Raw genomic sequence first — 57,671 nt, forward strand, 5'->3', positions numbered from 1 at the left:
CGGCTTTTTTTCTGTTTTCAACAGTGATGCAATCAAAAGCGTGGAGCTTACCAAGGGAGGCTTTCCGGCGAGATTCGGAGGACGACTTTCATCAGTAGTTGAAATGAACATGAAAGAAGGCAGCAAAGAACGCCTGCACGGTGAGGGAGGGATCGGCTTGCTATCCTCACTATTGACGCTGGAAGGGCCCATTCGCAAAGAGAAGTCGTCATTCCTGCTCTCCGCCAGGAGGACGTATGCCGACGTACTGGCTGCCCCAATTATCGCCCATGCACAAAAAGGCCAGAAAGACCGTGTAAAACCAGGCTATTACTTTTACGACCTGAATGCTAAAATGAATTTTGACATCGGCCCGCAAGATAAGCTGTACCTGAGCGGCTACTTTGGCAGGGATAAATTTTACATGCATGAAAAAAGTATATTCTACCGGTCAAACAGCGAGTTGAATTGGGGCAATGCAACCGGCACCTTCAGGTGGAACCATCTTTTTTCGCAAAAACTGTTCGCCAACTCCTCGTTAATTTTCAGCAACTTCGACTTCGGCGTCCTGAATGCGTTTACCGACCTCAACAGCGAAGGCACCGAAATCGGGTACAATAGCTATTGTTACAATTCCAGAATCAGGGATGTTAGCGTAAAAACCGACTTTGATTACTACCCTACTGCACGGCACACCATCAAGTTTGGATTACAAGGCACATTCCACAGATCCAGACCGTCTGTGCTGGCGATTGCCGGAACGGATATTAATACCTCGGCAAACCAGCCCTCTCAAACTTTCGACTCCTTCGAAACCGGAATCTATGCCGAAGACAACTGGCATTTGTTCAATGCATTAAAAATCAATGGCGGGATCCGGTTAAGTACCTTCAACACGCAGGGCAAAACGTACGTCCGCCCGGAACCGCGGGTTTCCACCGCTATCCAACTGGCTCAGAATCTCTCAATGAAACTGTCCTACGCTGCCATGAACCAGTATGTGCATTTACTGTCCAACACGGGCATCGGCCTGCCTACCGATCTTTGGGTACCAGCCACGAGGAAAATTGTGCCGCAACGTTCGGAACAATTCGCAGGTGGCTTTGCCCGATACCTGGAAAGACCGGCGCTAACCGTTACGCTGGAAGGTTACTACAAAAAGATGAACCATATCCTTTCCTACAAAGAGGGGGCTTCGTTTCTGAACCTGGAAGGCGAAAATTCCAACGAAATAAACTGGCAGGATAATGTAACGGCCGGTCAGGGCTGGTCTTACGGAAGCGAACTGTTGGTGCAAAAGAAATCGGGACGACTGTCGGGTTGGGTTGCCTATACTTTGTCTTGGACCCGATGGAATTTTTCGGAGCTCAATTTCGGGAAGACGTTCTATCCGAGGCACGACCGGCGCCATGACATTTCCCTTGTTGGCATATATGAAGTCAACAAGCGTATCACACTGTCGGCCAACTGGGTATATGGAACGGGGAATGCACTTACGCTGCCGGTTTCAGGGTACAAGGCAGTCATGGAGAGATTCATGGGCGCCACGATCGGTAACGACGCTCATTTAGTTAATACCGAAGTGACGGAGTATTCCGGACGAAGCAATTTCCGAGCCGAGCCATTTCATCGACTGGACGTGGCTATTCAGTTTCATAAACAGAAAAGGCGGTATGAAAGGACATGGGAAATTGCCCTCTATAACGCTTACAGTAGAAAAAACCCCTTCTTCTACGACATCGACACCGAACAAGCGAATAAGAATGCATTAAAGAAATATTCGCTGTTTCCCATACTGCCGTCTTTCAGTTACAATTTTAAATTTTGAACCGCACACTTATGAAACCGATATCGTTTGTTCTCGTTCTGGCGGCTCTGACCTCCTGCGAAACGTTAGTCAACGGCATTCCCATGTCCAGATTACCAAAAGCAACATCCAAATTGGTTGTGCATTCCTTTATTTCGCCGCAAAACGACAGGATCAATGTCGCTGTTACCCAATCCGCGCCATTATTCTCCGGTACGGGCGTAAAAGAAGACATAATAAAAACCGCAATGGTCAGGATTTCGGATGGATCAAATGAAATAGTTCTTCCATACGACCCCGGTAGTCAGCTGTACAGTGTCGATCAAAGCAGGTTCCCGATCGTCGCGGCAAAAACTTACTCGCTGCATGTTTCGGATGGTACCAGGGAGGTCAGGGCAAACTGCACCGTCCCACCGAATGCGCCGGTTATTAGATCGTATGTAATCGATACCACAACAAACAGCCTGTTCACGCACCAGGACACATCGCTTACGTTTAAAATGACGTGGCAGGATATCCCGAACGATACGAATTACTACCGGGTAAGGGCGGCGGCAGAAATAGAATACAACGTCCCGGATCCGGGTGTAAAGGGAAAAAGGATACGAAACCAATTCGATTTCTCATGGGACGTAGCATCCGGACGCAGCGAATGGCAGTCCGACCGGAATCTGGATGGCTCACTCTTTTCGTCACCCACCGGCAAAGTCTTTATGCCGACCTTCTCCCCGATACAAACCCAGGACACTGCGCCCAAGCCATTTTATTCCAAATGCCAGCTTATTTCCGTCACGATGATGGTCTATAATTCCGACGTGAACTACTTCAAATACCATCGCTCACTACAGCAGCGGATGGACACCGAGAATCCCTTCACCGAACCATCCGTCATCCACAATAACATCGAGGGCGGCCTGGGCTGCTTTGGTGCTTACAACATTGGAAAGCTAGTATATAAGCCCGACTGATCGAGATTTTTCGTTACCTTTGCGCCCAATTTCATATTGGATTTAGCAGTACCAAAACAGACACAATGACCTCGCATCAAATACGTCAGGCTTTTCTTGATTTTTTCCGCAGCAAAGAGCATTTAATAGTACCCTCGGCGCCATTGGTTGCCAAGAACGACCCCACGTTGATGTTCAACAACTCAGGGATGGCGCAGTTCAAGGACTTTTTCCTCGGTAACGGCACGCCTCCGTCGCGCCGGATCGCGGATACCCAGAAATGCTTGCGCGTGTCAGGAAAGCACAACGACCTCGAAGATGTGGGTTTTGATACCTACCACCACACCATGTTCGAAATGCTTGGTAACTGGTCGTTTGGTGATTATTTCAAGAAAGAGGCGATTGCCTGGGCGTGGGAATTGCTGACGGAGGTTTATAAACTACCCAAAGACAGGCTCTATGTATCTGTATTTGAGGGAAATGAAGCCGATGGCGTACCATTCGACCAGGAAGCATGGGACCTTTGGAAAGGCATTGTAGGTGAAGACCGCATTATCCTGGGCAATAAAAAGGACAACTTCTGGGAAATGGGTGACACGGGTCCTTGCGGCCCCTGCTCGGAAATCCATATTGATTTGCGTTCGCCAGCCGAGGTTGCCGAAGTATCCGGTAAATCGCTCGTGAACAACGACCACCCGCAAGTGGTGGAAATCTGGAACCTGGTATTTATGCAGTTCGAGCGCAAGGCCGATGGCTCGCTGATCCCCCTCCCATCGACGCACGTTGATACCGGAATGGGTTTCGAGCGCCTTTGCATGGCTATCCAGCAAAAAACATCGAACTACGACACGGACGTCTTCCAAAACACCATTGCTGTACTGGAAACGCTTTCGGGCAAAAAATACGGGCAGAACGACGAGCCTTTCGCGGATATCGCGATGCGCGTGATCTCCGACCACATTCGCGCGGTTTCCTTCGCAATTACCGATGGTCAACTACCTTCCAATGTAAAGGCGGGTTATGTGATCCGCCGCATTCTCCGCCGCGCGGTGCGTTACGGGTACTCCTACCTGGGCTTCCAGGAGCCATTCTTCCACAAACTGGTGCCAGTACTGGCCGAGCAGTTCAAGGATGTGTTCACTGAATTGAAAGACCAGGAAGAATTTGTGACGCGTGTGATCCTGGAAGAAGAAAAGAGCTTCCTGCGCACGCTGGAATCAGGTTTGAAAAGGCTTGACAGCATTATTTCAGGACTAAAAGAGACCGGCCTCAATACCATTCCGGGTGACGAAGTGTTCGAGCTAAGCGATACATTCGGTTTCCCTGTCGATCTTACCGCATTGATCGCACGCGAAAAGAACTTCCAGATCGACGAAGCTGGTTACCAGGATGCATTGGCCGAGCAGAAAAAACGCTCCCGCCAGGATGCAGCCAAGGAGGCTACCGACTGGGTCGAGCTGCGCGAGTATGACGGCGTAGAATTCCTCGGTTATGATTTTGAAGAAACACACAGCCATATCGTGAAATACCGCAAGGTAAAAACCAAGGCTGGCGAAGAGTACCATATCGTACTCGACCGCACACCTTTCTATGCCGAGATGGGAGGACAAGTGGGAGACACTGGTGCCCTGATTCTGGGGAGCAAGGAGGATGGAGAAAGGAGGATTAATATTGTTGATACCAAGAAGGAGAACGACCTTTTTGTACATATTTCGAGAGATAAAAATCTGGATGAGGCATTGTCAGGAGCGGGTATTATCACTGCCAAAATCGACATTGACCGTCGCAATAAAATCAAAGCCAACCACTCGGCTACGCACTTGATGCTCTCGTCCATGCGCGAGGTGCTCGGTACGCACGTAAGCCAGAAAGGTTCGTTCCTGAACGACGAAGTACTGCGTTTCGACTTTGCCCACTTCTCGAAAGTGACCGACGAAGAGCTGAGAAAGATCGAAGACCGTGTAAATGAGAAGATCCGCGAAAATATCGCTTTGGAAGAAAGAAGGAATGTACCTATTCAGCAAGCGCTGGATGAGGGCGCTACGGCCACTTTCGGTGAGAAATATGGTGATTTCGTACGCCTGATCATCTTCGACCCTAAGTTCTCATTTGAGCTTTGCGGGGGTACGCACGTGCCTTCGACAGGCGAGATCGGCGTGTTCAAATTCATTTCAGAAGGATCGGTATCAGCAGGTGTGCGCCGCGTGGAAGCGGTAACCGGCGAAAAAGCACTGGAACTGATGCGTCAGCAGGAAGAAACTTTGAACAAGATCAAAGACCTGCTCAAAGGGCAGTCCGACCTGGTCAAAGCGGTCGAAAGCCTGATCGAAGAACGTTCGACCTTGCAGAAAAAAATTGCTGCGCTCGAAAATGAGAAGATCCAGGCATTGAAAACCACATTGATCGGCAATATGGAAACTCACAGCACTTTCAATCTAATCGTGCAGAAAGTGGATGTTCCGAGCGCAGATTCGCTGAAGCAACTCTCTTACGAGCTGCGTGACCAGGTCGAAAACCTGATCGCCGTTTTTGGCGCCGAGATCGGAGGTAAACCACAGCTTTCAGTGTTCATCGCGGAGAACATCGTGCAGGAAACAGGCCTCAATGCAGGCAAGATCGTAAAAGATCTCGCGAAGGAAATCCGCGGCGGCGGCGGCGGCCAGCCATTCTTCGCCACAGCGGGCGGCTCCGATGCCGGCGGACTGGACGCGGCGCTCGAGAAAGCGAAAGGCCTGTTCTAAATTAGCATTACTACTTGTCAGCTCAAAACAAAAGAGCGGCTCCATGAGGACGCCGCTCTTGTTTTTTGCACTGCAACGAGTGCCGGATCAGCGGGTTATTCCTCAGCTTTCAACTGACCTCTGATCTCGCCGGTCGGATATTTGGCTGTATGAATGTTTACATAATACAAGCCTGCTTTCAGATCCGCCACTTGTGCCTCGGTAAGGGTGTCTTTAAATGCGAAGGGGGTCTTGAAATCGGTGCCGAAGTCGATCACTACCGCGCCTGTCGAATCGGGCGATCCTTTATGGATGTGCCAGCCGGTTGGTACAAAAAGCGAGTCGGCGCCTGTTGAATCCGATGCCGATGAATCGCTGTACATGATATTGAGACTTAAAATCCTCGTCTCCTGGTCTAATGTACCATCCACGGAACCGGTAGCTGTTGATGGATTAGCGGGTACTTCGTTTGCGCCTGAAAGCGTCGTGGACACTTTCAATTCGGGCAATACGGGAGTTGGGTCTGTCGGATCGTCGTCGTCATTACATGCTGCCACCATCCCGGCGATCACAAACACACCCATGAATGCTAATTTTCTCATAATGCTTCGTTTTGGTAAATAAATTGATTTGACCGCCGCCTGGTAAAATTATGGTTCCCCCTTGAACCTATTTCACACAACGCCCTAAAAAACAATTACTTATAAAAACGATTCAAAATCTGAGAGTTGGGGAAAAGACCTACCCTTTGCTGAATATTACAACAATTTCAAGGCATTGACCGGCTTCTGGCCCTGCCGCCAATGGAATTTCCAGCGGTTATGCGACCAAAGCCAAAGCTCCGGCTGCCGTTCAATGGTGTTTTCCAGGGCCTTATAGTAATGCTCCATAATACCCGCCTCGCCCAGTTCACGCGCCTGAGCGGTAATAAGCCGGAATCTGAAATTATAGGCATTGCGCTCCCGCGGGGTAACGTCCAGATATACCACCGCACAGTCGCGTTGCACGGCAATACGCGCCGCACCCGACTGCACAAAGGTCTTCCGGTTCATGAAATTGAGATAATACTTACCCGACTCCGGCGGCCGTTGGTCGGCAATGGTGACAAAAATAGCAGAGGACTCCCGATCCCAACCCAGCGTCCGACGGTACCATTCCGATTTTGGGATCATCACGGCTCCGAAACGCCCCCGCATTTTGAGAAGCCAGTTATCGAGCCATTTGTTCGAGACCGGCGAGTATGCGGCTAGCACCTGGCAGTTGGTTTGCAGCGGTAGTGAGAGCAGATATTCCCAATTTCCATAATGCGAGGCCATGAGTACAATGCTCTTCTTTTCAGCCAAAAGTCTGTCGATCAATCCGGTGTTCTCGTAGCTAACCAATTTACCAAGACTCGCCCTCGCTGTCCCGCGGATCATAAACGGTTCCACGATGAGATCGGCGAGGTGGCGGAAATAGGCGGCTACCATTTGGCGGATCTCCTTTTCAGACCGCGTCGGGAAGCAGCGGGCCATATTAAGCAGCACCATATTGCGGCGATAAGGCCAGAGTCGGAACAGGACCAGGAAAATCAGGTCCGACAGGGAGCGCCAGCCCCATAGGGCCAGCCTGAACCGTAGCGCCTGCATCAGAATATATACTGCATACCCGCGTTAAACCCTACAAAAAGTCCCTGGAAGTCTTTGGAACTGTTGTTCTTCCAGATGTATTTCTTGATAAAATCGTAGTTATTCTCACGCTCGTACGATACGTAGTTCAGCGTCGGTCCGGCGAAGGCTTCAAAACGACCACCCAATTTCAATGCCGGCAACACGCGGAGCGCGTTCTTATTGTAACTCCCGCCGTGAAAATCAGTAAGCGTCGTACTGACTGCCTCTAAATTAAGCCGCAGGCTGCCAGCCAAGGGAATATGCGCCCCCAGACCGCCCTCGGCCGCGTACATCGCTTTGGGATTGTCTTTAAAATTATATCCGACACCCGCTATGCCATACAGCACACGGCCACCCGAGCGGAAAGACACAATGCCCGTCATCGTTTCGTCTATGGTAACGGCCACAGACTTCTCCCCGTTTTTTATGAAGTTGAAGATCGCGATCGGATAATCGCTGCTATCGGCGATATTGATGAGACCCGCCAGCTGGACACCCTTCACTTTCCTGGCGACGTTGGCAAAACCCGCAACCTGGGCATTCACATCGCCGCCCTTGTTGAGGAACCCGGCAAGCTGCAAACCTTTCGCATCCTTTTTAGCGATGTTCGCAAAACCGGCCACCTGCGCCGCACCCGACGCTTCGGCGAGATTCAGAAAGCCCGCAATCTGAGCTCCACGCGCCTCACCTCCCGTGACATTGGAAAAGCCGGCCAGCTGAGCGCCCGTCGCACCTCCACCGATTACATTGGCCACACCCGCAATCTGGGCACCGCTAGCCGAACCTCCGATCACATTCGCAGCACCGGCGATTTGCGCCCCGCTTACATTTTGTTTCACCACACTGGCCACACCCGCAATAGATGCGCCTGTCTCGGCCTTGGAAAGTCCGGCAATAGCGTGTAGCGAGAACCGGTTGGTAACGGATGCGGCATGCTTGCCATTGGAACTGACCGGATAAATAAAACCAATGTGCACTGCTGCGGAACTATCGCGCTGGGCCACTGCGCCAAATGAACTGGTGATCAGGAGTATGCTGATGAAGAATAGACGGGATGGATTGAAAAGCAAATTTTTCATGGGTAATGCATTTGAGAAATAATTGTCTGAATGCACACAGTACCCGGCTTCCATTGCAGGCCTTCAAGTCCGCCGGTAAGAACCGCATGCATCAAATCGACAACCGTATGAAGCCTTACCCTAATTTTTTTCTGAAAAATTATCCCTGGGAGTAGTCCCTTTTACCGAAAAGTAAATATATCTCTACAAAACAAGTTCATATCTACACAAATTGATAGAAATAATTTTATTTGCAGTCCTTACATTCTTTAAATATTTATATACATTGAGTTCATTATCACATTCATTGCATTTTCCTCTTACCACTTAATCTAAATCACTATGATGAAACGCTATCTGCTTTTTTGCCAGTTGGCATTACTTCCTACAATGGCCGCACATGCTCAGTTTACCGCAGGAACTGATGGTTTCTTTATCGGCCAGAACACGCAGGTCTTTATCGACAGCCTTACGCTGTTACCCAGCGTCGATTTTACAATTGCTTCGCAAACGCTTACCATCTCTCCAACGCCCATTCCGGGCACACCGCCCAGCATCGCGAGGGTTTACAGTTTTACTACGCCGATGGATTTTACAGGAGTTGCGGGTTTCTTCTACCGCGCTTCGGAGCTTAATGGCAATACGGAAAGTACATTGCAGCTCACCCACGGCAACGTCACTTTTGTAACGACTACCGGAAGCACGGTCAATGCGGTGCAGCACTATATATCCAATACGCTTCCGTTGACCAATTTCACATCCCTGACCGCAGCGCAGGAAAATGCCATGCCTGTTAACCTGGTTAGCTTCGAGCTGAAACGGGCAGAACGCGCAACGGTACTTTACTGGCAGACTTCCGAGGAAAAAAACAGTGACTTCTTCGAGATTCAGCAGAGCGAGGATGCAAAAAAATGGAATGTACTGGGCAAGATCAATGCAGCGAACGAGAGCAACTCCAGAAAAGATTACTCGTTCGACGATGCAGCGGAGCGTTATGGCACACAGTACTACCGACTGAAAATGGTCGACACTGATGGAAGTTTTGCGTACAGTAAAATCCAGTCGATACGGTTGGGCTCAGGCGGCCTGGTCAATGCTTATCCGAACCCCGTTGTCGACAAGTTGCTTATCGGCTCCAAGGAAGCGCTCGCTAGTGTAAAAATGACTGACCTGACGGGGCGGCAGTTCATGGAACTATTGAAACCTAAACCAGGCCAGGAGGTTAGCTTAAAAAACTATCCTGCCGGGACCTACCTGGTGAAGGTTGAGACGGCCAGCGGCGCGACTCAGGTTATCAAAATCATCAAACAATAACATCTGCATTCTCATGAAAAGACTATATATCTTCGACATTCTCTCATCCTCTCTGAAATTGAAGGGAGCATTCCTGACGGCACTTCTCGCCTTATTCGCATTCGTAGCTAATGCGCAGGTGGGTATCGGCACCATCAGCCCCGACGCAAGCGCCCAGCTGGACGTACAATCTACCACTAAAGGTGCCTTAATCCCCCGCATGACGGATGCACAAAGGGGTGCTATTCCAAGTCCTGCAACCGGCTTGCTGGTTTATCAAACTAACGGAGACGCAGGCTTCTGGTACTACACCGGTTCGGAGTGGGTTCCGCTGAAAAGCAACGCGACTGCCGGAGGCTCCGCCATTATCCCTTACGCCTCGGGAACCCCTGCGGTGATGACAACCATCGCGGGCGGCCTGGCCGGAACTTCTTCGGTGGTAGGTTTCGGAATCAACGCACCAGGCGTGTCCTTAATAGGCGGTCTGATCGATGCTTCGAATCTCACCAATATGGCTTTCTCCGTACCGCGCAACGGAACGATTACGTCCATTGCAGGCTTTTTCAGCAATACCGTAGCCCTGGCCCTTGTAGGTACTACGATTAATATACAAGCGCAACTGTATTCAGCGCCAGAGGGTAGCAATAACTTCTCACCTGTTCCTGGTGCAACCGTAGTCCTCTCGCCAAGCCTGACCGGTGTATTGTCAATCGGCACCACCGCTTCCGGGCAAACCACCGGCTTGAATATTCCGGTAACTGCCGGAACAAGGTTGCTGCTCATTTACTCCGCGTCCGCAACAGGACTTTCTCTGATTAATTCCGTAACCGGATATGTCAGTGCGGGTGTCAGCATTAACTGATAATGACAAACTGTGTTAATGCAAAGAGGGTTTCCTGGAACAAGGAACCCTCTTTGCATTTTACCCGCTATAATTTGCCGTAGCGCCAACTGATACCAGCTTGCCATCCGATCCAGGATGTAACTTTATTACTCCCGAGGCCTATGTTTGGATAGCCCGACAACGGAAATGATTTATACCCTTTTTTCACTTCTATATTATCGCTGTCATAAACGGAATACGAAGGGCCTGCAAATAGCAAGAAATGCTTGCTGAGCTTGTAAGTTGCAGCGATCTGCAAACGGTATAATGTGGGTGTTTTCTCCCAATCGCCCTGGTATACATTCTGATTCAGCAATTCCACGAAGAAGCCTGTTTTTCTGAAAGGAAAGAACTCCCGCCCAATACCAGCTCCGAATGTTCGCACTTTTTCGGTTCCGCTGAAACTCGTCCCGGCCATCAGCAGGCTGTAAAATTTGTGTGTCCCCATTTTCCATGCCACATTCACCGGTGCTACGTCCGTCGCGTATACCGAAATATTGGAAGTGCTTTTCCTGACAATATTGATAAGTCCGATACTGGCGCCCGCGGAGCTGTCGGCGATATTGACAATACCTATTTGCACGCCCCGCATCACTTTAGCATAGTTGAATGGCGCCAACTGTACGCCTTTAATATTTCTGGCCATATTGAGCCCGCCGGAAATCTGCGTCGCTCGGACGGAGTCGCGCGCGTTGTTCGCCGCACCGGCGATTTGGACTCCTTCAAAAATACCCCGAACCTGATTATACCCACCGGAAATCTGCGCGCCGTGGCCCCCATTTCGAATCAGTCCGATAGCTCCTGTGACTTGTGCACCGGCAATGCCTCCTCCCGCCCGGCTCAGGAAACCGCTTATCTGCGCACCATCGACGTGCTTCCGTACCATGCCGCTAAATCCGGAAATCTGCACGCCATGCAGTGAATCGAGCACATTATTACTAAAACCCGCTATCTGCACGCCATTCACGTGACCGGACACCACGTTGAATGCCCCGGCAAGCTGCACATAGCGGACATTTTCTTTCGAAATATTAAACCCTCCTGCTATTTCGACCCCATTGACCCCCGCTGTATATCCCCCCGCTATATTCAGCGAGAACTTGTTGACTACCTGCCCGCTCATGCGCCCGTGTGTGCCCAACCCGGGCGTAAGCGACGCCTGATACGGCAATGCAACAAAAAAACGGCCGATATTCCGGCTCTGCGCGCGCAGGCGCTGGGACAAAAACAACCGTCCCAACCAGGTCGACTCTCCCTCTGAATAACGGACGATCAGCGGGTCGAGGTCCACGGCTCTAGGCTGGATACGCATGGTGCGCGCCGACTCCTCGGTGCTGTTAATGACCATGGTCGTATCTCCGTACCCTACCTTGCTAACCGTCAGATAAATGGGAAAGGCACGCTCCTTAATGCGCAGCCTGAAACCGCCGTCATTTTCTGAAAGTGTCGACACAAGCAATTGCCGTGAATACACACTCGCATAATCGACCGGCTTCCCGGTTTCATCATCGAGAATGAGGCCGCTGATATGAAATGACTTTTCCCTGACCGCCGGCAGGATGATCAGGTAATCGCCCTTTTCTTTATACTGAAATCTATTGTTAAAAAGCTGGTCGAGTACCTGCCGCACCGGCTGCCGGGTAGCATTTAATGTAACCAGGCTGTCGCCCGCGATCAGATTGCTGTTGTAAGAAAAATAGAATTTGCCCTGCTCGCTCATGGATTTCAAAACAGCAGAAACCGGCTGCCCCTTTACGGAGATATCAACCGGTTTATTCAAAATCTGCTGTGCAGAACTCCCGCACGGGATCATTACCAAAATCACAGACAGCCTTAATACAGTACGGAATATAGAATTCTGATTCATCCCGAAAGATAAGGCTATTTCAAAATGATCTGGTCGCCGCGGTGTTCAACTTTGAGTGAAAGGGTTTCGCTCACCACGCCCAAAATGCTTTCAAGGGAGTTCTGGTCGAAAGTGGTGTTGATGGGCAGGTCCCTCAACCGCTCGCTACCGATCACAATATCAGCTTCATAGGCTTCATTCAGGATTTCAACCAGTCGCCAAAGCGGGGTACCGTCGCAAAACAGCCTGCGGGTACGGTAATAATTATGAAACTGGTCCGCGGTGACGCTCTTCTGCATTTGCGCGCTTGCCTTTACTATGGTAGCCTCTTCCTTCGGGGTAATGCGTACTCGTTGCGTGTCCCTGGAAACCTCCACAATACCCGTTTCCACAATTACCTCCGTTTTCTCTGCATTGTCTTTTACATTAAATGAGGTTCCCACCACTTTCACGGTCACGTCGTTCACCGAGATGAGGAACGGTTTCGATTTATCGGGTTTTACGTCAAAAAATGCTTCTCCCGTTAGCTGCACCTCGCGTGTTTTCCCTTCGAAATCCTTGGGATAACTGATGCTCGATTTCCGGTTAAGGGTCACGACCGAGCCATCCGGCAAAGTGTCGGTAAGTGTTTCCATACCTGACTTGACCGTCAGCATTTCACGAGACGAACTGCGTGTTGAGAAAAGGTAGCTCAGCCAGCCAACGCCGGCTGTCATGAGCACCATAGCCACCATCCGAAGGATCCGGAATACTGGCCTGGGGTACATGGGTAGCACCTCGGTCTCCGGTTCTTTCGCCCTCGTTCGTGTTTTAAAGCGTTCCCAGGCGGCATCTTCATCCACGGTACTCATGCGGGCCAGGCGCTTGCTTTCGTTCCAGATCAGTTCGAAATGTTCGAAATATCGCTGGTTATCATCATCGTCGAGCAGCCATTGCTTAATCTCGATCTGCTCTGCCACGCTGGCTTCGTCGAGCATCGACTTCACCAGTAATTCATCTATGTTCGGGTTGTGTTCTGTTTTCATGACTGATCAGCTGAGGAAAAAAAGTAAAAAGGAAGCCGGAAGGAAATCGGCCAGTTTGACCCGCAGAAGCCGCAATGCCTTTCCCATCTGGTTTTCGACCGTTTTGACGGGCAGTTGCAGGCGATCCGCAATTTCCTGGTATTTCAATTCTTCGAACCGGCTCATCTGGAAAATCGTCCGGCATTTTTCGGGCAGCTCCCGCAATGCAATGTCCAGGCGCGTTTCGAGCTCCGACAGTTCGAGGGCCTGGGAAGCGCTGACACTCTGTTGCTCCTGCTGCAATGTGTAATCGCGGTGAGCATCCCGTACTTTCAGGTGTTTGAGATAATTCAGGCTCTCATGGTACACCGACCGGTACAGATATCCGCTGACCGATTCGCGGATATCAATGTGGTCGGTCTTCTCCCACAGCCTGCAAAACACATTCTGGACCATTTCTTCGGCCATGATATCGTCCTTCAAAATAGTGCAGGCATAGGCGTGCAATCCTCTGAAATGTTTCTTGAAAACTCTCTCAAACTCCGACTCTCTGTCCCTGCTCAAAACCGTTACGTGGTCATCCGCTAAGGCTGCATTCATTGCACCGACTGGTTTATGTAAAAAAATAAGCGCCCGACTCGGGTTGTACGATATATTGACAACCGGTCGGGCGCTTACCCTAAATTTCGCCGAAAAATATTCGGCGTTATGTTTTCAACTTCTTACTTTTTCTTTACTGCCTTAGTAGTATCGGCCTTGTTGGTTTTGTAGCGCTTATCAGGCGTACCGTCCTTTTTGAGGTGTTTATTTTCTTTGTAACGTTTGTCAGGCGTACCGTCCTTTTTCAGTTTCGCTTCCGTTTTCTGCTTTTCTGCCGTAGTCTGTGCAAAAATCGGTGTCGCTACCGCCATCAGGGCCAGCAACATCCATGCTTTCAGGTTTTTCATAGTTGACAGTATTTATTGTGAGTGATAGTTTAAAGTGGGGCTAAATTACAATTCCTCAGGGAAATGCAAGCGGGGCAAGGCTTGGAAGAAGTAAGTTTAATGAGGATTTAATGCTACTACAAGCTGTTACTTTTTGCAGCGCTTGTCGTAAAAGAAGAATGTACCAACCAAACATTCTTCCAAATGAAAAATCAAAGACTAATTGTAGACGATCAGGAGATTGGTGTACTGAAACAAGAACAGGGTGAGTTTATCTCGCTAACGGACATCGCGCGGCAAAGAAACGCGGCGACAGGGCTTGTGATTTCACACTGGTTGAGAACCAGGTTCACAGTTGAGTTTATCGGGCTGTGGGAACAGCTCTACAATCCGAATTTTAATGTTACCGAATTCGGTAACATTAAAAATGAAACGGGGAGTAGCAGCTACGTGCTGACGGTCAAACAGTGGATTCAAAAAACCAACTCAATTGGTCTAATCTCCAAACCGGGACGATACAACGGAGGAACATTTGCGCACAAGGACATCGCCTTCGAATTCGCTTCCTGGATTTCTCCGTCTTTCAAGCTCTATTTAATCAAAGAATTTCAAAGATTAAAAGATGAAGAAAACAACCGCCTGGAACTCGACTGGGACTTACGGCGCAGCCTGGCGAAGATCAATTACACCATTCAAACAGACGCCATCAAGGAAAATCTGATCCCGAAAGAGCTCGATCCGGTCATGATGGGCAAGATTTATGCCGAGGAGGCCGACATTCTGAACCTCGCGCTTTTTGGTATGACCGCCCGTGAATGGTCATCATTGAACAAAGGCGGTAACCTCCGCGATTCTGCAACGCTGGAACAGCTCGTGGTACTTTCGAACCTGGAAAGCATCAATGCAATGCTGATAGGCCAGGGCAGGCCTGCGGCGGAACGGGCGATTGAACTAAACAGGATTGCGATTATTCAAATGAAGTCACTTGTTACCAACCAATCACTACAAAAAGCTCCTCTTCCATTAAATCAATCAAAGTGATAACTATTACCTTTGCATAAATGAAATTTATAAAAATCATTAACAAACAATGAACATCCAGCAACTGGAATATATCGTCGCTGTCGACAATCACCGTCATTTCATTCAGGCTGCGGAGCATTGCAATGTAACGCAGCCTACGCTATCGATGATGATCCGCAAATTGGAGGAGGAACTGTCGGTCAAGATTTTTGACAGGACAAAACAGCCGATTGTCCCAACCAGCGTCGGGCGTGAGATCATCGATCAGGCGAGGGTAATTTTGCGGGAAACGTCGAGGATCAATGAAATCGCCAAGCATTTCAATGGTGACCTCTCCGGAGAGCTGCACGTGGGCGTGATACCGACCATCGCCCCTTACCTGCTTCCGCATTTCGTGAACCCGTTCATCTCCAATTTCCCGGATATTAAACTCCACGTCTCCGAAATGATCACCGACCGGATCATTACCGAACTGAAAATGGGCAATCTCGACGTCGGAATTATTGCATCCGTCTCCGAAGAAAACAGTTTGCAGGAAATCCCATTGTACAAGGAGCGCTTTTACGCCTACGTTTCCGAGAAAACAGACTTGTATTCCAAGCAATATATCCTCCCAACCGACATTGAACCCAATGAGCTCTGGCTGCTCGAAGAAGGCCATTGTTTCCGCACCCAGATACAGCGCCTGTGCGAGCTAAGCCGCAGTAGCCAGTTCGGCAGCAGTTTCAGCTACCGCTCGGGCAGCATTGAAACACTCATCCGGATGGTAGAGCGCAACGGCGGCATCACCATCCTGCCCGAAATGGCCGTTATGGAGCTGTCCGAAGAACGTCAGAAACACATCCGTCACTTCCGCTTTCCCGAGCCAGCGCGCGAGGTATGCCTGGTCGTCAACCGCGAGCAAATGAAAGCCCGACTGATCGGTGCATTGCAGGAGGGAATTATGACGCATTTACCGGAAGAAATATTGAATAAGGATCTGGAAGTCAGAGTCTTGTAACTAAAATGAGATCTTATTGTAAAAAGCCTCCCCAGATAAACCCTTCGAATAATTTGACGGGATGTCTGCCGATCACATATGATTGCTGGATACCGAGATTTGCAGCCAGCGACTTCGTATTCTTCAAATCGGCCTCTGTCGCCGTTTCCTTTACTTCAAAACATTGCTTCTGACTGAGAATGAAATCGATCTCCCGCCCGGTTTTGAGCTGATAGTAAGCGACTTCGCCGCGATGCATTAACTGATTAAAAACTGCATTCTCAAATTTTGAACCGCTGCTGAGCTCCCCAGCAAGCGATGCGATACCATTATCCAGGAAATAAATCTTTTTTGCTTTGACTATTTCACGGTCCGGGCTATTCGCAATCACTGGGATTGTTCTAATCAAATAGCTCTTTTCCAGAAGATCCAGATAATTCTCCACCGTTTGGCGCGCCATTCCCGTCAAACTTGTGAGCTTTGAAATATCCAGCTTAGTGCCAATGCGTACTGACAGCAGTTTGATAAGCTTATACAGATTCGTTGGATTGCGGATATCAGAAAGCAATGTCAGATCAAAGTTGATATATGAACTGAGGATATCACTGATCAAATCACGCTTATCCTCCGCTGAATCTGCTAAAACCACCTCCGGGAAGCCGCCGAAATCAATGAATTCATCATAGTAGCCTTTCAAACGCTCATATTCAGAAGTGACAAATTTGCCCGCCTTTTGAACATCAGGCTTACCTGCTTGTACTCCTTTGAATGCCAGTAATTCTCCAAAAGTCAGTGGGTATATTTCAAAGATTTTCTTACGCCCGGCCAATGACTCGGAAAACTGGTTCTTCATATAATACGCGCTCGAACCGGTTACTATAAACTTGATATCGTAGCTGTCGTACAGATATTTGAGAACACTTGGTAAATTCGGTACCAGCTGAATTTCATCAATGCATATCAGCACTTTCTTGGAAAAATCCGTCCCTTGACGGCTAAGCGCCTGGACAATGATTTCATAGTTCGGTTCGGAAAAAAGGGCACGCACATCGATCCGCTCCAAATCGAAATAGTGCTTCTGGGGAATGTCACATTGTGCCATCAATTGCTTCAAGAGCGTAGTCTTCCCCGTCCGTCGCATTCCGGTGAGAACAGTGATCTGCTTTTTGGTTGAATGCGCGAGAAGTGAGGAGTAAACGTAGCGTGTGACGAACATAGCTTTACTATTTTCAAAGTATACCACAAATATAGTTATACTATTTTATAAGTACACTCTCAAAATAGTATAACTATATTATAAATACACATTAAGAATAGTTAACCTATCTTGCTAGCCCGCCCTTTCAAATATTCCTCCATCTGTCCGAGGTTCAGTGCATTAAAGGTCTTATCCTTCGTCAGACCGCCTTTTCTTGCATTTGCTACGCCATAATGCATGTCCAGATAGCCTTCCATAGCGTGCGCGTCGGGATTGATGCTAAGCATTACGCCTTTTTCCATGCAATAGGAAATCCATCGCCAGTCGAGATCCAGACGCCAGGGGGAGGCATTGATTTCAATCACCACTCCGTTGGCTGCACAAGCGTCGATGATCACCTGGTGATCGATTGGGTAACCCTCGCGGGAAAGGAGCAGGCGCCCGGTTGGGTGGCCTAAAATAGTAGTATACGGGTTTTCGATGGCCTTTAACAGGCGAGCAGTTGCCTTTTCAAGTGTCATCGAAAGGTTGCTGTGCACGGAGGCAACAATATAATCGAATGAAGCAAGCACATCCACCGGGTAATCCAGCGAACCATCGCCGAGGATGTCCGACTCGATGCCTTTCAATATTTTGAATGGTTTAGCGGGGTTTTCGGCGGTGAAACGTGCATTCAGCCTCGCTATTTCTTCGTGCTGGCGTTCGACGTCTTCCACTTTCAATCCCTGCGCGTAAGTGGCTGTCTGAGAGTGGTCGGCAATGCCGAGGTATTCGAAGCCCAGCTCACGGCAATAGAGCGCCATTTGTTCGAGGGTATGCTGACCGTCGGAGTACGTACTGTGGTTATGCAAAATACCTTTCAGGTCGTCCCAGGTTACCAACTGATCGGGCGTCCGGGTTTCCGCCCACGCGAGCTCCCCTGCCCCTTCGCGCATTTCGGGCACAATATAAGGCAGCCCTGCCTTTTCGTAAATGGCCTGCTCCGAATTCACCGTTTCATAATAAGCATGTCGCCAGATTGTGTTGCCGGAAGCCCCTGTCAATCCAAGGTGGTCCTCCCCGGCAGTTTCGAGGAAAAGCTCGTTCACTAACCGTTCAGGTTTCACCGCCACGATTTCGATCGCCACGGCAACATCCTGGATATTACCACGCCACACAAATGGCGAGGACTTCTTCTCATCCTGTACGAGCAGCCCGATGGAGCCGATCGTATTTTGAAGCAGTGCCGGAGAATCGGTTCCTACCAGGATACGGATCGTCTCCACCACCTCCGATTTTCGTCTGACCTCGCCTGCCGCTTCGACCTGATCAAATGTCTTCTTCAATTCATTGATAATCGAGTTCGCCGCAGCCTCAGCCTTATCCATGCGCAGTTTCCCGGCCTGGTCTTTCAGGAATGCCAGCGAATCGAGGATCTTTTGCTGCGTATTGGCCCCGAAACCTTTCACTTTGGCCACCGTGCCATTCAAACACGCCAGTTCCAGCTCGTGGAGGTTATCAATACCCAGCTCCTGCCATAAAACGGCGATCTTCTTGGGCCCGATGCCTTTAATATTGAACATTTCCATCACGCCCAACGGCGTATTGGCGATCAGCTCTTCCAGCTCGGGGAATGTACCCGTCTTCGCTATTTGAGCGATTTTCGTGGCGGTACTTTTCCCAACCCCCTGCAATTTGGTGAGCTCCTGCTCGGTCATGAATTGCAGTTCGCTTTCCTTGTATTTATCCAGGTAAAAAGCCGCCACGGAATATCCTTTGATCTTGAAAGGATCGGCGTTGTGCAGCTCCAGCAGCTTGGCAGTTAGTTCGAGGACTTCTACGATTTCAGAATTACTCATGGGGATCGGGATTGATGAATTCATTGCGAATTACGAAGTATGGATCAGCATTTGCAAGCATACGCCCCCTAGCGCGCGCCTTCGCAGAGTAAATATTCCATAAAAAAATATTTATAGTGATAATTAACCCGAACCGAATAGCCGACGCCGGCCTGATGAAAGTATATCCAACAACCATTTCAAAACTCTGACCATATTTTAGACCAATGAATGTAGATCAATTGAAAAGCTACCGAGAGGAAATCCGCCAGCATTTGACCAATGAATTACTTCCTTTTTGGGAAAACCGCGCTGTGGACAAGGAAAACGGCGGTTTCATTACCCATTTCGACAATGCAGGCAACGATTCGGGTGAAGATGAGAAGTCGTTGATCGCGCAAACGCGCACGGTTTATACCTTTTCCTCGGCCCACCGCGCAGGTTATGGGGAGGGCCGCTACGCCGAAATTGCCCGCCATGGAGTGGATTTTCTGATCAACAAAATGTGGGACAATGAATATGGCGGCTTTTACTGGCTGATGGACCGCAAAGGCAACGTAAAAATCGACGAAAAGATCGTCTACGGGCACAGCTTCGCCATTTACAGTCTGGCGGAATACACCCTAGCCACCGGCGATCCGCGTGGCCTCGAATATGCTGAAAAGGTTTTCGATTTATTACAAAAACATGGCGCAGACACCTATTACGGCGGTTATTTCGAAATGTTCCACCGCAACTGGGATCTCAAAGGCCCCGGCGCTGCGGGAGGCGACCGAAAAACGCTCGATGCCCATATGCACCTCATGGAGGCGTTCACCACGTTATATGAAGCGTCCGGAAAGCAGGTTCACCGACGCAAACTCGTTGAAATCATTCGTTTGCTCATCAATAAGATCATGCACCCGCAATATAAGACGGGCATTCCGCAGTTCTGGGAAGACTGGACCGTGGCGCCGCAGATCAAATTCGATATTATCTGGGGTTGGGACCGCTTCACTGAGGACGGTGTGAAGAGCGCTGCCGAGGACAATACCAGTTACGGCCATAATGTAGAGTTTGCATGGCTGCTCATGCATGCGCTAGATATTGCAGGCATTCCTTATGACGAATACCACGATCAGCTGAAAGCGTCTTACGACCACGCCGTCGAATATGGCATCGACTGGGAGTTCGGGGGCGTGTACGTGGAAGGCTCGCATGCAGGCGAGGTGTACGACCGCGAGAAAGAATTCTGGCAGCAAGCCGAGGTCATTATCGGGATGCTCGATGCTTACCGGGTTTACGGCGATGAAAAGTATTTGAAAGCTTATGATGCCACCCATCGGTTTGTTTTTGATAAAATGATTCACCATTCGGTTGGCGAATGGCTGCCGCTGCTTACACGCCAGGGCGAGCCGATCTGGAAGCATATGAGCCATTCGTGGAAGGTAAACTACCATTCGGTGCGCTCGATGGTACAGGGCATCGTCCGCTTGAACAAGCTGATTGGAAGTAATTAGCCACGTTTTTGGGACGTTCCGTGTAAATTTTTGCTCATTAATTAATGCCCGATGTGCGCCGGGAGCCGGTTTTCACATTGGAATGGTTCTTTCAAATGATGATGTACAAAGCGCTTGAAAAGGCGCCATTATCAAACCAAAAACCACACAATCATGAGCTCATTCACACAACAAGTAAAAGGTAACTGGAACGAACTCAAAGGAAAGTTCAAGCAACAATACGCTGACTTGACCGACGACGACCTGCTTTATGAAGAAGGAAAAGAAGATGAACTTCTTGGAAAGATTCAGAAGAAGATCGGCAAAACCAGAGAAGAAGTGGAACGTGAAGTGGACAGCTGGTCGCGCTAGATCCTGAAACAGGTCGATATAAGCCCCGAAATCATTGGTTTCGGGGCTTTTTTGTAGTAGCCTGCCGGCAAGCTACGCTTTTAACAGTATATTTCCCGCATTGAATCCTAAATCCGTTTTCTGAAATGAATCCAAATGAAATACCCGTCGGCATTGTTGGTCTTGGCTTAATGGGGTGCAGCATTGTGACCTGCCTGCTGATCGCCGGCCACCCGGTGGCAGCCGTGGCCCCAATTCCTGCTGACCTCGATCATGCCGAACGCCGAATCCGCGAACATTTGCAAAATGCCTGGCAAAACGGGATTATCGACAACGAGCCGGAGTATTATTTGCGAAAACTGATCATTACCGAAGACTATTCAGTACTCTATCCGTGCAAGCTCGTTAATGAATGCACGATCGAAAACGTCGACATAAAAAATGCGGTGTATCAAAAGATCGAGAAAGAGATTGCGCCAGACGCGCTGCTGACCAGCAACACCTCGGCCATTCCGATCAGTCAGCTTCAAAAGCTGACGCTGCACCCGTCGCGGTTCCTGGGCCTGCACTGGACTGAGCCCGCGCACACGACCCGCTTCCTGGAGATCATTTGCGGCGACGATACCGACATTCAAAACGGTGAATACCTCTACGAGCTTTCACATTTATGGGGCAAGGAGCCTATTCTGGTCCGAAAGGATATTGCCGGTTTCATCACTAACCGCCTCATGTACGCCATGTACCGCGAGGCGATCAGCCTTGTCGAGAATGGTTACGCCACTATTGAGGACGTCGACCGCTCCTGCCGCAATAACGCCGGGTATTTTATGACGCTCGTCGGGGTGTTCCGCTGGATGGACCTGACCGGCGTGCCGGCTTATCATACAGTCATGAAAAACCTGCTCCCCACGCTAAACAACAGTACCGAAGTACCGGAGCTGATCGACAAAGTCGTGCGCGAGGGCGGCAAAGGCGTGCTCAACTCACATGGTTTTTATGAATACGAACCCGGTGAGGCGGAGGTTTGGGAAGAGACCTTCAAGGAATTTACTTATGATATTCGTGAGCTGGCGTTGAAATATCCCGGGGATATTGTGAAGCGGCGGTTGGCCGAGAAGCGGCAAGTTGAGAGTAGTGGGGATGAAGAGACCTAGTTTTATTTGGGAGGAAATTTTTTGTAAATATCTCCTCTCGACTGAATAGTCATGATTGTTACAATCTTGATAAACCCATTTCCATATTTCAAACCAATGCGATACCCTCCAATTCTGATCCTGTAATATACTCTATTTCCCTTACCCTGTATTACCGAACAGTCGGGAACATGCGTAATGTCAGTTGCTCGAACAATGCTTTCTAATACATTATCTACCTGTTTCTGAACAAAGACAGGACAGCGCTTCAATTCTCTCAAAAAAGATTTTTCTAAAATCAGCTCCATCCCATTTCTTTACGGAACTGCTCGTAGGTAATGGTGTCACCCTTATCTCTTTGCTTGATTATTTCCAGTAAAAACAAATCTTCGAGCTCCTGATTTTCAATAACGGTCAGAACCCGCTCCATTTCTTCAAGCGACCAGTTACCGCGTTTCTTCTTTTGCGAAAAATTGGAAGCAGGAATCCCCACTTTATCCGCAATGTAAGCATTCCGGTATCCAGACTTATCAATCAGCAATCCGAGATTTTGCCTTAGCTCCTTATAGTCTTCTATGATTCCCAGCATATCATTATGCGATTTTCTGCAAATAAAATTAGCAAAATAACACAGAAAAAACAACCAGCACACTAATCCGCCCTCCCGTCCTTCAAAAACACCGTCGTCCCAGAAATCCCATCGGTATCCTTCAAATAGAAGAAAGCATACTTATACCCTTCTTTTGGAACCGGCTGGACGATCGTCTGTGTATCTTCATTGATCGTGGATGGGACATAGCTCCATACGCGGTGCTCGTTGTCGGAAGTCACATCATTGGTATAGTAAAACTCGGCAGAAGCTACCTGCTTACCCGAGGTAGGTTTTAGGATAACCGTTAGCTGATTTTTATCCAAACTAATGGTACTCGCCGTCACAAACGGGCGAGGATTACCATTTAATGCACCATCGAAAAAAGTACGTATCTCAGCAGGTGCCCAACCGTCCTTATGGCTATGGGGCATATCAGGAATAATGCATACTTGTTTGTTTTTACTTAACTGATAGGTCTTAATATAGGGGCCAACATTATAGTGCTTATCCTTATTTCCATTGATGAAAAACATAGACGGCTTTGAATAAGACAGGTAAGCCGACGGGTCAAAGAACTTCATCCAACCTGCTTTCGCCCCAGGCGACAATGCGTTCAGATTTTGTTTGAAAACGTCCGATTCATCGTAAAAACCACAGCCGTAAACCGGCGCGGCGGCGATGAAGCGGCTATCCAGACTCGCCACGAGGCAGGTAAGATAACCTCCCCAGCTAATGCCGGTCACGCCCGTGCGGAGCGGATCGATCTCGGGAAAGCTCAACAGCAGTGAATGCGCCAGAATAGAGCTCGCCACCGCGTGGTAGGTCCACACATTTTTCAAATTGCCTTTTTCGATCTTCTGAAACTTGTTTTCATTCGACTGCTCCGGCCCGGGTTGCTCTATCTTCTTACCATCAGCGCCATTACCCGACAGATCCATCGCAATCACTGCATAACCTTCGTTCGCCCATTTCTCCACCCATTCGCGGAATGCTTTCCCGCCTCCGCCATGGATGAGCACCAGGCCTGGGAACTTCTGGTTGGTCGCGGGGCGACCGGCGACAATATCCGGATTGGAATAGTAGGCAAACACCTCCGTCGGCTTGCCTTCGAAATCAACGCTTTTGTACAATAGCGATCGCACGGTGCTGGTGTCATCGAGCCAGCGCGACTGCGGCGCGGCGCTGAGCTCATTCAAGTCCCACAGCAGGGTATCGACTTTGATATGCCTGGCGTCGATCAGCCACGGTTGTTTGAACTGTGCATGGGCGCCGACCGCCAGCAATAGCAGTAGGGCAATGATTTTTTTCACCGTGTTCATGGTTATTTTTAACACTAGAAACATTTTGATAAAAAAAGACCAGAAAACCGATCATTTTAGCACAAATGATGGTTGTTCTAGAAAGTCTTGACTAGTTTTGAAATACCCTTTGGCAGCTGTTCCTAACCCGAAAAAGGTATTTTTCAGTAAATCTATTCCCATGAACGACTTCATAGCCGCCAGATCCCAAATGGCCCTTTCCCTGGGCTTCCACATCATATTTTCCTGTATCGGAATGGTCATGCCGTTCTTCATGGCCGTGGCCCATTATTACTATCTCAAAACCGGCCAGACCATCTACAAAAACGTCACCAAGGCTTGGAGTAAAGGGGTTGCCATTTTCTTCGCAACCGGCGCGGTTTCGGGTACGGTGCTTTCTTTTGAGCTTGGGCTTTTATGGCCGGAGTTTATGAAACACGCCGGGCCTATTTTCGGAATGCCGTTTTCCCTGGAAGGAACGGCATTTTTTATTGAAGCGATCGCGCTGGGCTTTTTTCTTTATGGCTGGGACCGGTTCAATCCATGGTTCCATTGGTTCACCGGAGTGGTCGTGGGTGTAAGCGGACTGGCGTCTGGCATACTCGTGGTCGCGGCCAACGCGTGGATGAACAGCCCTGCGGGTTTTGAACATTTAAATGGCCAATACCTTAACATAGACCCCATTGCAGCGATGTTCAATGAAGCCTGGTTCTCGCAGGCGCTGCACATGACGATCGCTGCGTTCGCCGCAACCGGCTTCGCGGTGGCGGGGGTGCATGCGCTCATGATCCTGCGAGGGAACAATGTTCTTTTCCATACCAAATCCTTCACGATCGCGGCAGTATTCGGCTGTGCAGCGGCGCTCGTGCAGCCATTAAGCGGCGATATTTCCGCCAAGGACGTGGCGATCCGGCAACCTGCAAAGCTGGCAGCGATGGAAGCCCATTTTCACACCGAAAAATCGGCGTCGTTGATTGTGGGAGGCATTCCCAATGAAGCAGAAAAAAAGGTCGATTTCGCCATAAAGCTTCCGGGTTTCCTGAGCTTCCTGGCGCACGGCGATTTCACGGCGGAAGTAACCGGCCTCGACCGCATTCCTAAGGAAAACCATCCGCCCGTTGCGGTAACACATTATGCATTCCAGGTTATGGTTGGAATGGGTATGGCCATGATGTTCGTTTCCATCCTCTACTTTACGGCATTATGGAAAAAGCGAAAGTGGTTGCAGGAGCGCTGGCTTTTGAAACTGTTCGCCACAGCGACTCCACTGGGTTTCATAGCCGTTGAAGCCGGCTGGACCGTAACCGAGGTAGGCCGCCAGCCGTGGATCATCTACGGCATCATGCGCACCGCCGATGCCGTTACCCCGATGCCCGGCATTGCCTATTCATTTTATCTATTTACAGCCATTTACGTCTCGCTGGCAGCATTTGTAGTTTTCATGCTGTACCGGCAGATTAAGATGGTTGGGAGGTTGTACGATGTTGAATGAATTTTGAATGACTGAATGATTGAATGATTGAATATAGTCATTGGGTCAGAAGCAGTCGTGAATTGTCAATATCAATAATAAATACAACAACCGACCATTCCTGACCACACTTGACAATACCTGATTTTTATCCAGTCATTCAAAATTCATTCACCCATTCACTTATTCAGTCACTCAATCATTCAGTCACTCAATCATTCAGTCATTAACAATGCTATACGTCGTCATCACATACCTCTGGACTTCCATCCTGCTGTACCTGCTGCTGGGCGGGGCGGATTTTGGCGCGGGAATCATTGAGCTTTTTACTTCGCAGAAAAACAAGCAGGTTACACGTAAAACGTTGTATTCGGCCATCGGACCAATTTGGGAAGCGAACCACATGTGGCTGATCATCGCGATTGTGATCCTGTTCGTCGGGTTTCCCGTGATTTATTCTACCATGTCGGTGAACCTGCACATTCCGCTTACCGTCATGTTGATAGGCATTATCGCCCGGGGCACGGCGTTCACATTCCGGCATTATGATGCGGTGGTTGACGATATGCAGCACCTTTATAATACGATTTTTGCGATTTCCAGCTTCACCACGCCGCTTTTTCTGGGGATCATTGCGGGCAGCGCGGTATCCGGACATATCGATCCTCAGGCCGGTTCTTTTGCCGATGCCTACATTTTCAGCTGGCTGCATTGGTTTGCCATCACGGTAGGACTATTCACCGTATCGATTTGCGGTTTTCTGGCATCGGTTTACCTCATCGGCGAAACCGATGTCGAGCATGAGCGCTTACGGTTTGCCCATAAGGCACAGTTTTTCAATATCGCGGCGGTTATCTGCGGTGCGCTGGTGTTTGCTGCCGCCTGGTTTGAACATATTCCACTGTTCGACTGGGTTTTCGGAAACTGGACAGGACGCATTGCCATCCTTTCCGCTACGCTCTCGCTGATCTGGATGTGGACTTTATTGTATCAGGGAAAAATTGGGCTGCTGCGGCCGCTGGCGGGTTTCCAGGTGACCATGATCCTCCTTACCACGACTTTCAGGCATTTTCCCAATATCGTTATTCTGAAAGGCGGCGGCTATTTGTCGCTCACTGAGCACGCCGGTCAGGAAAAGACGATCGAGGCGCTGGCATGGGCATTGTTACTGGGCAGTGTTCTGATCCTGCCGGCGCTTTTCTACCTGATTTACAGTTTTCAGAAAAAACCGGTCGGCTACGAAAGTCAGGCGCATTAAAATCCGCCTTCAAAAGCACACAAAATCGGGTTGGTTTAGGACTGCCGTTCCTTTCAATAACCGTTTGGTACCATACGGACATTGGAATAAGCTCGGTTGTACCCGTTATCATACTTTGTGAAAAAATCGCAGCCGGGTGAGCTGCATTCACAAGGTATTTTAACACCATACCCACTATGATAAAAGCGCTGATCATCGACGACGAGCCAAGGGCCCGCAATGTTTTGCACCAGCTTATCATCAGTTTTGTACCCGAAATCACCGAGGTACGGACTGCCGCATCCGTGGAAGAAGCCAGGGGCGTACTGGAATTTTATCAGCCCGATCTGGTTTTTCTGGACGTGGAGATGCCTCACCAGAACGGGTTCGACTTTTTACAGCTTCCCAACAATCCCGACTTCGATGTCATCTTCATTACAGCCCATAATCAGTACGCCGTTCAGGCGATACGGTTCAGTGCGCTGGACTACCTCCTGAAACCCATTAGTCCGGAAGACCTGAAAGAGGCGGTGAAACGCCACACCACCAAGAACGAAAGTGCCCGGCAGCGTAAAATGCTGTTCGAGAACCTGGCCGCCAACATTGATAAACGGGACATGAAGGATTTCCGGCTGGCGGTACCTTCGAGCGAGGGCGTTTTCTTCTTTTTGGTACATGAAATTCTTCGCCTCGAAGCCGACCGGAATTACACGATCATCCATCTGATCAACAAACGGCCATTCATCGCGAGCAAAACACTGAAGCATTTCGAGGATATGCTGGCCAAGTTCCGTTTCATCCGAACCCATAAATCCCACCTGGTCAATCTCGACCATATTATCCGGATCAGCAACAACAACGAATTCATCATCCTCTCGGACGGCTCGCGCATCGAAGTATCACGCAGGAAAAAGGACGAGGTCCAACGGCAGCTGAACATCTGAAATCCAGCCTTTGCAAAACAATGTATGGGAATGTTTGTAGGGCAAAGAAGCATTTCCCCGTAAAAAAATATAATTCCTTTGCATTGTTTTGTTTTACTTTACAGCCGTTCCTGCATCTATTAATTTTTAACCTTTATGACCGATCGTAAGACGCGGCTGGCTGTCATCCTTATCACGTCACTGTTTTTTCTCTGGGGCTTCGCCCTCAACCTCAACCCGATCCTGATCCCGCATTTAAAAAAAGCCTGTCAGCTCAGCGACTTTCAATCCGCGCTGATCGACTCCGCTTCCTACATTGCCTACTTCCTGATCGCATTGCCTGCCGGGCTTTTTATGAAAAAGTATGGATACAAGGCGGGTATCGCCTTTGGATTACTACTTTTCGCCACCGGCTCGTTTCTCTTTTATCCGGCGTCCGAAATGCGGCATTTCGGGTTCTTTCTATTTGCATTGTTTGTGATCGCCAGCGGGTTGACCATGCTGGAAACAGCGGCCAATCCCTACATTACCGTACTCGGCGATCCAGAATCGGCCACGCAACGGCTCAATTTCGCGCAGTCATTTAATGGCCTGGCGGCATTTTTGGCACCGTTGATGGGCGGAAAATTCATTCTTTCCGGTAAAACGCTTAGCGAAGCTGAACATCAGGCCATGTCCCCCGACCAACTAAATGCCTATCTGAATGAGGAAGCCTCATCGGTACAGATTCCATTTATATTGATCGGTCTGGTCGTGCTGTTCGTCGCGGTGATGATCTGGCGGACCTCGTTGCCTGAAATCAAGGAGGAGGAAGAAGTCATAGATCAAAAACCGGGCGGCTCGATCTGGGGCGAAAAAAACCTGATCCTGGGTACCACAGCGCAGTTCTTTTATGTGGGTGCGCAGGTGTGTATCAGCAGCTTCTTTATCCGTTTCGCCGATCATGTGGCTGGTATTGATGAAAAGACGGCTGCGTACCTGCTTTCCGGTGCGTTGCTTGCATTTATGATCGGCCGGTTTATCGGTACTTACCTGATGCGTTTCGTCGCACCTCCCCGCTTGCTGGCGATTTACAGCGTTGCCAATATCATTCTGCTCATTATGGCAGTACTTACCGACGGCATGTTCTCGGTTTACGCATTGGTAGGCGTCGAATTCTTCATGTCGATCATGTTCCCGACGATCTTCGCATTGAGTATCCGCGGATTGGGTGAAAAAACCAAAATCGGTTCATCGCTCGTAATCATGTCGATAGTAGGCGGAGCGTTTTTCCCTGTAATTATGGGGCAAGTATCGGATATTTCGTCCATTCAAACAGCTTACATAGTCCCTGCGGTCTGTTTCCTCGTAGTACTATACTTCGCGATCCGTAACAGTTCCGTGAAGAGTGTGACGCTGGGCACGTCTCATTAACAGATAAGCTATCTTTTACAAGTCTTTATATTAATCATAATGGATTTAAAACTTCAAAATAAAGTGGTCATCGTGACCGGCGGTGCCAAAGGTATCGGTGAGGGCATTGTACAAGTGCTGGCATCCGAAGGTGCAATCCCCGTGATCGTAGGCAGAAATGCGGAGGATAACCAAAAGGTAGTCGATGCACTGGCGGCGGCAGGTAAAGAATCTTTTCAGGTAGCGGCCGAACTTACCCAGCCCGAGGCTTCCGAAAAAGCAGTTAACGCCGTTTTGGAAAAATATGGCCGTATCGACGGTCTGGTCAACAATGCAGGGGTAAATGACGGTGTAGGACTTGAAAACGGCTCCTACGACGGTTTTATCGCCTCTTTACACAAAAACGTGGTGCATTATTATCTGATGGCACATTACGCATTACCGGCATTGAAAGCCTCCAAGGGCTCCATCGTAAACATCAGTTCCAAAACTGCCGATACCGGTCAGGGCGGAACGTCGGCATATGCAGCTTCCAACGGCGGCCGCAATGCACTGACCCGCGAATGGGCGGTAGAACTGCTCAAATACGGCATCCGTGTTAATTCGGTGATCGTTGCCGAATGCTGGACGCCGCTTTATGAGAAGTGGATCGAAACACTGCCCAACCCGCAGGAAAAACTGGCGGTGATTACTGCGAATATCCCATTGGAAAACCGCATGACAACCGCCGAGGAAATCGCCAACATGACCGTTTTCCTTCTTTCAGAAAGATCCAGCCACACGACCGGACAGCTCATCTACGTCGACGGCGGCTATGTCCACCTCGATCGCGCCCTGGCCAATTCCTGATACCGATCCATGGAAATACTCGTTTGTACCACGCCCGGCTCGTTCTCCTACGAACAAGCCGAGGCACCGGTAGCCACACCGGGACACACCTTATTGAAAATCAAAAGAATAGGAATCTGCGGCACCGATTTGCATGCCTATGAGGGAACGCAGCCTTTCTTTCATTACCCAAGAATACTTGGCCATGAACTGGCGGGCGAGATCATCGAGACGGATGCGCCGGGTTTTGTGAAAGGCGAGGCAGTAACATTTGTTCCGTATTTCAACTGCGGCAAATGTGTTGCATGCCGAAATGGCCGTCCTAACTGCTGCGCCAGCCTGAAAGTGTCGGGCGTGCATATCGACGGCGGGATGGTGGAATACCTCTCCGTCCCCTCCTATTCGCTTGTGCACGGGGACGGCTTGAGCTTCGACGAACTCGCGCTTGTGGAGCCGCTCGCGATAGGCGCGCACGGCGTGCGCCGCGCTGATGTGCGTAAGGATGAGTTTGTGCTCGTGGTCGGTGCAGGCCCGATTGGCTTGGGAACCATGGAATTTGCCCGCATTGCCGGTGGAAAGGTGATCGCACTGGATATTAACGATCAGCGCCTGGCATTCTGCCGTGACCGCGTCGGCGTGGAGCATACTATCAATGGCCTTCATGAGGATGTCGCCGGACGGTTGGCCGAAATCACAAACGGTGATATGCCCACCGTCGTCATAGACGCGACCGGCAATTTACGCGCTATTAACACGGCTTTCGCCTATCTGGCTCATGGAGGGAAATATGTGCTGGTAGGTTTGCAAAAAGGCGAAATCGCATTCAGCCACCCTGAATTCCACAAGCGCGAGGCGACATTAATGAGCAGCCGCAACGCCACCCGCACCGATTTTGAGCATGTGATCCATAGCATGAAAAACGGGTTGGTGGATCCTAAAACCTATATCACCCACCGCGTAACGTTCGGGCAGGTGAAGGATCAGTTCGAAAGCTGGCTCGATCCGGCTAACGGGGTGATTAAGGCGATGGTCGAGATGGGTTAGTTGGGGCAGGAATAGTCAGGGATGGTCAGAGGTAGTCAAGTGATGGTCAGGTGTAGTCAAGGATGGTTAGGGGTTGTGGAATCGTTAGTTGGTTTTCTTGTAGTTCAGAATGGCCCAGCCATTAAGAATTACTGCCATCAATGTAACTACCCCGACATGCGGCAGCACGTCCCTGAAGCTACTGCCTTTAAGTACGACCATCCGCATTACCTCGATCATGTAGCGCACCGGGTTAGCACGCGTGATCAGCTTGGCCCAGTCTGGCATACTGTCGATCGACGTGAACAGACCTCCCAGCAGTATGAACAGCATCATGAAAAAGAACATGATGAACATCGCCTGCTGCTGGGTATCACAAAACGTCGATACCAGTAAGCCAAAACCCAAAACGGCCAGCAAATACACGGAAATGAATGCGTAAAGCGTAAGCAAACTGCCGACCGGTACGATCCCGTACACAAACCGTGCTACCAGGAGACCTATTGTGAAAACGATATTGGCCAGCACCCAGAAAGGGATCAGTTTACCCAATATAAAAATGTGCTTTTTGATCGGCGTCACGTTGATCTGCTCGATCGTCCCGATTTCCTTTTCCCGCACGATGTTCAGTGCGGACAAAAACCCGCCCACCATTGTGATCAGGATCGCCAGAATGCCCGGGACGATAAATACCTTGTAATTCAAAACCGGATTGAACCAGTTCGAGGCCACCACGTCGATCACAGGAAACTGGCTAAACCGCGGCGGTGTGACGAGCTGCATCCGGATGTCTGCATTGAAATCCCCGATTATAGTTCCTAAATAAGAGCCGCCCAGGCTCGCCTTGGTACCGTTAATCGCGTTGACGGCCACAAAAAGCTTTTCGTGATCTTCCCGGATCAGGTTTCTTTCAAAATCATGCGGGATTTCGAGGATCAGATCAGCCTTATCGGATTCAATCAGGCTAAATGCCTCTTTGAATGACGCATTGTAACCCGTGAGCCGGAAGTAGCCGGATGCGACAATTTTAGCAATCAGTTTCTGGGAATAGGGCGATTTGTCATGATCGACGACCGATAAATTGATATTCCTCACCTCATAATCAGCTGCCAGCGGCATGATTATCAGCTGCACCAGCGGCATAAAAAAGATCATTGCCACAATGGCCTTATCCCTGAAAATCTGCCTGAATTCTTTGCGTAACAAAAATCGTAATGTCCTCATTGCAAACGGATTTTAAAACTCTTCAAACTGACCAGCAGCAGAAATACGGTCATACCGGACAAAATCAGTGTTTCTTTCCAAAGCTCGGTTAATCCTAACCCTTTGATCATGATCGATTTGACGATAATGTAAAACCATTTGGAAGGCACAATGTTGGAAATGACTTGCAATGGCACGGGCATATTCTCGATCGGGAACAGAAAACCGCTGAACATCATCGTCGGCAACAGCATGCCCATCAGCGAGATAAGCATGGCGATTTGTTGGGAGGAAGTTTTGATGGATATGAAAATACCCAGCGCCAGACAGGTGACAATAAACAATGTGCTTTCCGCAAACAGCAGTGCCACGCTTCCTTTCACCGGCAAGTCCAGCACAAAAACGCTGAGCAGCAATATCGCGGTCACATTCACGAGCGACAAAACGAGGTAAGGAAATGCCTTGGCAAATATCACCAGCACCGGCTTGAATGGCGACACGAGCAGGATTTCCATCGTACCGGTTTCCTTCTCCCGGACGATAGAAATGGCGGTCATCATCACCGAAACCAGCAGCAGCACCAGCGCCATCACGCCTGGTACGAAACCATGCGCGCCTTTGAGCTGCGGATTGTAGAGCATTCGCACCTCGGATGTAATACGGTAGGGAATTTCCAGGTTCTGATTAATCTGGTTCTGGTAATCCATGATGATCGACGACAGGTAATTGGTGACCATATTCGCGGTATTGACGTCGCTGGCGTCGGTAATGATCTGGATCTGCGCCTTATTCTGGTGTAGTAAATCCTCGTTAAAATTGGCTGGAAATACTACCACAGCTTTGATCCTCCCCTTCTGAAACGTACTCAATATTTCGCTGTGGCTCAACGCAGCCTGCCGGATGTCGAAGTACCGGCTCGAACCGATCTTCGTCAGCAGTTCCTGCGAGGCATTGTCTCTGGCATAATCCACCACCAGGATTTCGGAATCCTTCACCTCGTTGGTCAATGCAAAGCCGAATATCAATATCTGCGCGATGGGCATCCCAAACAGGATCAGCAGCGTGCGGCGGTCGCGGAGCACGTGGTAAAATTCCTTTCTGACAAAGGCGAGAAACTGTTTCATGACTAGTCCCCTCTTTTTGCGCCGCGCGCGAGTTGGTAAAACACTTCGTCCATCGACCGCACATGAAAGCTGTTTTTCAGGTTTGCCGGCGTGTCGAGGACTTCCATTTTTCCATCCACCATGATCGATATACGATGGCAATACTCGGCCTCGTCCATGTAATGCGTGGTCACGAAAACGGTAATGCCGCTATCGGCGGCTTCGTAGATCATGTCCCAAAATTGCCGGCGGGTCACGGGGTCTACCCCGCCCGTAGGCTCGTCGAGAAACACAATTTTGGGATCATGCAACACAGCCACCGAGAAAGAAAGTTTCTGTTTCCAGCCGAGCGGAAGCGATCCTACCAGCTTGTTCGCTTCGCTTTTCAGCCCTAGCCTTTGAAGTAATTCTTCGGTTTTGGATTTGATACGCTCGTCGGAAAGACCGTAAATGCCCCCGAAAAACTCGATGTTTTCCAGCACCGTCAGGTTTTCGTAAAGCGAAAACTTCTGGCTCATGTAGCCGATATTCTTCTTGATCTGCTCAGTCTGCGTGTACACATCATACCCCGCAATGGTCGCCTTGCCAGAACTGGGAGCAGAAAGGCCGCATAGCATGCGCATGGCAGTGGTTTTGCCGGCGCCATTTGCGCCGAGGAAGCCGAAAATCTCCCCCTTATGTACGTCGAATGTAATTTCGTTGGTGGCTATAAAGTCCCCGAACCGCTTGGTAAGCTTCTCGCAGACTATCACTTTATCGTCCTGCATCATGGCGGTTTTTAATGTAATAATTTGATAAATGAATCCTCGATTGTTACCTCGGCCTCTTTCACCTCCACGCCTGTAAGTCCGCGCTCTCGCAGGTATGCCTGCAATGGGCGCGTGTCCGTATCTGCGTCGCGTAGCACTGCATGTGCGTACTCGCCGAAAGCGTAACTGTTCAGAATGTCCGGATGCGCTTCAAGGGTTTTCAGTAATTGGTACATTTCGTTGGCCTTAATGGCCAGCAGCCGGTCGGGATAGTTATTTACGATATTCTTGGGCCTGTCGATAGACAGTATTTTACCACCCTGAATCAATGCAATGCGGTCACAAAGAGAGGCTTCGTCCATGTAGGGCGTCGAAACGAGGATCGTAATGTTCTGTTCTTTCAACCTCCTGAGCATTTCCCAAAACTCCTTTCGCGAAACGGGGTCGACACCCGTGGTAGGTTCGTCCAGAAATAATGTGGTGGGTTTGTGGATCAATGCACAACATAATGCCAGTTTCTGCTTCATCCCACCGGACAGCTTTCCCGCACGCCGGTTTTTAAAAGGCTCGATCTGTACGTAAATGTCTTTGATCAAATGGTAGTTTTCCTCAATCGTCGTACCGAAAACGGTAGCGAAGAAATGCAGGTTTTCTTCGATAGTCAGGTCCTGGTAGAGCGAAAATTTACCGGGCATATACCCCACCGTACTGCGTATTTGCCTGAAATCCTTCACGATGTCATACCCGTCTACACTCCCCGAGCCGCCATCGGGCAGCAGGAGCGTGGTCAGCATCCTGAAAATGCTGGTCTTGCCGGCGCCGTCGGGCCCTATCAACCCGAAAAGCTCGCCCTTATTGACGGAAAACGACACATCATCTACCGCCACAGCTCTATCCGTGCCGTAAGTTTTGATCAGATTTTTGACAACAACCGCTTCCATTATTTCAGCGCGACTTCACCGTACATGCCTATTTTCAGATATCCGTCATTCTTTACCCGGATCTTCACCGCGTAAACCAGGTTCGCGCGTTCGTCCTTTGTCTGAATGGTCTTGGGGGTAAATTCCGCCTTGCTGCTGATCCACTCGATCGTCCCGGGCAACTCACGGTACTGGCCGCCGGCACTGTCCACGAGCACTTTTACCTGCTGATTGAGCTTAATGCCCGTCAGTTGGTCTCCCGTCAGATAGGCGCGCAGAATAATTGTGGAGAGATCCGCGATTTTGTACAGAGGCTTCCCTGCCGCGGCGACTTCATTTGCCTCCGCGTATTTCGTCAGCACGGTACCATTCACTTCGTTGACAATCCTCGTTTTGGCAAGCTGATCGTTAATCTGCTCGATCTGGGCAACCAGCGGCTGCACATCCGCCCGCAAGCCGGATGTTTGCGTTTTCAAAACCGACGTTTGCGCGGCGTCCTGCTTACGGATTACGTCCAGCTGCTTTTGCAATTCTTCAACTTGCGCATTGATATCGTCGAGTTGCTTAGGTGTAGCCGCATCGGCTTTAAGCAAGTTCTGAACACGTTTCTGCTCGTGGAGCAGATTATCTAGCCGCACCTGCGACACAGCGATCTGCTGTTTGTAAACATTTGTCTGCGCCGCAATGTCGGGCAGGCGGCTGCCAGTAGCCCTGATTTGCGCTTCGAGTTGCTTTTTGCGCAGCGACAATTGTAAACTATCAATATATCCCACGGTCTGCCCGGCTTTCAGCTGCTGGCCTTCTTCCAGGTCCAGCGCCATAATGCGGCCCGTTGCCTCGGCGGAAACGATCGTTTCCACAGCCTCGAATGTCCCCGAAGCATCGTAGAGATTCTCTTTTCCATTACAGGCCGCTATCGCCGCAGCCAATATGATCAGATAAGAATATGTTTTCATGTGTTTGTATTTAAATGCTTATTCAAAATGGGTACCCAGCGTGTTATCGAGGCTATACTGCGACATCAGCAGCTGAATACCGTGCAGGATCTTACTCAGCCGCGCCTGATCTTCGGCATTCACTTCACGCAGGAAGTCGTTGGTGTTAATCACGCCGTTTTCGAGTTGGGCCGCGGCTGTGGTCTTAATGCTTTCGCGGAGCGTGATAATCTCATCGTCCGTCCTCAGCAACTGGCTGAAACGATCGAGTTCCGCGCTTTGCTGTTTGGCTACCAGATTGGTATTGAAAAGAAATGTCTCCTTTTGAAGCTGAATGGCATCCCGGTTGCTGCGGATCAGCTCCCGGTCCTTCTTAATGGTATATAATCCGGAAAGTGACCAGTTCAGCCGCAGTCCGGTAATGTAATACGGATTGAAGCCATTGCTAAGAATATTCAATGCGGGCCGGCCGTAACCTCCCTGGAAGAAAAAGTTGAGTTTCGGGCGGTTGCGAACGTCCAGCAGTTGTGATTGCACATCCAGGCTACGGTTTTGGGCGTCATAAAGTTTGAGTTCCGGCCGGTTAATATCGCCTCCCGCCACCAGGCCCGCAGGCTTTTCCAGCACTGCTGAATCGCCCAATGACTGGCCTGTCAGCATTCCCAACATTTCCAGGTATGCTTTCCGGCTCGCATTCAGATCAATGGCACGCTGGTCGGCTTTCAGTAATTCCGCTTTCAGAGTATTCGCATTGCTTTTGAATGCGGTCCCGTTGTCGATGAGCGCCTGCACTTTACGAATCCCCAGGTTGATATCCTTTTTCAGCAAATCATTTTGTTTCAGCTGCTCGTCGAGCATTAATACGCCGAAAAACAATTGGTTCACCCGCTCGTTGAGCTTGTATAATTCCACTTCCAGCTTTTGGGATTCCACCAGCGCGTTCGCCTCATGCGAGCGTACCTGTGTACGGACGTTGCCTCCGTCGTAAACCGCCTGGTTTAACTCGCCGTAAACCTTGTACTGATCTTTGCTAATGCTTGGAAACTCTACACCAGGGATCGAAACGGGCAGTTTAAATTCCGTCACCGCCGACTGGTACGTGGCCTGCCCCTGGACCATAAGCTGCGGCAAATAGCCCTTTGCGGCATTGCTCACCGAGTAGTCCCGGGCCTTTTCGATCAGCCCCTGCTGCCTGATCATCGGGTAGTTTTTCCGGGCGAGCCGGTAAGCTTCCCGGATCGTCAGTGGCCCGTCCTGCGCTCTTAGGCACGTGGTTATCAGCGCAAAAACACTGATCACCAATGGCATTCTGAATCCATTAATCATTTTATTTATTCGATTTATTTAATCATTTGATTAATTTCTATTCAAAAAAATAGGGCGGTTAACCCTGATCCAACATCAGTTTCATCCACGCCGGAACCAGCTTTTTACGCTGCTCCATCAGTTGCCGGTATATGTCTTCATTGCCCAGGATCGGTTGCAACACCGGCTTTGCGACAAACGGAAACAAGTTCATTCCCAGCAGGTTCATCAGAAAATGAAATGGGTTAATATCACTTCTGCGCTCTACGAGCTGCTTGATGAAAACCGATTCCGTGAGATGCTTCCGGGCCTGAAACCGGTTTGAAAGCTGCTCGGGATTGTTGCGGATTTCACTCAGCACGAAAATCGGCAGATCGGGATGTTCCAGAAGCATATTAATGTAGCTCTCCGTGATCTTTTCCAGTTTCTCTTCTAATGTCGTCGACTCGTCATTGAGAACCGGCCCCAATACGCCGAACAACTTGTCGATCCGCTCGGCCATCACAATTTGAAAAAGCTTTTCCTTGCTGCGGAAATAGTAGTTCAGCAGCGCCAGGTTAATACCCGCTTCTTCGGCAATATCCCTCGTACGCGCATTCCCGTATCCCTTTTTGGTGAATACGATGCCCGCCGCCTCCTTGATCTTCTCTTCCGTGCTCAGGTCCAACTCCGCTTTTTTTGCTTTCGCCATCAGTCAATTTCCGTTTGATGCTTCAAAGGTAACGTTATCTTCGATTTAACCAAAATATTTAATCAAATGATTAAATATTTTGGTTAATACTCTTTTCATTAACTTTTACGAGAAAATACGGCAACTCAAAATAGCTCTATGATCCGTAAATCTATCATGCACTCATGACTTCATCATCTTTTAAAAAATGGCTTCCCGGAATACTCTTCCTATCGGCCCAGGTCACTAACACACTGTATGAACTTACCCAGGACACCCGGACAATCTCCTGGGCGCCGCATACTACGCAGGTCTTCTACCGCATTGACGCTTTCCAGAATGGCGTTACCTGGGGCCGGCAGGCCGTCGAGGCCCGTTACGGGTTAGCCCAAACTCAATGGGAGGCACATGCGCCGGGTAATCTCAGGCGGCTTGTCACTTCGGTAGAAGCACAAGCTCCTACTCACCCCGACAGCGTCAGGATTTCTTATCGCCGTAATGGGGCACCGGAACAAACGTATCTGTGGAAAGCCAGCCGTTGAGCACTATGCGCCATCTTAATCCTTTCTATGTTATGGGAAAGGCCGTCGTACCCGAGCTCGTGCTCGCAGTGCGAATGCTGGCCATCTATCTGCTTTTGACGGGAGAGTTTCCCTTCAATGGCAACCAGGGCGGCGGCAGGTTCTACCCGCTCATTGAGTGGCTGGGCGAACTGGGCACCGACGAGGAGTTCAATATGGGCGTCAGGTTGCTGTTCCTGAGCGGCATCGGCTTGCTCCTGTTTTCGCGCTTTGTACGTTTTGGCGCACTGTGCGTCGGTCTGGCATTCGTCACCGGGCTCCTTTCCTGCCAGATATGCATCTCCGTGGCCCACCTTTTTACGGGTTGTGTGTTCCTGTGCACCGGGCTTAGCAACCATGTTACGGGAACAGACCTGATCCGTTTCCAACTCGCGGTGCTCTACCTGGGCGCCGACCTGAACAAGGTTTTCGATCCCGACTGGTGGACCGGCGCCAGTATGGAGACACTTTTGGTAACCAAACATCAGATCGCATCCTATATAGAGGCTGCCAGCATTTTCCCCCGTGGTTTTTTGTCACAAATGATGGGCATAGGAGTGATTGTATTACAAATCAGTATTGCTATCCTCCTGCTTCGCCGGGCGACTATCGTTTATGCAATGCTATTGGCGCTTGTTCTGCATTTGCCGATGGTGTTATTAATGCAAATGACATTCGGGCCGTTTCTCTTCGCGCTGGTTACCGCCTATGGCTCTTTGCTCACATGGCCGCGGCGCCTGGCTTACGATAACCGTTTGCACAGTAGCGTGCTGGCTAAATGGTTGACGTGGCTGGATTTTAATCGACAAATGAATCCCTGCGCAGGTGATGCAAAGGAGTCGCTAACCTCCTGGCTGAGGACCGGCCTGCATTACCTGGCACACCCTGCTATGCTGTTGTCCATGACCGTTCTGACTGCCGCTATGGTGCGCTATGGCCAATTAATTCCCCTGACCTCAGTCGTAGTCGCGGCGTATTGGCTTTACGCCTGGCCGCAGCGGAAGCACGCAAGACGAGCGCCTTCGCCCGCAGGTGTGTGAGCACGCTTGTCATTTTTAGTTTGAACTTCTGTTTGAAAACATCTTGAAATATTAATTACCCTCGTAATTTTGTGATTGCTTTGACCTGAACTATATATTCAAAGCATTGGAATAGGAACAACTTTCATGAAGAAAATCCGTAATTTTTGCATTATTGCCCACATTGACCACGGGAAAAGTACCCTGGCGGACCGTCTGCTGGAATTTACCAAAACTGTATCGCAGCGCGAAATGCAGGCGCAATTGCTCGACAATATGGATCTGGAACGTGAACGCGGCATCACTATCAAGAGCCACGCGATCCAGATGAACTACATTTATAAAGGAGAAGAATATATACTCAACCTGATCGACACCCCGGGCCACGTGGATTTTTCCTACGAGGTTTCCCGCTCGATCGCTGCCTGTGAAGGCGCATTGCTGCTCGTGGATGCCTCACAAGGCACCGAAGCGCAGACGATCTCCAACCTCTACCTGGCGATCAACCATGACCTGGTAATCATCCCCGTTTTGAACAAGATCGACCTTCCCGGCGCCATGCCCGAGGAAATCAAGGACGAAATGGTGGATCTGCTGGGCTGCGACCGCGGCGACATTATTCCTGCCAGCGGTAAAGAAGGTATCGGCATTGAGGACATCCTGAATGCAATTGTAGAACGCATCCCTGCCCCTGTCGGCGATCCGGAAGGCCCGCTGCAAGCGCTGATCTTCGACTCGGTTTTTAACTCGTACCGCGGTATCGAGGTAATCTTCCGTGTGAAAAACGGCAGCATCAGGAAAGGCGACAAAGTGAAGTTCATGGCGACCGGCAAGGAATATATTGCCGACGAAATCGGGACGCTGGGATTACAGCAAATACCCAAACAAGTGGTCGAATGCGGCGACGTTGGTTACCTTATTTCGGGTATCAAAGTAGCCAAGGAGGTGAAGGTAGGCGATACTTTCACGCATATCGACCGCCCTGCGAGCGAAGCGATTGTAGGTTTCTCGGAGGTTAAACCGATGGTTTTTGCCGGTATTTACCCGGTTGATACCAGCGAGTTCGAAGAGCTTCGCGAGGCAATGGAAAAATTGCAGCTGAATGACGCGGCATTGGTTTGGGAACCTGAAACTTCGGCGGCACTCGGTTTTGGCTTCCGTTGCGGCTTCCTGGGAATGCTACACATGGAGATCGTCCAGGAACGTCTGGAGCGCGAGTTCGATATGACCGTGATCACGACGGTACCTTCCGTGCAGTTCCGTGTTTTGACTACCAAAGACAAAATCCTGAATATCAGCGCTCCGTCAGAAATGCCTGAGCCCAACCATATTAAATATATCGAAGAGCCGTACATCAATGCACAGATCATCACCAAATCGGACTACATCGGCCCGATCCTGAACCTGTGTATGGACAAACGGGGTATCCTCAAAAACCAGATTTACCTCACTGCCGAGCGCGTGGAGCTGCAATTCCTCATCCCGCTGGCCGAGGTGGTTTTTGATTTCTTCGATAAACTGAAAACAATCTCCCGCGGTTACGCTTCACTCGACTATGAACTGGCAGGTTACCAGGAGTCGGACATGGTGAAACTCGACGTGATGCTCAACGGCGAGGCGGTGGATGCATTGTCAGCTATCGTACACCGTTCGAAATCTTACGAATGGGGTAAAAAACTTTGCGAAAAGCTACGTGAGCTGATTCCACGCCAAATGTTCGAGATCGCCATCCAGGCAGCCATCGGACAGAAGATCATCGCCCGCGAAACCGTAAAAGCCATGCGGAAGGACGTTTTGGCCAAATGTTACGGCGGTGACATTTCCCGTAAGCGCAAGCTCCTCGAAAAACAGAAGAAAGGTAAGAAGCGGATGCGCCAGGTGGGTAGTGTAGAAATTCCGCAGGAAGCATTTATGGCCGTTTTGAAGATCAACTAGTAATTCCACGATATGAAAGCAAAATACCAGCATTACTACCTCAGAGGGTTGTTGCTGGTATTTTTGCTTTATCATGCGCCCACCATTTTCCTGGGCCAGAGGGCATATTTCAATGCCTTCGACTCGCTCGATTCGTTTGTGGTATGGTACCGGCTCGCCACGCAGGACGCCTACGCATGGGCGCCCTCGTACGCGATCATCGAGCCTTTTATGGGAGGTGTGCCGAAATTCACGCTGGTAAGCACCTATAATGTATATTACTGGCTCAATCTCCTGCTACCTACTTTTACAGCTTTCCAGTTCTACAATGTCTTCATCAGCGGTGTCGCACTGATCGGCATGTGGCTGCTTTGTCGGCGGCATTTGGCTGCCAACGAGCCTGTTTCGGCCTTTCTGGCTTTATCATTTGCATTTACCCCCTTCCTGCCAACCTGGGGACTGAGCATTGCGGGCCAGCCGCTTCTGGTATTTACCGTCCTGAATATTCGCAAAGAAAGCCCGGCCATCTGGAACTGGCTGATCCTGGCGGCGTTTCCATTTACCTCCAATTTCCAGTCAGCCGGGGTATTCATTCTGTCTGCATTCGGAGCGTTGATTGGCTATGACATTGTTCAAAAACGTCCGGTTAAACGACTGCTTCTGGCGTTTGCAATCTTGCTGGGCGTGTATTTGGTCACGAAGGTCGACCTGATACAGAATTTACTCGGAGGGGAAGGATTTGTTTCACACCGGATGGAGATGCGACGGTTTCCGGTGCCGCTGGGTGTTTGCTTTAAAATATTTGCCCGGTACTTCCTGCTCGGCAATGTCGATGTGGCGTTGTCGCTACATACGTTCGTGCTCCTGCCGTTTGTGTGCCTGGTTTATGCGTTACATGTTATTCGCAAAAGGGAATTACCGCGGGGCATTACTATTACGCTGGGCATTATTACACTTATCTGCTTTTACATTGCGATCCTGAACTGGGAGCCGCTGGTGGACCTCCGGAACAGCTCCGATCTGCTGCGTATGTTCAGCCTGGAAAGGTTTCATATCTTTCTGCAAATGCTCTGGCACATTGCGGCAGGGCAGGCATTGCTATTGATTGTTCCCCGATACCGGCATCGCGTTTTGATCGTTGTTGCAACCATGCAGCTTGCGGTTTGTTTCGCCTACCAGCCCACCTATTACGAACGCTTCGTCAAAAAATTCGTCTCCATTGTTCCCTATCACTACATCTTCACCTACGAGGATTACTATGCCGAGCGGATGTTCGACAATATCAAAACGGCCATCGGCAAGCCGGTAGACACCTACCGCGTAGCGAGTATCGGCATTCCGCCGGCGGTGGCCCAATACAATGGCATGTGGACGATCGACGGGTATTCGAGCAATTATCCCCTTCCTTATAAACACCAGTTCCGGAACATCATCGCCGGTGAACTCGAAAAGAACAGTAACAACCGGGGCTTCTTCGACTTCTGGGGCAGCCAGAGCATTGTCGTGTACGACCAGGGGTTACCCTATTTTGAAACCCACATGACGCGTGGCATGGCCCCTTCCGAGCGCCCGATTACGCTCTCGCATGAGGCATTACGCGAGCTCGGCTGCGACTACATTTTGTCTGTGGAAAACATCGCAAGCCCGGAAAAGTCGGGCTTGCGTAAGCTGGCGATATTCCGTTCAGCGATCTGGCATTTGAGTCTTTATGAAGTCATTAACACTCAGTGACGTATATGTAACCGAAAGATATTTATTACCGGTTAAAAAGTCGTGATTAACGGGTTGCCCATTGGGGACATTTTTGCGTATATTCACACACTAAAAGATCCCCTTTCTTTATGAGCATCGTAGTTTCCAACATCAAATTTCACAATAACCAACAGCTCGATTACTTCGGGCATAAGATCAAAAAAACGATGATCCCGGTTTCTTCGCCTTACGTGCGCAGGCATGTGAAAGAAGTAATCGACTTTGCGGGAATCAAAAAATCCGATCGGATTATCGATGTGGCTTGTGGAATGGGGAAATATACACTGAACTTCCTCGCTCAGGGTTACCGGGTGGAGGGGCTCGATTTGTCGCCATTCCTTTTGCAGCAGCTATTGGTCTATAACGACAACAAGTTTCCCGTCAAGCTCCACGCCGCCGATATTCTGGACGCTCCCGAAGAGCTCAATGACCAGTTTGATGTGGTAATGGGCTTCATGGCCCTTCATCATTTTCATAGCCTGCATGCTTGTTTCCAGGCCATGTACCGGATATGCAAACCGGGCGGAAAACTGGTATTTCTCGAACCGAACGCGTATAACCCGCTTTACTACCTGCAAATCGCATTAACGCCCGGGATGTCCTGGGAAGGAGATAAGGGGGTGGCGGACATGACCAAAAAGAAGCTGTTCAGCGCGATGGATTACGCCGGTTGGAAGAATTTGAAGATGAAAAGATTTGGCTTTTACCCGCCCTTCCTCTCTAATACCACATTAGGCCAGAAAAGCGAACCTGTCCTGGAAAAAATTCCTGGATTGAACACTTTTCTGCCTTTCCAGATCATCACAGCAGAAAAAAGATGATTGAAGAAAAAAGAGAAAAGTGGCTTGTTTCCTATCCGGACGACGGCAACTCGGTGTGTTTTGAAATGGAAGACATGTCATTCTGGTATCAGCACCGGAACGGCTGCCTTGTGGAGGCTATGAAAGCGAATGGTTTTCCCGAAGATTTTCTCGATATCGGAGGCGGCAACGGCATTACCGCATTGGCGATGCAGAACGCAGGCTACAACGTAACGCTGGTCGAGCCCTATGCGACCGGGATCGAGAACGCCCGGAAGAGAGGAATCCGGTCGACGATCCAGAATACTTTGGAAGAATATGTAGCCAAAGTTAATGGAACAGCCCCCGCAGCTGGGTTTTTCGATGTGATGGAGCATATCAGTGACGATAAATCCTTTCTCGAAAATATCAACCGGCTGCTTACTCCCGACGGGCGGATCATGCTCACGGTACCCGCATTTCAGAGCCTGTGGTCGGAAAACGACGTGCAGTTGGGGCATTTCAGGCGGTACACCCTCGGACAGCTCTCCGCACTGCTTGCGGAGGCGGGATTCAAGGTGACTTATGCCACCTATTTTTTTTCGCTCGTGTGGGCACCGATGTGGCTTGCGCGGGTATTACCGGAAAAATTCGGGATTAAAAAAGATAACACTCCGGAAAAGAAACGGAACGAACATATGGCCGGCCGCCCTGCCGCAGCGCGTTTATTGAGACGTTTGCTGGGCTGGGAAATAAACGCCATCCGAAGCAGGAAAAGAATCCCATTTGGTACCAGTTGCCTGATCGTTGCACAGAAAACAAGAGGCTTGTGAAGCAAAATTTACACGACCATTTCCAGCTCTTTCTATTCTCGACCGACCCAGCGATCGTCCGAACGGCCATCGCAGCGGGCGTGGACGGCATCATTGTTGATTGGGAGAACCAGGGAAAGAAGCTCAGGCAAGAGAATTTCGATACGCAGATCAATTATGATACCTATGAAGATCTGTGCCGCGTGCGGGAAGTAACGCCGGCGGGTAAGCTGATTTGCAGGATCAACGGCTTCTCTCCCGAGTATACGTACGAGGAAGTCGAGCTCGCGTTGCGCGCGGGAGCCGATGAGATCTTCCTGCCGATGGTCAGGACGGTTGCAGAGGCACGTGACACGCTGCAAATGATCGGCGGGCGGGCCGGGTTTAACATCCTGATCGAAACGACCTCGGCACTCGACTGCGTCACCGAACTCAGCAAATTACCGCTCCGCAGGGCCTACATAGGGCTCAACGACCTGCATATTCAGCAAAACAGCAGGAATATTTTCGTTCCGCTCATGAATGGCACGGTAACCGACATTCGCCGGCAGTTCGAAATACCACTCGGCGCAGGAGGTGTGACCTACCCCCCGAATGGCATGCCGATCGCCAGCAAATACCTGATCAACGAATATGCCCGCCTGGGGATCGATTTTAGCTTCCTGCGCCGCACGTTCATCAAAGACTACGCTAACCATAGCATGGAACATATGGTCCATCATATCCGCAAAGCCTATGATGAAGCCCGCAGGCGATCTCATGAGGAGGTATCTGCCGATTTCCACGCATTCCGCGAGCAGGTCGAAAGCTGGACCACCAATCCGCACCACGCATGATCCTTCTGATGTATGACCCGGTACAGGCCCATTTACAGCGCCTGCAACAAGCCGCGCCGGATCAGGAAATAGCCATTGCACACTCACTGGAAGAGGCACAGCAACTCATCGAGAATGCTGAGATCGTGCTGGGTAACCGCTATTTTATTCAAAGTCTCCCCTTTGCCAAAAAGCTTCGCTGGATGCAATCCAATTCGGTGGGGGTCGACATTATATTAACGCAAAAGCAGCTCCTTCTCGACAAGGGCATCACGCTTACCTGCGCCCGCGGTGTGTACGACGCCGAACTGGCCGAACATACCGTCACCCTGCTGCTGGCGCTCTTCCGCAATATCCATTTGCTTCGCGACGAGCAGCATGCACATTCATGGCAGCGGCACAGGTTACGCACATTACACAATAGCCGCTGCCTACTCCTGGGCTGGGGCAGCCTCGCGCAGGAGATCGCACGAATGATTACCGCCATGGGCGGGCGGGTTTCTGCGGTGAGAAACCAAACCGGGGATTCTGAGGAGCAAGGCATTTCAATATTTGGACAGCAAAACTGGCAAGCTCAGTTAGCCGATACGGATGCCCTGATCGTTTGTCTCCCCAAAACTCCGGGAACGCACCATTTCGTAAACGGGGCTATTCTGGATCAACTTCCCCAACAGGCATTTGTGGTCAATATCGGCAGGGGCGGGACGCTCGACGACCAGGCATTACTCGAAAGGGTGCAAACAGGCCAACTGGCCGGCGCGGCGCTGGATGTATTCGAAGAAGAGCCGTTATCTGCCGCACATCCGATCTGGGCGGAGCCTCGAATACTGATTACTCCTCATGTAGGCCGTAGCCTTGAAGGGCCGGAATTCAAATGGCAGCCGCTTTTTGAAGAAAACCTCGCACGCTACGTGCGCGGCGAAGCGCTGCTGAATATTGTCAACTACGAAAAGGGGTATTGATGATCAGCATTGTTGTTCCCGTATATAAAAGTGCTTCTACACTGGTGGCTTTACACGAGCGGGTCAGCCAGGTATCCGCATTGCTGCCTATTTCCTGCGAAATTGTGTATGTCAATGACGCTTCTCCGGATCATTCGCTGGCTATCCTCCAACAGTTGCCGCCGACCATTTCCTTTCATATTATTAACCTGAAAAAGAATGCCGGCCAGAGCAGTGCATTGATTGCCGGAATGGCATTTGCGCGGGGAGACCTTGTTGCCACAATGGACGCCGACTTGCAGGACGAGCCTGAGAACCTGCCGACGTTGATCGGCGCTTTAAAACCGGGGGTGGATGTTGTTTTCGGTAAACGTCAGGGAAAATATGAGTCGCCCGGCAGACTGCTTACCTCCTATTTTTTCAAAGGAATGGTACATTGGTTCTCTGGCAGGAAGATCCCGATGAATGCAGGGCTTTTCATGGTGGCAAGAAAGGAAGTGATGGGTGATTTCATTTCATATTTGCCTCACGCCCCTTACCTCATCGGACTGATCGCCAAAGCAGGTTTGCGATGCGCCACCATCGCAGTGGAGCGCCCGGAGAATGCATTCGGTGAAACCTCCTATACTTTCCGGAAACGTATGCGGGTCGCCCGCAGCTTTTTCCGCACTCTTCGGCTTCCAACTCCGAAACCAGGGCCGGAGCCTGCTGAATGGCTAAATTCACATCTTTTGGCAGATCATTTATATATCGACCCAAAGCAGTGAAAGTATGTTACCAGGGCGCCGTTTAGGGCCCGGCAAATTGGCAAAACCGCGCATCGCGGCCATACCTTACTGATTATCAAGCATTACAAGAAAGATGAATTTTCTGAGAGAGGACTCCAACGACCGATAGGGGCAATTTTATAATGTCAAACATCTCTCCTATTCACCTTTTATTGTAATTTTGACCAAAGTCTGAATTTCGACCAAGAACAAAAATACCTTAACAAGCGATATGGCAGAAGTAATTCGTATGCCCAAGATGAGCGACACCATGGAAGAAGGTGTTATCGCGGAATGGCACAAAAAAGTAGGTGATAAAATTAAATCAGGTGAAGTGATTGCTGAGGTGGAAACCGACAAGGCAACCATGGATCTCGAATCTTACTGGGACGGTACCCTTCTATATATCGGCGTAAAAAAAGGCGACGCAGTACCTATCGACGGTATCATGGCGATCGTAGGCGCTGAAGGTGAAGATTACCAATCGCTGCTTGACGGTGCCAGCAACGGAAACGGATCAGCTCCTGCCGCGCCAGCCGCTCCTGCTGTTGAAACCGTAACACCACAACCCGCCGCTGCCGAGGCAGCCCCTGCTGCGGCAGCCGCTGCTGCGAAACCTGCCGCATCTACCGAAAAAATCAATGCTGCGGTAGTTCGTATGCCTAAAATGAGCGATACCATGGAAGAAGGCACGCTGGTTTCATGGCAGAAAAAAGTGGGTGATAAAGTAAAATCAGGCGATATCCTGGCCGAAGTCGAAACCGACAAGGCCACGATGGAACTGGAAGCATACGAAGACGGTACTCTGCTTTACGTAGGCATTAAAGAAGGCGATGCGGTACCGGTTGACGCGATCATCGCGGTAATCGGTGAAGAAGGAGCGAACGTGGAAGCGTTGCTGGCCCGCGAAAATGGCGAAGCTCCCGCAGAGACTGCCGCCGCGCCTGCGCAAGCTGCATCGACACCCGCTGTAAATGGCTCAGAGAAAGCCGTTTCAGTGGCTGATTCCAACGAGCGCGTAAAAGCATCTCCATTAGCCAAACGCCTGGCTGACGAAAAAGGCATTAACCTGAGCGAAGTTTCAGGAAGCGGCGACAACGGCCGCATCGTAAAACGCGATGTGGACGAGTTCAAACCTGCTGCACAGCCATCAGCTCCTGCGGCTGCACCGGCTGCTCAGCCTGCGGCTGCCAAAGCGGAAGCGGCACCCGTTGCACCTGCGACAGGCGTGGCGACGTCCGGAGATTTTGTGGATACTCCGGTATCGCAAATGCGCAAAACCATTGCGCGCCGCCTGAGCGAAAGCTTGTTCACTGCGCCTCATTTCTACGTGACCATGGAAATCAACATGGACAAGGCGATGGCATTGCGCCCGCAGTTGAACGAAGTGGCTACCGCGAAGATCTCTTTCAACGACATGGTGATCAAAGCCTGCGCCGTGGCATTGAAGCAACATCCTGCCGTAAACTCAGCTTGGCTGGGTGACAAGATCCGTAAATACAACTATGTCAACATCGGTGTGGCAGTAGCGGTGGACGAAGGTCTGCTGGTACCTGTTATCCGCGAAGCTGACAAGAAAACGCTTTCCGCCATTTCAGGCGAAGTGAAAGACCTGGCCGGCAAAGCGAAAGATAAAAAGCTGCAACCGAAAGACTGGGAAGGCAACACATTCTCGGTATCCAACCTCGGTATGTTCGGTGTAGACGAATTCACAGCGATCATCAACCCGCCGGATTCTTGCATCCTGGCGATCGGTGCGATCAAGAAAGTGGCTGCTTTCAAGGAAGATGGAACGGTTTACCCAACCAACATCATGAAGGTAACGCTTTCGGCCGACCACCGCGTAGTTGACGGCGCAACGGCAGCTCAATTCCTGCAAACAGTGAAGAAACTGTTGGAAGAGCCGATGAGCATGCTGGTTTAACCCCAATACAAATGCATGAAAAAGTGTCAGGCCCGCAAGGTCTGGCACTTTTGTTTTAAAAGGGCTTTTGTTTCAAACGCGACAAACATTTGCATTAAATATCAATATGGAGAAAATACACGCTACTACCGTCCTCGGGGTACTGCACAACGGCACTGTCGCACTTGGCGCGGACGGTCAGGCTACAATGGGCAATACAGTTGCCAAGAGTAATGTAAAAAAGATCCGCACGCTGCAAGGCGGCAAAATTCTTGTCGGCTTCGCAGGGTCCACGGCCGACGCATTCACGTTACTGGATCGTTTTGAAGAAAAATTGAATGGCTATGGCGGCAATATGAAACGCGCTGCCATCGAACTGGCCAAAGACTGGCGCACCGACCGCTATTTGCGTAAGCTCGAAGCGATGATGATTACTGCCAATAAGGACGAAATTCTGGTCATTTCGGGAACAGGGGACGTTTTGGAGCCGGAGAATGGTATTGCTTCTATCGGCTCGGGCGGGAACTTTGCATTATCGGCAGCGCAGGCATTGAAAAAACATGCTACCCATCTTTCAGCAGAGGAAATGGTGCGGGAAGGACTTACCATTGCTGCTGATCTTTGCATTTATACCAATCATAATCTGGTGATTGAGAAAGTCGTTCAGTAGTGAAACGGATGGCGCGAAGCAGGAGCTTCGCGTTATCGTCCTCACAACTCCGCCATCAGCGTCATCAGCTTTACCAGCGAATCAGAAATCACGCGATTACTCCCCGGCACGTACTTGTGCGCGATAATCGTAAAACTAAGCAATGCACCGGATTTTGCATTCACATACCCCGCGAACGCCCGCGTCCCTTCGATAGACCCGCTCTTCACATGCATATTACCCGCCGCGCGCGAGCCCTTTCCAAGATTGCGCACCGTGCCGTTTTGTCCCAGAATGGCAATACTCTGATAAAAATCCTTAAAACTGACATCCTTATTCGACAGATTCAGGATATCGGTTAGACTACCTGCTGTAATGGAGCCCGACGGCGATAACCCGCTCCCGTCTTTGATATAAAAACCTCGCAAGTCGGCTCCCCTGCCCGACCAATAACCTGTAATAGCTGTCGCCGCATCATCAAACCCCGAGCTCCCGGAAAGCCGTTTGCCGGACTGCTTGAAAAATACGTCCGCAAAGAGGTTAATGCTCCAAAAATTGGCCTGCTGGCACAGCTCGCGCAAAGGCGGCGACTTGTATTCGTCTATAACCTTCTTTGGGTTAGGCGTAAGCAGCACTTCGTTGCCCGGTACCGGCTCTGCTTCTGCTACCACCACCCCATTGTCCGACAGTGCATTCTTCAATGCATATGCCGTGTACCATGCCGGATCGGGAATGGAGCCTTTTACCGTAAAAACCGCATTCCCGGCTGGTACTGTGCCCGTGAGCAGCACATTGTTCCCGAGCGGGCTGCTGTAAATGATCGTGTTATCGCCTGAACCGCGTTCACCGGTGGTAACCTGGTTCGTAAATGACAGATATGGAATCACAGGCTCCGTACCGAGTACCGTCGTAGGGTCGCCGGGCTCGACGCCCGGCTTGAACTTCACGCGGTAAAGGTTTTCATTAAAATTAAGCCCTTGCACACCTGCTCCGTAATAATTGCCCATATCGCCCCAGATCCAGGTGCTGGCGACAGCTTCTTTATCGAAAAACGAGGCATCGCCGATGACTTTCCCTTTAATGTATTTGATACCTGCTTTTTTTACTGCCGCGACCCACCGGCTGATCATTTCCGCCGCCGCAGGATAACCTTTAAACCGGTCACTTCCCAGGGAAGGATCTCCGGTTCCATGAATGAAGAGATTACCCGCGAGCGTATCACCGCGAAGAGCACCGTCGTATTCGAGGAAAGTCTGGAATTTAAAATCACCTCCAAAAAGCGCCAGAACCGTAGCCGTGGAAACGAGTTTTAAAGTCGAAGCCGACGGCAACGAGCGCTCCGTATTCAATGCAAATACGTTTGTACCCTCTTTTACGGCCTTTATACTCGCTGCCAGCGAGCCGCTCCGCATAAACTCGCTGTTTTGCAGTTCGAGCACGGCATCGCTGAAACGGACGAGTCCGGTACTGTCGATGACCTGCGCCGATACCGCGCGGCCAGTCAGGAGTATGCAAAGCAAAAAAAGGGTGGTTCTCATCATATTAAATATTCGCCGGACACAAAAATGGTGCCGCTTTGTCTAATCTAGTAACTAATGTCCGTATCTCAGGCTGTTTTTTGGTACTTTTGTAAGATATTAGACAAACGATTAATAGTTTACAAAGAAAAGATACAATAGTGATATTGATTTTTCCGCCAGATGAAAAATGCAATATAGCTTTCACCCCATACTATTTATATGAAATTGACATTTTGGGGGGCTTCGCAGCAGGTCACAGGTAGCATGTTCCTCTTGGAATCGGACGACTACCGCATCCTGATCGACTGCGGCTCCGATTTTGATCTGGATGAGATCGGTAAGAAAACAAGATACGAACAGCAGAAAAGCGTTTTCCCGTTTGAACCCAGTCTGATCAACACCGTACTGCTCACACACGCGCACATCGACCACTCAGGGAACATTCCGAACCTGTACAAAGAGGGTTTCGAAGGACGGGTGGTTTGCACCGAGCCTACCATGGCCCTGACGTCGCTATTGCTAAAAGACGCGGCCAACCTGCACCAGAAACGGCTCAATTCGCGGGTTAACTCCAAAAAACGAAGCGGCAAGAAAAAGCGGGAAGTGCCTATGGATTACTATGTTGAAAAACATGTGATCGAGGCGATGGACAACTTTGTGCCCGTTGCATTCGGGCAGCGCTACCGCATTGCCGACAATGTGACGGTGACCTACTACGCCGCGGGGCATTTGCTCGGTGCAGCACACATTGTTCTGGAAGTCTATGAAAATGGCGAGAAAAAGCGGCTTTGCTTTTCGGGCGACATCGGCCGGAAGAACTATCCGCTGCTGATCGATCCGCAGGAGGTCCCGCAGGTGGATTACCTGATCTGCGAATCGACTTACGGAAACCGCTTGCACGAGGACAAGCGCGGCACGGTGGAAACGCTCGCGGATGTAATCAAAAGGACCTGTATCGACATTCCAGGCAGGCTCATTATCCCGTCATTCAGCGTTGGCAGAACGCAGGCGTTGCTATACACGCTCAACAAGCTCTACCTCGACCGCTCCTTCCCCTACATTAAAGTATTTTCCGACAGCCCATTGGCACATAGCAGCACGAAGGTTTATCAAAAACATGTCCGAATGCTGAACAAGGAGGCCCGCGACTTTAAGGAAGAGAATGACATGCTCTTCGATTTTGAGAACCTGATCTACCTTGAAAGCGCCGATGCGAGCCGGGCGGTTTCGAACTATAACGAACCTTGCATTATCATTTCGTCGTCAGGAATGGTGCAGGGCGGACGCGTGGAGGCGCACGTGGAAGCCAATATCGGCAATCCTTATGCGACGATCCTGATGATCGGCTATGCGTCGGAGGGGACCCTCGGATGGCGTCTTTTGAATGGGCAGGACACGATCTCTATTCGCGGAAAGCAGCACCCGGTCTTGGCTAATATTGAAAAAATTGACGTATTTAGCGGCCACGGAGACCAAAACGACTTAATTAATTTTGTAAAAATGCAGGATCCGGAAAAACTGAAACGCGTTTTCCTCGTCCACGGAGAGCAGCAAAGCATGGCTGAATTCCAAAGTAAAATCCAGGAAATCGGCTATCATTCGGTGGAAACGCCATTGAGGGGCACTACTTACGAACTCTGACCGCACCTGATCCCGCCCACTAATCACAGAACCTGAATTATGAGAACATACCTCGATTTTGAAAAACCTATGGCCGAGCTCGAACGCAAGCTCGAAGAAATGAAAGCATTGGCAAAAGAAAACAATGTGGATTTTTCGGACGCCATTGCGTTGCTGGAAGGCAACATCACCAACCTTCGAAAAGAAATATTTGAAAACCTCACACGCTGGCAGCGTGTGCAACTCTCCCGCCACCCCGATCGTCCCTACACGCTTGACTATATCGAACTGATCTGCGACGAGTTCATCGAATTGCACGGAGACCGCCAGGTGCGTGACGATCCGGCTATTATCGGTGGATTGGCGAATGTCGGCGGACAGTCGTTCATGCTCATTGGACAGCAAAAAGGCCGCAATACCAAGCAGCGCCAGCACCGGAACTTCGGTATGCCGAACCCGGAAGGTTACCGCAAGGCATTGCGCCTGATGAAACTGGCGGAGAAGTTTAACAAGCCTATCGTGACGCTGATCGACACCCCGGGTGCATTTCCCGGTATGGAAGCCGAAGAGCGCGGACAAGGTGAGGCGATCGCACGCAACCTGAAAGAAATGTTCATGCTGAAAGTGCCCGTGATCTGTATCGTGATCGGCGAAGGTGCTTCCGGCGGTGCATTGGGTATTGCTATCGGCGACCGTGTGCTAATGCTTGAAAACACCTGGTACTCGGTAATTTCGCCTGAAAACTGCTCGGCGATCCTTTGGAGAAGCTGGGATTTCAAAGAGCAGGCGGCCGAAGCCATGAAGATCACAGCGAAGGACATGACTAACTACAAGCTGGTGGACGGCATTATCGCCGAGCCGCTGGGTGGTGCGCACCTCGACCACAAATGGATGGCCGAAGAGCTGAAAAGAACAATTCTTGAAAATATTGCTGAACTCGGCGCCATCAGCGAGCAGGACCGTATCGACCAGCGTATCGATAAGTTCTGTTCCATGGGCGTGGTAGTAGAAGCCTAAGCATATCCATGAAAAACGATAAGATCAGGAACATCATATTCGACCTTGGCGACGTCATTCTCAACATCGACGTCCCCATTGCTTCCAAATCATTTGCGGAACTGAGCGGGCGGGAACAACACGAGATCCTGACGATTTTCAAAGAGAGCGAAATTTTCCGCCAGTTTGAAACCGGTCTGATGGACGAACCCACGTTCCGGAACTATGTGCGCGAAATCCTGAATTTTCCTGACTTGTCGGACGAGGCCATCGACACCGCGTGGAACAGCCTTCTGCTCGACCTTCCGCCCGAGCGCGTGGAACTGCTCAAAAAGCTGGCTACGAAATACCGGCTGTTCCTGCTCAGCAACACCAGTTCGATCCACATCACGCAGGTCAACAAAATCCTGGAAGCATCGACGGGCATCGAAAAGCTGGAAGATCTATTCGAAACCGTTTTTCTTTCCTACGAAATGGGCCTGATGAAGCCCGATCCCCGTATTTACCAGGAAGTGCTCAACAAAGCCGGCCTGAAAGCGGAAGAAACGCTTTTCCTCGACGACAATGCGGACAATATCCGCGGCGCAGCGCAGCTCGGCATCGAAACCATCCATGTCCAAAAGCCGGTCACTATTCTGGAATACCTCAAAGACTATGCAGTCTAACACACGAACCCACATCATCCAGGCAGCCCTTTTTATCATCACCATCATCACCACGACGATGGCCGGTGCCGAATGGATGTTCGGGAATATATTCGGATTCGTTTACGACATGCTGTTTTTCCTGATCGGCAAGCCGGACGGAAAGGAAGTGCCTGTTCCCACCAAACCGATGGGTTGGGCAGAATTCATGCAAGGCTTCCATTTTTCGATACCATTCCTACTGATTCTCACCATCCATGAGTTCGGGCATTACTTTGTTGCGAAGGCGCATAAAGTTAAGGTGACGCTGCCGTTCTACATTCCGCTGTGGTTTGGTATATCGCAAAGCATTGGTACACTCGGCGCGTTCATCCGCATTAAGGAAGTGGTTAGATCGCGGGTTAAATTCTTCGATATCGGCATTGCCGGGCCGCTGGCAGGCTTCGCGGCTGCACTGGTAGTGCTTTGGTATGGGTTCACGCATTTGCCTCCGCCGGATTACATTTTCAAGATCCACCCCGAATACGAACGTTTCGGACTCAATTATCCTCAGTTTGCTTACGAAAACCCGGCTGGTAACCTCATGCTCGGAGACAATATCCTGTTTTGGTTTTTCAAAAACTACGTGGCCGATCCCGCGCGCTTGCCACATGCGTATGAGATCATCCATTACCCGTATCTTTTTGCGGGGTACCTGGCCTTGTTTTTTACTTCGCTGAACCTCATCCCCATCGGCCAGCTCGATGGCGGCCATATTCTCTATGGCATGATCGGTAAAAAGCGTTTCAATGTTGTGGCACCGGTTCTGTTTGGCATTTTCGCGTTCTATGCCGGCCTGGGCGTATTCCGCACCGAGTCTTTCGCGACCGGCAGCGACGCCGTGTTTTATGAACGGCTCTTCTATCTCGCCATTTACGTGTATTTCCTTTACATCTGTTTCAAACGCGCATTCGATAACCCGTCGACAGCGCTGATGACCAGCTTACTGATCGTCGTGGGCCAGTTCGCCGTCACCTACGTCCGCCCGGACTGGGATGGTTCCGTGAATTTGCTGCCGTTTGTATTCATTCTGGGCCGTTTTCTCGGCATTCGCCACCCCGACACGGAAGATAACACGCCACTCGACACTCCACGATTTATTCTTGGGATCGTTGCGTTTGTGATTTTCGTGATCTCGTTCAGTCCTACGCCATTTATTATTATTGAATAAAGGAGATTGATCGCTGTCAGCCTTTTTAAATGAAGAAGGCTGACTATGGTTATGGACATTTCCCGCAGACGATTTCTGGCAACACTGGGCGCTGCTCCGCTCGCAGCAGGCATTAAACCTGCCGATGCGCATTTCACCTATACTGTTCTTGGTAAAATCGGAATTTCCCGGCTTGGTACTGCATTGATCCACGAACACGTCCTGGTCGATTTTATTGGTGCAGACAAGATTTCCCCCGATCGTTGGATGCATGATGAAGTAATCCGTAAAGTCCTGCCTTATTTGCTTGAAATCAAACAACGGGGCATTCGAACGCTCGTGGAATGCACACCTGCATTCATTGGCAGGGACGTGATTTTGCTGAAAAAACTCTCCGAACAATCGGGCATGAATATCCTGACTAATACCGGATATTATGGCGCTTCGGATAATAAGTATTTACCCAAATGGGCGTTCCACGAAACCGCAGAGCAACTGGCAAGCCGCTGGACTACCGAGTTCGAGCAAGGCGTCGAAGGCACCGGCATCCGACCCGGATTCATCAAAACCGGTGTCAATAGCGGTGCATTGTCAGAACTCCATCAAAAACTGATCAAAGCAGCAGCGCTCACGCATTTGAAAACAGGGTTGACAATATGCTCTCACACCGGTCCGGCATTGCCCGCGCGGGAAGAAATTGAAATACTGAAACAATCGGGTGTGCATCCCTCGGCATTTGTGTGGGTACACGCGAACGGTAGCGCGCAGGAGCTGGAAAGTGTAGGTCAAAGTGGCTGCTGGATCAGCCTGGACGGAGTGAATGCCCACAATATCGGCAAGCATGTGGAATTGCTTACTTTTTTGAAGAACAAAGGCCGGCTTAGTCAGGTGCTGATTTCGCACGATGCGGGATGGTACCGGCCCGGAGAGCCTGGCGGAGGCGAATTTCGGGGCTTTACGACAATTTCCGACAAGCTGGTTCCTGCATTGAAAGCAAATAGCTTTACCGAAGCGGATATCCGCACATTAATGGTTACCAACCCTGCAAAGGCATTTGCAATACGCATTCGGAAAAGTTAGCTCACCTATTTCTCAATACGAAACTCGGTCCAGCCATCGGACCCTGTTTCCAATGCAAAATCGAAGCCGTGATTTCCCAGTATTTCGCGGGTTAATGTGAGACCGATTCCCTGTCCGTCGCGCTTGGTGCTGAAAAACGGATTGAACAATTGACTACTTACATCCGGGTCGATCGGCTTTCCGTTATTACGAATGACCAGGCGGTCGCTAGTCGCGCTGATCCGCACCTCCTGTCCACTTTCACAAGCCTCTACCGCATTCTTGATCACATTGATCAGCACCTGCTCCATTTGTCCCTTGTCGACATTCCAGAACACATTCTCGTGCGATTCGCTTATCACCTTCACATTTCGCACAGATGCCCCATTCTGCATAAATATGGTCACATCACGTGCGAGCAGGCCCATATCCGTACGCTCCCGCACGGGTGCGGGAAGGCGCACCACGTCCGCGAAGTTGCGCATGAAGCGCGTGAGCTGCTGATTGCGCTCCGACGCAACATGCAATGCGTCCTTGATATCGCCGTAGTCGGTATCCGGCAACAAATGTGTCGTCGTCTGCAATATCGAATCCGTGGCGCCCAGGGTGTTATTCACCTCATGAGCCATCATCCTGATCACCTTGCCATATGCATTCTTTTCCGATTCGAGGATTTCATTGGTTAATTCCTCAATCATCAGAAAGGACCGACGAAAACCGCGGTCCATGAAGTGCGACCGCTGTGCCTTGAACGTAGCAATGCCATTGGTCTTGACCATTTTGGATTCACCATCCGGCAGGCCGGCAAGTTCGGCGAGCAATGGCAGGCCGGCTTCCTCCGGCTTTTTCCCGATTAATGCACCATTCTCCTGCCCAAATTGGCTTTTCGCCTTGCTATTGAGTGATTCTATGCGATCATCGTAATCGAGGATAATGATGGAAATGGGTGAAGCTTCAATGAGTTTTTCCAGAAAAAAATGCTGCTCGTTCAG

Annotated in this window: 52 protein-coding genes (2 of these 52 running past the window's edge); 32 read left to right on the top strand and 20 right to left on the bottom strand. The window is 50.2% G+C overall.

All coding sequences use genetic code 11. The features are described 5' to 3' along the window. The 3 genes from AC2YIT_RS15810 to alaS all read left to right on the top strand — a co-directional run. Positions 1-1,807 carry the 3' portion of a TonB-dependent receptor gene (locus AC2YIT_RS15810; RefSeq protein WP_487279781.1) on the top strand. Its footprint begins 563 nt before the window's first position, so only the last 1,807 of its 2,370 coding nucleotides appear in the window; its start codon lies beyond the left edge, outside the window; its stop codon occupies positions 1,805-1,807. Between the two features lie 11 nt (positions 1,808-1,818). Next, positions 1,819-2,754: a DUF4249 domain-containing protein gene (locus tag AC2YIT_RS15815; RefSeq protein ID WP_487279782.1), complete on the top strand. Its 936-nt coding sequence runs from the start codon at positions 1,819-1,821 to the stop codon at positions 2,752-2,754. A gap of 65 nt (positions 2,755-2,819) precedes the next feature. Continuing rightward, the gene (alaS, locus tag AC2YIT_RS15820) at positions 2,820-5,474 is read left to right on the top strand and encodes an alanine--tRNA ligase (protein WP_430845433.1); all 2,655 of its coding nucleotides are present in this window, start codon (positions 2,820-2,822) and stop codon (positions 5,472-5,474) included. Between the two features lie 95 nt (positions 5,475-5,569). Here alaS and AC2YIT_RS15825 read toward each other — a convergent pair whose 3' ends face one another. The 3 genes from AC2YIT_RS15825 to AC2YIT_RS15835 all read right to left on the bottom strand — a co-directional run bounded on the left by AC2YIT_RS15825 (position 5,570) and on the right by AC2YIT_RS15835 (position 8,181). Next, a complete protein-coding gene (locus tag AC2YIT_RS15825; protein ID WP_430845432.1) occupies positions 5,570-6,055 on the bottom strand; it encodes a CHRD domain-containing protein in 486 nt (161 codons plus the stop codon). Positions 6,056-6,211: 156 nt separating this feature from the next. After that, positions 6,212-7,081: a lysophospholipid acyltransferase family protein gene (locus AC2YIT_RS15830; RefSeq protein ID WP_430845431.1), complete on the bottom strand. Its 870-nt coding sequence runs from the start codon at positions 7,079-7,081 to the stop codon at positions 6,212-6,214. After that, a complete protein-coding gene (locus AC2YIT_RS15835) occupies positions 7,081-8,181 on the bottom strand; it encodes a hypothetical protein (RefSeq protein ID WP_487279783.1) in 1,101 nt (366 codons plus the stop codon). Before AC2YIT_RS15835 ends, AC2YIT_RS15830 begins: the two co-directional genes overlap by 1 nt. A 321-nt stretch (positions 8,182-8,502) precedes the next feature. Between AC2YIT_RS15835 and AC2YIT_RS15840 the strand changes: the two genes are divergently transcribed. Together AC2YIT_RS15840 and AC2YIT_RS15845 are read left to right on the top strand one after the other, a co-directional pair. Next, positions 8,503-9,474, top strand: a complete 972-nt coding sequence (locus AC2YIT_RS15840; RefSeq protein WP_487279784.1) for a T9SS type A sorting domain-containing protein — start codon at positions 8,503-8,505, stop codon at positions 9,472-9,474. Positions 9,475-9,487: 13 nt separating this feature from the next. Next, the gene (locus AC2YIT_RS15845; protein WP_487279785.1) at positions 9,488-10,315 is read left to right on the top strand and encodes an exosporium glycoprotein BclB-related protein; all 828 of its coding nucleotides are present in this window, start codon (positions 9,488-9,490) and stop codon (positions 10,313-10,315) included. Positions 10,316-10,382: 67 nt separating this feature from the next. Here AC2YIT_RS15845 and AC2YIT_RS15850 read toward each other — a convergent pair whose 3' ends face one another. The 4 genes from AC2YIT_RS15850 to AC2YIT_RS15865 form a co-directional block, all read right to left on the bottom strand. Then, positions 10,383-12,203 carry an STN and carboxypeptidase regulatory-like domain-containing protein gene (locus AC2YIT_RS15850; RefSeq protein ID WP_430845427.1) on the bottom strand — a complete coding sequence of 607 codons (1,821 nt, stop codon included), beginning with the start codon at positions 12,201-12,203 and terminating at the stop codon, positions 10,383-10,385. Positions 12,204-12,217: 14 nt separating this feature from the next. After that, the gene (locus AC2YIT_RS15855) at positions 12,218-13,207 is read right to left on the bottom strand and encodes a FecR family protein (protein WP_430845426.1); all 990 of its coding nucleotides are present in this window, start codon (positions 13,205-13,207) and stop codon (positions 12,218-12,220) included. A 6-nt stretch (positions 13,208-13,213) separates the two neighbouring features. Further along, entirely contained in the window at positions 13,214-13,786 is a 573-nt protein-coding gene (locus AC2YIT_RS15860) for an RNA polymerase sigma-70 factor (protein WP_430845425.1), read from the bottom strand. Between the two features lie 122 nt (positions 13,787-13,908). Continuing rightward, complete coding sequence (locus AC2YIT_RS15865; protein ID WP_430845424.1) at positions 13,909-14,133, bottom strand: hypothetical protein; 225 nt, start codon at positions 14,131-14,133, stop codon at positions 13,909-13,911. 183 nt (positions 14,134-14,316) lie between these two features. Between AC2YIT_RS15865 and AC2YIT_RS15870 the strand changes: the two genes are divergently transcribed. Continuing rightward, positions 14,317-15,153 (top strand): KilA-N domain-containing protein, encoded by an 837-nt coding sequence (locus tag AC2YIT_RS15870; protein WP_430845423.1) that lies wholly within the window; start codon positions 14,317-14,319, stop codon positions 15,151-15,153. A 49-nt stretch (positions 15,154-15,202) separates the two neighbouring features. Next, positions 15,203-16,135: a hydrogen peroxide-inducible genes activator gene (locus tag AC2YIT_RS15875; protein WP_430845422.1), complete on the top strand. Its 933-nt coding sequence runs from the start codon at positions 15,203-15,205 to the stop codon at positions 16,133-16,135. A 13-nt stretch (positions 16,136-16,148) separates the two neighbouring features. On the opposite strand, the gene AC2YIT_RS15880 is transcribed toward AC2YIT_RS15875, so the two are convergent. After that, complete coding sequence (locus tag AC2YIT_RS15880; RefSeq protein WP_430845421.1) at positions 16,149-17,330, bottom strand: ATP-binding protein; 1,182 nt, start codon at positions 17,328-17,330, stop codon at positions 16,149-16,151. 101 nt (positions 17,331-17,431) lie between these two features. Then, the gene (locus AC2YIT_RS15885; protein WP_487279786.1) at positions 17,432-19,150 is read right to left on the bottom strand and encodes a helix-hairpin-helix domain-containing protein; all 1,719 of its coding nucleotides are present in this window, start codon (positions 19,148-19,150) and stop codon (positions 17,432-17,434) included. 206 nt (positions 19,151-19,356) lie between these two features. Here AC2YIT_RS15885 and AC2YIT_RS15890 point away from each other — a divergent pair, with 206 nt between their 5' ends. The 3 genes from AC2YIT_RS15890 (at position 19,357) to AC2YIT_RS15900 (ending at position 22,112) form a co-directional block, all read left to right on the top strand. Continuing rightward, positions 19,357-20,628 (top strand): AGE family epimerase/isomerase, encoded by a 1,272-nt coding sequence (locus tag AC2YIT_RS15890; protein ID WP_487279787.1) that lies wholly within the window; start codon positions 19,357-19,359, stop codon positions 20,626-20,628. A 153-nt stretch (positions 20,629-20,781) separates the two neighbouring features. Further along, on the top strand, positions 20,782-20,979 hold the full coding sequence (locus AC2YIT_RS15895) for a CsbD family protein (protein ID WP_430845418.1): 198 nt from the start codon (positions 20,782-20,784) through the stop codon (positions 20,977-20,979). Positions 20,980-21,104: 125 nt separating this feature from the next. Continuing rightward, complete coding sequence (locus tag AC2YIT_RS15900; RefSeq protein ID WP_487279788.1) at positions 21,105-22,112, top strand: 3-hydroxyacyl-CoA dehydrogenase family protein; 1,008 nt, start codon at positions 21,105-21,107, stop codon at positions 22,110-22,112. Positions 22,113-22,389: 277 nt separating this feature from the next. Here AC2YIT_RS15900 and AC2YIT_RS15905 read toward each other — a convergent pair whose 3' ends face one another. Together AC2YIT_RS15905 and AC2YIT_RS15910 are read right to left on the bottom strand one after the other, a co-directional pair. Further along, positions 22,390-22,680, bottom strand: coding sequence for a hypothetical protein (locus AC2YIT_RS15905; RefSeq protein WP_430845416.1), 291 nt, complete (start codon positions 22,678-22,680; stop codon positions 22,390-22,392). A 62-nt stretch (positions 22,681-22,742) separates the two neighbouring features. Continuing rightward, positions 22,743-23,993: an alpha/beta hydrolase family protein gene (locus AC2YIT_RS15910; RefSeq protein WP_430845415.1), complete on the bottom strand. Its 1,251-nt coding sequence runs from the start codon at positions 23,991-23,993 to the stop codon at positions 22,743-22,745. Positions 23,994-24,162: 169 nt separating this feature from the next. Between AC2YIT_RS15910 and AC2YIT_RS15915 the strand changes: the two genes are divergently transcribed. From AC2YIT_RS15915 to AC2YIT_RS15940, 6 genes are all read left to right on the top strand, one after another. Continuing rightward, a complete protein-coding gene (locus AC2YIT_RS15915; protein WP_487279789.1) occupies positions 24,163-25,473 on the top strand; it encodes a cytochrome ubiquinol oxidase subunit I in 1,311 nt (436 codons plus the stop codon). Positions 25,474-25,684: 211 nt separating this feature from the next. Further along, positions 25,685-26,710, top strand: a complete 1,026-nt coding sequence (locus AC2YIT_RS15920) for a cytochrome d ubiquinol oxidase subunit II (RefSeq protein ID WP_487279790.1) — start codon at positions 25,685-25,687, stop codon at positions 26,708-26,710. A gap of 176 nt (positions 26,711-26,886) precedes the next feature. Next, the gene (locus AC2YIT_RS15925) at positions 26,887-27,633 is read left to right on the top strand and encodes a LytR/AlgR family response regulator transcription factor (RefSeq protein ID WP_487279791.1); all 747 of its coding nucleotides are present in this window, start codon (positions 26,887-26,889) and stop codon (positions 27,631-27,633) included. A 135-nt stretch (positions 27,634-27,768) separates the two neighbouring features. Next, positions 27,769-29,025, top strand: a complete 1,257-nt coding sequence (gene fucP / locus AC2YIT_RS15930; RefSeq protein WP_487279792.1) for an L-fucose:H+ symporter permease — start codon at positions 27,769-27,771, stop codon at positions 29,023-29,025. A gap of 39 nt (positions 29,026-29,064) precedes the next feature. Continuing rightward, positions 29,065-29,853, top strand: coding sequence for an SDR family oxidoreductase (locus AC2YIT_RS15935; RefSeq protein WP_487279793.1), 789 nt, complete (start codon positions 29,065-29,067; stop codon positions 29,851-29,853). 9 nt (positions 29,854-29,862) lie between these two features. Then, positions 29,863-30,876: a zinc-binding alcohol dehydrogenase family protein gene (locus AC2YIT_RS15940; protein WP_430845409.1), complete on the top strand. Its 1,014-nt coding sequence runs from the start codon at positions 29,863-29,865 to the stop codon at positions 30,874-30,876. Between the two features lie 84 nt (positions 30,877-30,960). Here the strand turns inward: AC2YIT_RS15940 and AC2YIT_RS15945 are convergent, their stop codons facing one another. From AC2YIT_RS15945 to AC2YIT_RS15975, 7 genes are read right to left on the bottom strand one after another with little or no spacing between them, the layout of a single operon-like run. Beyond that, positions 30,961-32,079: an ABC transporter permease gene (locus AC2YIT_RS15945; RefSeq protein WP_487279794.1), complete on the bottom strand. Its 1,119-nt coding sequence runs from the start codon at positions 32,077-32,079 to the stop codon at positions 30,961-30,963. Next, complete coding sequence (locus AC2YIT_RS15950) at positions 32,076-33,182, bottom strand: ABC transporter permease (protein WP_487279795.1); 1,107 nt, start codon at positions 33,180-33,182, stop codon at positions 32,076-32,078. The genes AC2YIT_RS15945 and AC2YIT_RS15950 overlap by 4 nt, the downstream gene beginning before the upstream one ends. Positions 33,183-33,184: 2 nt before the next feature. Beyond that, on the bottom strand, positions 33,185-33,931 hold the full coding sequence (locus AC2YIT_RS15955) for an ABC transporter ATP-binding protein (RefSeq protein ID WP_430845406.1): 747 nt from the start codon (positions 33,929-33,931) through the stop codon (positions 33,185-33,187). Positions 33,932-33,939: 8 nt separating this feature from the next. Further along, positions 33,940-34,851, bottom strand: a complete 912-nt coding sequence (locus AC2YIT_RS15960) for an ABC transporter ATP-binding protein (protein WP_430845405.1) — start codon at positions 34,849-34,851, stop codon at positions 33,940-33,942. Next, positions 34,851-35,786 (bottom strand): HlyD family secretion protein, encoded by a 936-nt coding sequence (locus AC2YIT_RS15965; protein ID WP_487279796.1) that lies wholly within the window; start codon positions 35,784-35,786, stop codon positions 34,851-34,853. The genes AC2YIT_RS15960 and AC2YIT_RS15965 overlap by 1 nt, the downstream gene beginning before the upstream one ends. Before the next feature lie 18 nt (positions 35,787-35,804). After that, positions 35,805-37,091 carry a TolC family protein gene (locus AC2YIT_RS15970; protein ID WP_487279797.1) on the bottom strand — a complete coding sequence of 429 codons (1,287 nt, stop codon included), beginning with the start codon at positions 37,089-37,091 and terminating at the stop codon, positions 35,805-35,807. A 58-nt stretch (positions 37,092-37,149) separates the two neighbouring features. After that, on the bottom strand, positions 37,150-37,761 hold the full coding sequence (locus tag AC2YIT_RS15975) for a TetR/AcrR family transcriptional regulator (RefSeq protein ID WP_487279798.1): 612 nt from the start codon (positions 37,759-37,761) through the stop codon (positions 37,150-37,152). 164 nt (positions 37,762-37,925) lie between these two features. Here AC2YIT_RS15975 and AC2YIT_RS15980 point away from each other — a divergent pair, with 164 nt between their 5' ends. The 11 genes from AC2YIT_RS15980 to hslV all read left to right on the top strand — a co-directional run bounded on the left by AC2YIT_RS15980 (position 37,926) and on the right by hslV (position 49,672). Next, positions 37,926-38,282 (top strand): hypothetical protein, encoded by a 357-nt coding sequence (locus AC2YIT_RS15980; RefSeq protein ID WP_430845401.1) that lies wholly within the window; start codon positions 37,926-37,928, stop codon positions 38,280-38,282. A 32-nt stretch (positions 38,283-38,314) separates the two neighbouring features. Beyond that, positions 38,315-39,340 carry an HTTM domain-containing protein gene (locus AC2YIT_RS15985; RefSeq protein WP_487279799.1) on the top strand — a complete coding sequence of 342 codons (1,026 nt, stop codon included), beginning with the start codon at positions 38,315-38,317 and terminating at the stop codon, positions 39,338-39,340. A gap of 126 nt (positions 39,341-39,466) precedes the next feature. After that, positions 39,467-41,254 (top strand): translation elongation factor 4, encoded by a 1,788-nt coding sequence (lepA, locus tag AC2YIT_RS15990; RefSeq protein ID WP_487279800.1) that lies wholly within the window; start codon positions 39,467-39,469, stop codon positions 41,252-41,254. Between the two features lie 12 nt (positions 41,255-41,266). After that, a complete protein-coding gene (locus tag AC2YIT_RS15995; protein ID WP_487279801.1) occupies positions 41,267-42,964 on the top strand; it encodes a DUF6044 family protein in 1,698 nt (565 codons plus the stop codon). A 110-nt stretch (positions 42,965-43,074) separates the two neighbouring features. After that, positions 43,075-43,806, top strand: coding sequence for a class I SAM-dependent methyltransferase (locus AC2YIT_RS16000; RefSeq protein WP_430845397.1), 732 nt, complete (start codon positions 43,075-43,077; stop codon positions 43,804-43,806). Continuing rightward, positions 43,803-44,597, top strand: coding sequence for a class I SAM-dependent methyltransferase (locus tag AC2YIT_RS16005; protein WP_487279802.1), 795 nt, complete (start codon positions 43,803-43,805; stop codon positions 44,595-44,597). The genes AC2YIT_RS16000 and AC2YIT_RS16005 overlap by 4 nt, the downstream gene beginning before the upstream one ends. Then, positions 44,594-45,412 carry an aldolase/citrate lyase family protein gene (locus tag AC2YIT_RS16010; RefSeq protein WP_487279803.1) on the top strand — a complete coding sequence of 273 codons (819 nt, stop codon included), beginning with the start codon at positions 44,594-44,596 and terminating at the stop codon, positions 45,410-45,412. The genes AC2YIT_RS16005 and AC2YIT_RS16010 overlap by 4 nt, the downstream gene beginning before the upstream one ends. Then, positions 45,409-46,353, top strand: coding sequence for a D-2-hydroxyacid dehydrogenase (locus tag AC2YIT_RS16015; protein ID WP_487279804.1), 945 nt, complete (start codon positions 45,409-45,411; stop codon positions 46,351-46,353). Before AC2YIT_RS16010 ends, AC2YIT_RS16015 begins: the two co-directional genes overlap by 4 nt. Beyond that, positions 46,353-47,099, top strand: a complete 747-nt coding sequence (locus AC2YIT_RS16020; protein WP_487279805.1) for a glycosyltransferase family 2 protein — start codon at positions 46,353-46,355, stop codon at positions 47,097-47,099. The genes AC2YIT_RS16015 and AC2YIT_RS16020 overlap by 1 nt, the downstream gene beginning before the upstream one ends. A gap of 232 nt (positions 47,100-47,331) precedes the next feature. After that, positions 47,332-49,023 (top strand): pyruvate dehydrogenase complex dihydrolipoamide acetyltransferase, encoded by a 1,692-nt coding sequence (locus tag AC2YIT_RS16025; protein WP_430845392.1) that lies wholly within the window; start codon positions 47,332-47,334, stop codon positions 49,021-49,023. Between the two features lie 106 nt (positions 49,024-49,129). Next, positions 49,130-49,672, top strand: coding sequence for an ATP-dependent protease subunit HslV (gene hslV / locus AC2YIT_RS16030; protein WP_015815054.1), 543 nt, complete (start codon positions 49,130-49,132; stop codon positions 49,670-49,672). Between the two features lie 41 nt (positions 49,673-49,713). On the opposite strand, the gene dacB is transcribed toward hslV, so the two are convergent. Next, positions 49,714-51,192, bottom strand: coding sequence for a D-alanyl-D-alanine carboxypeptidase/D-alanyl-D-alanine endopeptidase (dacB, locus tag AC2YIT_RS16035; RefSeq protein ID WP_487279806.1), 1,479 nt, complete (start codon positions 51,190-51,192; stop codon positions 49,714-49,716). Positions 51,193-51,390: 198 nt separating this feature from the next. On the opposite strand from dacB, the gene AC2YIT_RS16040 reads away from it, so the two are divergent. Genes AC2YIT_RS16040 through AC2YIT_RS16060 form a run of 5 tightly spaced genes read left to right on the top strand, consistent with a single transcriptional unit; the run spans position 51,391 to position 56,700 of the window. Further along, complete coding sequence (locus AC2YIT_RS16040; RefSeq protein WP_430845390.1) at positions 51,391-52,812, top strand: MBL fold metallo-hydrolase RNA specificity domain-containing protein; 1,422 nt, start codon at positions 51,391-51,393, stop codon at positions 52,810-52,812. Between the two features lie 39 nt (positions 52,813-52,851). Further along, positions 52,852-53,808, top strand: a complete 957-nt coding sequence (locus AC2YIT_RS16045) for an acetyl-CoA carboxylase carboxyltransferase subunit alpha (protein ID WP_430845389.1) — start codon at positions 52,852-52,854, stop codon at positions 53,806-53,808. Between the two features lie 8 nt (positions 53,809-53,816). Then, positions 53,817-54,452: an HAD family hydrolase gene (locus AC2YIT_RS16050; protein WP_487279807.1), complete on the top strand. Its 636-nt coding sequence runs from the start codon at positions 53,817-53,819 to the stop codon at positions 54,450-54,452. Beyond that, positions 54,442-55,641: a site-2 protease family protein gene (locus tag AC2YIT_RS16055; RefSeq protein ID WP_487279808.1), complete on the top strand. Its 1,200-nt coding sequence runs from the start codon at positions 54,442-54,444 to the stop codon at positions 55,639-55,641. The genes AC2YIT_RS16050 and AC2YIT_RS16055 overlap by 11 nt, the downstream gene beginning before the upstream one ends. 45 nt (positions 55,642-55,686) lie before the next feature. Further along, entirely contained in the window at positions 55,687-56,700 is a 1,014-nt protein-coding gene (locus AC2YIT_RS16060) for a phosphotriesterase family protein (protein ID WP_487279809.1), read from the top strand. A gap of 5 nt (positions 56,701-56,705) precedes the next feature. On the opposite strand, the gene AC2YIT_RS16065 is transcribed toward AC2YIT_RS16060, so the two are convergent. After that, a protein-coding gene (locus tag AC2YIT_RS16065; protein WP_487279810.1) for a sensor histidine kinase crosses the window boundary here: on the bottom strand, positions 56,706-57,671 show its 3' portion. 321 nt of this gene lie beyond the right edge of the window; only the last 966 of its 1,287 coding nucleotides appear in the window; its start codon lies beyond the right edge, outside the window — the gene reads right to left on this strand; the stop codon is at positions 56,706-56,708.

This window comes from Dyadobacter sp. SRI_021 (genome assembly GCF_057586235.1).

Coding starts and splice junctions, on each gene's coding strand:
- AC2YIT_RS15815 (WP_487279782.1), top strand. CDS start 1,819: ATGAAACCGATATCGTTTGTTCTCGTTCTGGCGGCTCTGACCTCCTGC.
- alaS (WP_430845433.1), top strand. CDS start 2,820: ATGACCTCGCATCAAATACGTCAGGCTTTTCTTGATTTTTTCCGCAGC.
- AC2YIT_RS15825 (WP_430845432.1), bottom strand. CDS start 6,055: ATGAGAAAATTAGCATTCATGGGTGTGTTTGTGATCGCCGGGATGGTG.
- AC2YIT_RS15830 (WP_430845431.1), bottom strand. CDS start 7,081: ATGCAGGCGCTACGGTTCAGGCTGGCCCTATGGGGCTGGCGCTCCCTG.
- AC2YIT_RS15835 (WP_487279783.1), bottom strand. CDS start 8,181: ATGAAAAATTTGCTTTTCAATCCATCCCGTCTATTCTTCATCAGCATA.
- AC2YIT_RS15840 (WP_487279784.1), top strand. CDS start 8,503: ATGATGAAACGCTATCTGCTTTTTTGCCAGTTGGCATTACTTCCTACA.
- AC2YIT_RS15845 (WP_487279785.1), top strand. CDS start 9,488: ATGAAAAGACTATATATCTTCGACATTCTCTCATCCTCTCTGAAATTG.
- AC2YIT_RS15850 (WP_430845427.1), bottom strand. CDS start 12,203: ATGAATCAGAATTCTATATTCCGTACTGTATTAAGGCTGTCTGTGATT.
- AC2YIT_RS15855 (WP_430845426.1), bottom strand. CDS start 13,207: ATGAAAACAGAACACAACCCGAACATAGATGAATTACTGGTGAAGTCG.
- AC2YIT_RS15860 (WP_430845425.1), bottom strand. CDS start 13,786: ATGAATGCAGCCTTAGCGGATGACCACGTAACGGTTTTGAGCAGGGAC.
- AC2YIT_RS15865 (WP_430845424.1), bottom strand. CDS start 14,133: ATGAAAAACCTGAAAGCATGGATGTTGCTGGCCCTGATGGCGGTAGCG.
- AC2YIT_RS15870 (WP_430845423.1), top strand. CDS start 14,317: ATGAAAAATCAAAGACTAATTGTAGACGATCAGGAGATTGGTGTACTG.
- AC2YIT_RS15875 (WP_430845422.1), top strand. CDS start 15,203: ATGAACATCCAGCAACTGGAATATATCGTCGCTGTCGACAATCACCGT.
- AC2YIT_RS15880 (WP_430845421.1), bottom strand. CDS start 17,330: ATGTTCGTCACACGCTACGTTTACTCCTCACTTCTCGCGCATTCAACC.
- AC2YIT_RS15885 (WP_487279786.1), bottom strand. CDS start 19,150: ATGAGTAATTCTGAAATCGTAGAAGTCCTCGAACTAACTGCCAAGCTG.
- AC2YIT_RS15890 (WP_487279787.1), top strand. CDS start 19,357: ATGAATGTAGATCAATTGAAAAGCTACCGAGAGGAAATCCGCCAGCAT.
- AC2YIT_RS15895 (WP_430845418.1), top strand. CDS start 20,782: ATGAGCTCATTCACACAACAAGTAAAAGGTAACTGGAACGAACTCAAA.
- AC2YIT_RS15900 (WP_487279788.1), top strand. CDS start 21,105: ATGAATCCAAATGAAATACCCGTCGGCATTGTTGGTCTTGGCTTAATG.
- AC2YIT_RS15905 (WP_430845416.1), bottom strand. CDS start 22,680: ATGCTGGGAATCATAGAAGACTATAAGGAGCTAAGGCAAAATCTCGGA.
- AC2YIT_RS15915 (WP_487279789.1), top strand. CDS start 24,163: ATGAACGACTTCATAGCCGCCAGATCCCAAATGGCCCTTTCCCTGGGC.
- AC2YIT_RS15920 (WP_487279790.1), top strand. CDS start 25,685: ATGCTATACGTCGTCATCACATACCTCTGGACTTCCATCCTGCTGTAC.
- AC2YIT_RS15925 (WP_487279791.1), top strand. CDS start 26,887: ATGATAAAAGCGCTGATCATCGACGACGAGCCAAGGGCCCGCAATGTT.
- fucP (WP_487279792.1), top strand. CDS start 27,769: ATGACCGATCGTAAGACGCGGCTGGCTGTCATCCTTATCACGTCACTG.
- AC2YIT_RS15935 (WP_487279793.1), top strand. CDS start 29,065: ATGGATTTAAAACTTCAAAATAAAGTGGTCATCGTGACCGGCGGTGCC.
- AC2YIT_RS15940 (WP_430845409.1), top strand. CDS start 29,863: ATGGAAATACTCGTTTGTACCACGCCCGGCTCGTTCTCCTACGAACAA.
- AC2YIT_RS15945 (WP_487279794.1), bottom strand. CDS start 32,079: ATGAGGACATTACGATTTTTGTTACGCAAAGAATTCAGGCAGATTTTC.
- AC2YIT_RS15950 (WP_487279795.1), bottom strand. CDS start 33,182: ATGAAACAGTTTCTCGCCTTTGTCAGAAAGGAATTTTACCACGTGCTC.
- AC2YIT_RS15955 (WP_430845406.1), bottom strand. CDS start 33,931: ATGATGCAGGACGATAAAGTGATAGTCTGCGAGAAGCTTACCAAGCGG.
- AC2YIT_RS15960 (WP_430845405.1), bottom strand. CDS start 34,851: ATGGAAGCGGTTGTTGTCAAAAATCTGATCAAAACTTACGGCACGGAT.
- AC2YIT_RS15965 (WP_487279796.1), bottom strand. CDS start 35,786: ATGAAAACATATTCTTATCTGATCATATTGGCTGCGGCGATAGCGGCC.
- AC2YIT_RS15970 (WP_487279797.1), bottom strand. CDS start 37,091: ATGATTAATGGATTCAGAATGCCATTGGTGATCAGTGTTTTTGCGCTG.
- AC2YIT_RS15975 (WP_487279798.1), bottom strand. CDS start 37,761: ATGGCGAAAGCAAAAAAAGCGGAGTTGGACCTGAGCACGGAAGAGAAG.
- AC2YIT_RS15980 (WP_430845401.1), top strand. CDS start 37,926: ATGACTTCATCATCTTTTAAAAAATGGCTTCCCGGAATACTCTTCCTA.
- AC2YIT_RS15985 (WP_487279799.1), top strand. CDS start 38,315: ATGGGAAAGGCCGTCGTACCCGAGCTCGTGCTCGCAGTGCGAATGCTG.
- lepA (WP_487279800.1), top strand. CDS start 39,467: ATGAAGAAAATCCGTAATTTTTGCATTATTGCCCACATTGACCACGGG.
- AC2YIT_RS15995 (WP_487279801.1), top strand. CDS start 41,267: ATGAAAGCAAAATACCAGCATTACTACCTCAGAGGGTTGTTGCTGGTA.
- AC2YIT_RS16000 (WP_430845397.1), top strand. CDS start 43,075: ATGAGCATCGTAGTTTCCAACATCAAATTTCACAATAACCAACAGCTC.
- AC2YIT_RS16005 (WP_487279802.1), top strand. CDS start 43,803: ATGATTGAAGAAAAAAGAGAAAAGTGGCTTGTTTCCTATCCGGACGAC.
- AC2YIT_RS16015 (WP_487279804.1), top strand. CDS start 45,409: ATGATCCTTCTGATGTATGACCCGGTACAGGCCCATTTACAGCGCCTG.
- AC2YIT_RS16020 (WP_487279805.1), top strand. CDS start 46,353: ATGATCAGCATTGTTGTTCCCGTATATAAAAGTGCTTCTACACTGGTG.
- AC2YIT_RS16025 (WP_430845392.1), top strand. CDS start 47,332: ATGGCAGAAGTAATTCGTATGCCCAAGATGAGCGACACCATGGAAGAA.
- hslV (WP_015815054.1), top strand. CDS start 49,130: ATGGAGAAAATACACGCTACTACCGTCCTCGGGGTACTGCACAACGGC.
- dacB (WP_487279806.1), bottom strand. CDS start 51,192: ATGATGAGAACCACCCTTTTTTTGCTTTGCATACTCCTGACTGGCCGC.
- AC2YIT_RS16040 (WP_430845390.1), top strand. CDS start 51,391: ATGAAATTGACATTTTGGGGGGCTTCGCAGCAGGTCACAGGTAGCATG.
- AC2YIT_RS16045 (WP_430845389.1), top strand. CDS start 52,852: ATGAGAACATACCTCGATTTTGAAAAACCTATGGCCGAGCTCGAACGC.
- AC2YIT_RS16050 (WP_487279807.1), top strand. CDS start 53,817: ATGAAAAACGATAAGATCAGGAACATCATATTCGACCTTGGCGACGTC.
- AC2YIT_RS16055 (WP_487279808.1), top strand. CDS start 54,442: ATGCAGTCTAACACACGAACCCACATCATCCAGGCAGCCCTTTTTATC.
- AC2YIT_RS16060 (WP_487279809.1), top strand. CDS start 55,687: ATGGTTATGGACATTTCCCGCAGACGATTTCTGGCAACACTGGGCGCT.